The organism is Leptolyngbya sp. CCNP1308 (assembly GCF_034932455.1).
GTDB lineage: Bacteria > Cyanobacteriota > Cyanobacteriia > Phormidesmidales > Phormidesmidaceae > Nodosilinea.
In genome coordinates this window covers 1-56,765 of the sequence record NZ_JAYGIH010000077.1, presented here as the reverse complement: position 1 = coordinate 56,765, position 56,765 = coordinate 1, and the positions used below count along the sequence as shown (strand labels likewise).

The 56,765-nt window shown below is 59.5% G+C and carries 52 protein-coding genes (1 of these 52 running past the window's edge); 25 read left to right on the top strand and 27 right to left on the bottom strand.

Annotated features, from left to right (window positions below):
- The 4 genes from VB780_RS22835 to VB780_RS22820 form a co-directional block, all read left to right on the top strand.
- Window positions 1–334 carry the 3' portion of an ABC transporter ATP-binding protein gene (locus tag VB780_RS22835; protein ID WP_323353491.1) on the top strand. 539 nt of this gene lie to the left of the window's left edge, so 334 of the gene's 873 nt are visible here — the last part of the coding sequence; the start codon falls outside the window, past its left edge; its stop codon occupies window positions 332–334.
- A gap of 201 nt (window positions 335–535) precedes the next feature.
- A complete protein-coding gene (locus VB780_RS22830; protein ID WP_323353490.1) occupies window positions 536–1,795 on the top strand; it encodes an MlaD family protein in 1,260 nt (419 codons plus the stop codon).
- A 23-nt stretch (window positions 1,796–1,818) separates the two neighbouring features.
- On the top strand, window positions 1,819–2,304 hold the full coding sequence (locus tag VB780_RS22825) for a nitrate reductase associated protein (RefSeq protein ID WP_323353489.1): 486 nt from the start codon (window positions 1,819–1,821) through the stop codon (window positions 2,302–2,304).
- A gap of 66 nt (window positions 2,305–2,370) precedes the next feature.
- A complete protein-coding gene (locus tag VB780_RS22820; protein WP_323353488.1) occupies window positions 2,371–3,564 on the top strand; it encodes an alpha/beta fold hydrolase in 1,194 nt (397 codons plus the stop codon).
- Between the two features lie 91 nt (window positions 3,565–3,655).
- Here VB780_RS22820 and VB780_RS22815 read toward each other — a convergent pair whose 3' ends face one another.
- The 6 genes from VB780_RS22815 to VB780_RS22790 all read right to left on the bottom strand — a co-directional run bounded on the left by VB780_RS22815 (window position 3,656) and on the right by VB780_RS22790 (window position 11,288).
- Window positions 3,656–4,474, bottom strand: coding sequence for a queuosine precursor transporter (locus tag VB780_RS22815; RefSeq protein ID WP_323353487.1), 819 nt, complete (start codon window positions 4,472–4,474; stop codon window positions 3,656–3,658).
- Window positions 4,475–4,544: 70 nt separating this feature from the next.
- The gene (fmt, locus tag VB780_RS22810; RefSeq protein WP_323353486.1) at window positions 4,545–5,552 is read right to left on the bottom strand and encodes a methionyl-tRNA formyltransferase; all 1,008 of its coding nucleotides are present in this window, start codon (window positions 5,550–5,552) and stop codon (window positions 4,545–4,547) included.
- A gap of 3 nt (window positions 5,553–5,555) precedes the next feature.
- A complete protein-coding gene (locus tag VB780_RS22805; RefSeq protein ID WP_323353485.1) occupies window positions 5,556–6,614 on the bottom strand; it encodes an OmpA family protein in 1,059 nt (352 codons plus the stop codon).
- Between the two features lie 70 nt (window positions 6,615–6,684).
- The gene (locus VB780_RS22800) at window positions 6,685–8,058 is read right to left on the bottom strand and encodes a DUF4335 domain-containing protein (RefSeq protein ID WP_323353484.1); all 1,374 of its coding nucleotides are present in this window, start codon (window positions 8,056–8,058) and stop codon (window positions 6,685–6,687) included.
- Window positions 8,055–8,660 carry a DUF3038 domain-containing protein gene (locus VB780_RS22795; RefSeq protein ID WP_323353483.1) on the bottom strand — a complete coding sequence of 202 codons (606 nt, stop codon included), beginning with the start codon at window positions 8,658–8,660 and terminating at the stop codon, window positions 8,055–8,057. The genes VB780_RS22800 and VB780_RS22795 overlap by 4 nt, the downstream gene beginning before the upstream one ends.
- Window positions 8,661–8,843: 183 nt before the next feature.
- Entirely contained in the window at window positions 8,844–11,288 is a 2,445-nt protein-coding gene (locus tag VB780_RS22790) for an IMS domain-containing protein (protein WP_323353482.1), read from the bottom strand.
- Window positions 11,289–11,962: 674 nt separating this feature from the next.
- On the opposite strand from VB780_RS22790, the gene pdhA reads away from it, so the two are divergent.
- From pdhA to VB780_RS22755, 7 genes are all read left to right on the top strand, one after another.
- Window positions 11,963–12,991 carry a pyruvate dehydrogenase (acetyl-transferring) E1 component subunit alpha gene (gene pdhA / locus VB780_RS22785; protein ID WP_323353481.1) on the top strand — a complete coding sequence of 343 codons (1,029 nt, stop codon included), beginning with the start codon at window positions 11,963–11,965 and terminating at the stop codon, window positions 12,989–12,991.
- 84 nt (window positions 12,992–13,075) lie between these two features.
- Window positions 13,076–14,059 (top strand): alpha-ketoacid dehydrogenase subunit beta, encoded by a 984-nt coding sequence (locus tag VB780_RS22780; protein WP_323353480.1) that lies wholly within the window; start codon window positions 13,076–13,078, stop codon window positions 14,057–14,059.
- Window positions 14,060–14,199: 140 nt separating this feature from the next.
- Window positions 14,200–15,633: a protein translocase subunit SecD gene (gene secD, locus VB780_RS22775; protein ID WP_323353479.1), complete on the top strand. Its 1,434-nt coding sequence runs from the start codon at window positions 14,200–14,202 to the stop codon at window positions 15,631–15,633.
- A gap of 8 nt (window positions 15,634–15,641) precedes the next feature.
- Window positions 15,642–16,613, top strand: a complete 972-nt coding sequence (secF, locus tag VB780_RS22770; RefSeq protein WP_323353478.1) for a protein translocase subunit SecF — start codon at window positions 15,642–15,644, stop codon at window positions 16,611–16,613.
- Window positions 16,614–16,625: 12 nt separating this feature from the next.
- A complete protein-coding gene (locus tag VB780_RS22765; protein WP_323353477.1) occupies window positions 16,626–16,997 on the top strand; it encodes a hypothetical protein in 372 nt (123 codons plus the stop codon).
- A gap of 205 nt (window positions 16,998–17,202) precedes the next feature.
- Window positions 17,203–18,384 carry a sulfate adenylyltransferase gene (sat, locus tag VB780_RS22760; protein WP_323353476.1) on the top strand — a complete coding sequence of 394 codons (1,182 nt, stop codon included), beginning with the start codon at window positions 17,203–17,205 and terminating at the stop codon, window positions 18,382–18,384.
- Window positions 18,385–18,402: 18 nt separating this feature from the next.
- Entirely contained in the window at window positions 18,403–20,592 is a 2,190-nt protein-coding gene (locus tag VB780_RS22755; RefSeq protein WP_323353475.1) for a caspase family protein, read from the top strand.
- 12 nt (window positions 20,593–20,604) lie between these two features.
- Here the strand turns inward: VB780_RS22755 and VB780_RS22750 are convergent, their stop codons facing one another.
- A complete protein-coding gene (locus tag VB780_RS22750) occupies window positions 20,605–21,159 on the bottom strand; it encodes a hypothetical protein (RefSeq protein WP_323353474.1) in 555 nt (184 codons plus the stop codon).
- Window positions 21,160–21,257: 98 nt separating this feature from the next.
- Between VB780_RS22750 and VB780_RS22745 the strand changes: the two genes are divergently transcribed.
- Entirely contained in the window at window positions 21,258–22,532 is a 1,275-nt protein-coding gene (locus VB780_RS22745; RefSeq protein WP_323353473.1) for a cyclic nucleotide-binding domain-containing protein, read from the top strand.
- A 201-nt stretch (window positions 22,533–22,733) separates the two neighbouring features.
- Here the strand turns inward: VB780_RS22745 and VB780_RS22740 are convergent, their stop codons facing one another.
- Entirely contained in the window at window positions 22,734–23,009 is a 276-nt protein-coding gene (locus VB780_RS22740; RefSeq protein WP_323353472.1) for a hypothetical protein, read from the bottom strand.
- Window positions 23,010–23,120: 111 nt separating this feature from the next.
- A complete protein-coding gene (locus VB780_RS22735) occupies window positions 23,121–23,660 on the bottom strand; it encodes a cytochrome (protein WP_323353471.1) in 540 nt (179 codons plus the stop codon).
- A 210-nt stretch (window positions 23,661–23,870) separates the two neighbouring features.
- On the opposite strand from VB780_RS22735, the gene VB780_RS22730 reads away from it, so the two are divergent.
- The gene (locus VB780_RS22730) at window positions 23,871–25,760 is read left to right on the top strand and encodes an alpha/beta hydrolase (protein WP_323353470.1); all 1,890 of its coding nucleotides are present in this window, start codon (window positions 23,871–23,873) and stop codon (window positions 25,758–25,760) included.
- Between the two features lie 41 nt (window positions 25,761–25,801).
- Here the strand turns inward: VB780_RS22730 and VB780_RS22725 are convergent, their stop codons facing one another.
- Window positions 25,802–26,710 (bottom strand): pentapeptide repeat-containing protein, encoded by a 909-nt coding sequence (locus VB780_RS22725; RefSeq protein WP_323353469.1) that lies wholly within the window; start codon window positions 26,708–26,710, stop codon window positions 25,802–25,804.
- A 359-nt stretch (window positions 26,711–27,069) separates the two neighbouring features.
- Here VB780_RS22725 and VB780_RS22720 point away from each other — a divergent pair, with 359 nt between their 5' ends.
- Window positions 27,070–27,918, top strand: a complete 849-nt coding sequence (locus VB780_RS22720; RefSeq protein WP_323353468.1) for a DUF6816 family protein — start codon at window positions 27,070–27,072, stop codon at window positions 27,916–27,918.
- On the opposite strand, the gene VB780_RS22715 is transcribed toward VB780_RS22720, so the two are convergent.
- A complete protein-coding gene (locus VB780_RS22715; protein ID WP_323353467.1) occupies window positions 27,915–28,781 on the bottom strand; it encodes a GDSL-type esterase/lipase family protein in 867 nt (288 codons plus the stop codon). The two genes, VB780_RS22720 and VB780_RS22715, sit on opposite strands and share 4 nt — an antisense overlap.
- A gap of 132 nt (window positions 28,782–28,913) precedes the next feature.
- Window positions 28,914–30,005, bottom strand: a complete 1,092-nt coding sequence (ychF, locus tag VB780_RS22710; protein ID WP_323353466.1) for a redox-regulated ATPase YchF — start codon at window positions 30,003–30,005, stop codon at window positions 28,914–28,916.
- A 144-nt stretch (window positions 30,006–30,149) separates the two neighbouring features.
- Between ychF and VB780_RS22705 the strand changes: the two genes are divergently transcribed.
- Both VB780_RS22705 and VB780_RS22700 read left to right on the top strand, forming a co-directional pair.
- A complete protein-coding gene (locus tag VB780_RS22705; protein WP_323353465.1) occupies window positions 30,150–30,764 on the top strand; it encodes a hypothetical protein in 615 nt (204 codons plus the stop codon).
- Window positions 30,765–30,851: 87 nt separating this feature from the next.
- Entirely contained in the window at window positions 30,852–31,466 is a 615-nt protein-coding gene (locus VB780_RS22700) for a thylakoid membrane photosystem I accumulation factor (RefSeq protein ID WP_323353464.1), read from the top strand.
- On the opposite strand, the gene VB780_RS22695 is transcribed toward VB780_RS22700, so the two are convergent.
- Window positions 31,429–32,463: a Rieske 2Fe-2S domain-containing protein gene (locus VB780_RS22695; RefSeq protein ID WP_323353463.1), complete on the bottom strand. Its 1,035-nt coding sequence runs from the start codon at window positions 32,461–32,463 to the stop codon at window positions 31,429–31,431. The two genes, VB780_RS22700 and VB780_RS22695, sit on opposite strands and share 38 nt — an antisense overlap.
- A gap of 52 nt (window positions 32,464–32,515) precedes the next feature.
- On the opposite strand from VB780_RS22695, the gene VB780_RS22690 reads away from it, so the two are divergent.
- Window positions 32,516–33,301 carry a TetR/AcrR family transcriptional regulator gene (locus VB780_RS22690; RefSeq protein ID WP_416349255.1) on the top strand — a complete coding sequence of 262 codons (786 nt, stop codon included), beginning with the start codon at window positions 32,516–32,518 and terminating at the stop codon, window positions 33,299–33,301.
- Window positions 33,302–33,340: 39 nt separating this feature from the next.
- Here the strand turns inward: VB780_RS22690 and VB780_RS22680 are convergent, their stop codons facing one another.
- The 3 genes from VB780_RS22680 to pstB all read right to left on the bottom strand — a co-directional run bounded on the left by VB780_RS22680 (window position 33,341) and on the right by pstB (window position 36,676).
- Window positions 33,341–34,159, bottom strand: coding sequence for an inositol monophosphatase family protein (locus VB780_RS22680; protein ID WP_323353462.1), 819 nt, complete (start codon window positions 34,157–34,159; stop codon window positions 33,341–33,343).
- Between the two features lie 2 nt (window positions 34,160–34,161).
- Window positions 34,162–35,652, bottom strand: a complete 1,491-nt coding sequence (locus tag VB780_RS22675) for a BCD family MFS transporter (protein WP_323353461.1) — start codon at window positions 35,650–35,652, stop codon at window positions 34,162–34,164.
- Between the two features lie 220 nt (window positions 35,653–35,872).
- Window positions 35,873–36,676: a phosphate ABC transporter ATP-binding protein PstB gene (pstB, locus tag VB780_RS22670; RefSeq protein WP_323353460.1), complete on the bottom strand. Its 804-nt coding sequence runs from the start codon at window positions 36,674–36,676 to the stop codon at window positions 35,873–35,875.
- 416 nt (window positions 36,677–37,092) lie between these two features.
- Between pstB and VB780_RS22665 the strand changes: the two genes are divergently transcribed.
- Window positions 37,093–39,219 (top strand): diguanylate cyclase domain-containing protein, encoded by a 2,127-nt coding sequence (locus VB780_RS22665; protein ID WP_323353459.1) that lies wholly within the window; start codon window positions 37,093–37,095, stop codon window positions 39,217–39,219.
- Window positions 39,220–39,304: 85 nt separating this feature from the next.
- Window positions 39,305–40,555 (top strand): glycosyltransferase family 4 protein, encoded by a 1,251-nt coding sequence (locus VB780_RS22660; RefSeq protein ID WP_323353458.1) that lies wholly within the window; start codon window positions 39,305–39,307, stop codon window positions 40,553–40,555.
- A gap of 23 nt (window positions 40,556–40,578) precedes the next feature.
- Here VB780_RS22660 and VB780_RS22655 read toward each other — a convergent pair whose 3' ends face one another.
- Entirely contained in the window at window positions 40,579–40,821 is a 243-nt protein-coding gene (locus VB780_RS22655) for a 2Fe-2S iron-sulfur cluster-binding protein (RefSeq protein WP_323353457.1), read from the bottom strand.
- A gap of 15 nt (window positions 40,822–40,836) precedes the next feature.
- Window positions 40,837–41,118 carry a DUF2470 domain-containing protein gene (locus tag VB780_RS22650; RefSeq protein ID WP_323353456.1) on the bottom strand — a complete coding sequence of 94 codons (282 nt, stop codon included), beginning with the start codon at window positions 41,116–41,118 and terminating at the stop codon, window positions 40,837–40,839.
- Window positions 41,119–41,167: 49 nt separating this feature from the next.
- Here VB780_RS22650 and VB780_RS22645 point away from each other — a divergent pair, with 49 nt between their 5' ends.
- Genes VB780_RS22645 through VB780_RS22635 form a run of 3 tightly spaced genes read left to right on the top strand, consistent with a single transcriptional unit; the run spans window position 41,168 to window position 43,233 of the window.
- Window positions 41,168–41,581, top strand: coding sequence for a hypothetical protein (locus VB780_RS22645; protein WP_323353455.1), 414 nt, complete (start codon window positions 41,168–41,170; stop codon window positions 41,579–41,581).
- Between the two features lie 44 nt (window positions 41,582–41,625).
- Entirely contained in the window at window positions 41,626–41,754 is a 129-nt protein-coding gene (gene psaI, locus VB780_RS22640) for a photosystem I reaction center subunit VIII (RefSeq protein WP_323353454.1), read from the top strand.
- A gap of 30 nt (window positions 41,755–41,784) precedes the next feature.
- Window positions 41,785–43,233, top strand: coding sequence for a glycosyltransferase (locus VB780_RS22635; protein ID WP_323353453.1), 1,449 nt, complete (start codon window positions 41,785–41,787; stop codon window positions 43,231–43,233).
- A 90-nt stretch (window positions 43,234–43,323) separates the two neighbouring features.
- Here the strand turns inward: VB780_RS22635 and VB780_RS22630 are convergent, their stop codons facing one another.
- Window positions 43,324–44,217: a tetratricopeptide repeat protein gene (locus tag VB780_RS22630; RefSeq protein ID WP_323353452.1), complete on the bottom strand. Its 894-nt coding sequence runs from the start codon at window positions 44,215–44,217 to the stop codon at window positions 43,324–43,326.
- 530 nt (window positions 44,218–44,747) lie between these two features.
- Between VB780_RS22630 and VB780_RS22625 the strand changes: the two genes are divergently transcribed.
- Both VB780_RS22625 and VB780_RS22620 read left to right on the top strand, forming a co-directional pair.
- The gene (locus VB780_RS22625) at window positions 44,748–45,353 is read left to right on the top strand and encodes a helix-turn-helix transcriptional regulator (protein WP_323353451.1); all 606 of its coding nucleotides are present in this window, start codon (window positions 44,748–44,750) and stop codon (window positions 45,351–45,353) included.
- A gap of 179 nt (window positions 45,354–45,532) precedes the next feature.
- Entirely contained in the window at window positions 45,533–46,312 is a 780-nt protein-coding gene (locus VB780_RS22620; protein ID WP_323353450.1) for a photosystem II S4 domain protein, read from the top strand.
- Window positions 46,313–46,370: 58 nt separating this feature from the next.
- Here the strand turns inward: VB780_RS22620 and VB780_RS22615 are convergent, their stop codons facing one another.
- The 8 genes from VB780_RS22615 to VB780_RS22580 form a co-directional block, all read right to left on the bottom strand.
- On the bottom strand, window positions 46,371–47,708 hold the full coding sequence (locus tag VB780_RS22615) for a UDP-glucose/GDP-mannose dehydrogenase family protein (protein ID WP_323353449.1): 1,338 nt from the start codon (window positions 47,706–47,708) through the stop codon (window positions 46,371–46,373).
- Complete coding sequence (locus VB780_RS22610; RefSeq protein WP_323353448.1) at window positions 47,709–48,848, bottom strand: NAD-dependent epimerase/dehydratase family protein; 1,140 nt, start codon at window positions 48,846–48,848, stop codon at window positions 47,709–47,711.
- 137 nt (window positions 48,849–48,985) lie between these two features.
- Entirely contained in the window at window positions 48,986–50,296 is a 1,311-nt protein-coding gene (locus tag VB780_RS22605; protein ID WP_323353447.1) for an NAD(P)-dependent oxidoreductase, read from the bottom strand.
- Window positions 50,297–50,311: 15 nt separating this feature from the next.
- On the bottom strand, window positions 50,312–50,854 hold the full coding sequence (locus tag VB780_RS22600; RefSeq protein WP_323353446.1) for a dTDP-4-dehydrorhamnose 3,5-epimerase family protein: 543 nt from the start codon (window positions 50,852–50,854) through the stop codon (window positions 50,312–50,314).
- Between the two features lie 101 nt (window positions 50,855–50,955).
- A complete protein-coding gene (gene rfbF / locus VB780_RS22595) occupies window positions 50,956–51,729 on the bottom strand; it encodes a glucose-1-phosphate cytidylyltransferase (protein WP_323353445.1) in 774 nt (257 codons plus the stop codon).
- 636 nt (window positions 51,730–52,365) lie between these two features.
- Window positions 52,366–53,430 (bottom strand): signal peptidase I, encoded by a 1,065-nt coding sequence (lepB, locus tag VB780_RS22590; RefSeq protein WP_323353444.1) that lies wholly within the window; start codon window positions 53,428–53,430, stop codon window positions 52,366–52,368.
- Window positions 53,431–53,439: 9 nt separating this feature from the next.
- On the bottom strand, window positions 53,440–54,231 hold the full coding sequence (locus VB780_RS22585) for a hypothetical protein (RefSeq protein WP_323353443.1): 792 nt from the start codon (window positions 54,229–54,231) through the stop codon (window positions 53,440–53,442).
- A 94-nt stretch (window positions 54,232–54,325) separates the two neighbouring features.
- Complete coding sequence (locus VB780_RS22580) at window positions 54,326–55,642, bottom strand: MurT ligase domain-containing protein (protein WP_323353442.1); 1,317 nt, start codon at window positions 55,640–55,642, stop codon at window positions 54,326–54,328.
- Window positions 55,643–55,784: 142 nt separating this feature from the next.
- Between VB780_RS22580 and VB780_RS22575 the strand changes: the two genes are divergently transcribed.
- Window positions 55,785–56,585, top strand: coding sequence for a cobalt-precorrin-6A reductase (locus tag VB780_RS22575; RefSeq protein ID WP_323353441.1), 801 nt, complete (start codon window positions 55,785–55,787; stop codon window positions 56,583–56,585).
- The last annotated feature ends 180 nt before the right edge of the window (window positions 56,586–56,765 follow it).

Sequence of the window (56,765 nt, the reverse complement as noted above, 5' to 3'; positions counted from 1 at the left end):
CTTTGCCCGAGCCATTGTCTCTAACCCCGAAAATCCGCAGGATCGACCGGCACTGCTGCTCTATGACGAACCCACGGCGGGCCTTGACCCGATCGCCTCCACGGTGATCGAAGACCTGATTCGCGCCATTCAGCGCAACAATGGCTGTAGCTCGTACCTCATCGTCACCCATCAAGACAGCACCATTCGCCGCACCGCCGACCGGGTAATTTTTTTGCATCGGGGCAGAATTCAGTGGCAGGGGCCCGTCACGGCGGTAGATGAAACCGACAACCCCTTTGTGCGACAGTTCTTTAGCGGTCGGGTCGAGGGGCCGATTCAGATGGTGCAGTAGGCCTAGCTTGGCCAGCGCCATCAATAAAAATACCCCAACTAAAAACCATCTTTTCTCAGGACGCGAACTCGGCCCGCTGGGCTGGTCGCGGTAAGATCGCGGATAAGTTTTAGCTGAAGCACTCTCACCTCGGTCAGGTCGGGCTGATTCGGTAGAGAATGGGTTGTGAGTAAGCCGTTGAGCGGTTAGATAAGAGGCACCATGCGGGCAAGGGCAATTCGAGAAGGATCGGTGGGGCTGCTCATTCTCATGGCGGTGGGGTTGTTCGCCGGGCTGGTGCTGTGGCTGCGGGGGCTCAACCCCGGCAGCCGCAGCTACCGGGCCACCATTGTGTTTGACAACACCCTGGGCATGCAGGAAGGCACCAACGTGCGCTATCGCGGGGTACCCGTGGGGCGGGTGCTGAGCATTGCGCCCACCGCCAACGCCGTGGATGTGGCGGTGGAAATTGGTCGTAGCGATCTGCGCATTCCCCGCGACGCCTCTATTTTTGTCAACCAGTCGGGGCTGATTGGTGACACCACCATCGACATTACCCCCCAGCGGCTGCTGAGCGAACAGGAACTAGCCGTTGACCCGACGGGGGAGGGCTGCCCTGGCCAGGCGATTATCTGTGACGGCGATCGCCTAGACGGCCAGGTGGGAGCCAGCTACGAGTCGCTGATTCGCTCGGCGGAGGAGCTGGCCAATACCTTTGCCGATCCAGAGCTGGTTGCCGACCTCAAAGTTACCCTCGACAACGCCACCACCCTGACCGAGAGCGCCAGCCTGCTGTCTGCGGAGCTGATTGTTTTGTCGCGGCAGTTGCAGACCGACCTGGGGCCGCTAATGGCCTCGGCCAACCGCGCTACCGACAACGTTGGCAGGGCGGCCGCCCAGTTTGAAATTACCGGCACCGAGGTCAATCGTCTGGTGGTCAGCAACCGGGGCACCCTGGTAAACACCCTCACCAATCTCGATCGCAGCGCCGCCGAAATTCAGGCCATTACCACTACCCTGAGCCCGGCCCTTCAGCAGAGCGAGTTTATTGCCAACCTCGACCGTCTCTCCGCCGATGCCGCCCTGGCCGCCGCCGACATTCGCTCGATTACGGGCACCTTTAACAATGATGAAAATCTGGTCATGCTCCAGCAAACCCTGGACTCGGCTCGCAGCGTCTTTCAAAGCGCCAACAAAGTGCTGGCCGACGTGGATGAGCTAACCGGCGACCCAGAGATTCGCCGCAACATTCGCGATTTGATCAACGGGCTCAGCGGCCTGGTGTCGCTGACCAATCAGCTTGAACAGGCCAGCCAGGTGGCCGGATCGCTCACCCCCAACCCTGGCGAGCAGGTCGAGCGGGTCACCTTTACCCCTATTCCAGCTCCACCACCGCCAACTGGAGCTGGCTCTACCCCGGTGACCATTACCCACCAGGGGCAGACCTATCGGCTCGACGTGCATTCAATTCAGCCTCGCTAGGATCATTTTTGCCCCAACCTCCTATGACCCAGGTCAACACATCCTTAGAAGCCAACGATTTCTTTCAGTTTGAGGCTGACTTTGTCGAGTCGCTGCGCTGCATTCCCATGCAGGTGCGCCTCAAGCTCGACACCTGCGGCGTCAAGCTCAAGCTGGAGCACTGGCACCGGTTTAGCGAGGCCGAACGCGATCGCCTCACTCAGCTTCAGTGCAGCGATCGCGATGCCACCGTAGCCTATACCGCCTACGTGCAGGCTCTAGTGCACCGCGTCCAGGGCACCCCCGCCTCAACCCTGGCCATCGACCCCGATCCTCCTTGGCACAACGGCAATGCCGTCCCCACAGATGTGCAGACCCAAGCGCAGGCGATCGGGGCTGAGATTGGGCTAGAGCAGTGGCGATCGCTGCGCCCCCTGCAACGCTTTGCCCTGCTCAAGCTCAGCCGCCCCAGCCACGAAAACCGCAATTTTTATCCTGCCCTGGTGGAATTTGGGCTAGTGTCGCTGTAGCAACCGGAGGAGACAGCATTAGTCTTCCGGCGGTAGTTACGACATAATCCTCATCCCCCTAGGCCCATGGTCACCCTGCAAACCAGCCCCACTGCTCCGACTCACGATCAGCTCCAGGCTACGCGGCAGCGCATTGAGACCTACGTACAAACGATTGCCGCCCGTCCCGACCGGCGAGACGGCGCTTTTCCCTACTACCTGTTTCACGAGGCCAATACCCCAATTAAAGGCACCGTCTTGATGTTCCACGGGTTTAGTGCCAAACCCCACCAGATGTCGCGCCTGGCCGACTATCTGTTTCGCAACGGCTTCAATGTGTATCAGGCCACCCTGGCGGGCCATGCCTATGTCAATCCTGACCAAAACTGGCCCCAGGTTGATCTCAAACCCGAGATTCTAGTGCCTCTGCGGGAAAAAGTTAATGCCGACCCGGTGCTGCAACATTTTCTCGCCAACTTGGCGGCCTCTGGCGAGGGTGCTACCACCCCTTCTCCCGTACAAATGGTTGGGCTAATGGCCCGCCTCAGCAAGCTAGAACCCCGCCTGCTGGATATTATTGCTGCGATCGAGCGCGACGACGACCCCGACTTTGACCGCTATTTTGTGTCGTCTCACCTGGCCTACCTGAGCGATGCCCAGGCTCGTCTAGACGAGCTAGAGGCGTTGCCTGGCCCCGTCTACACCGTGGGCCTATCGGTCGGTGGAGCCGTGGCCCTGGCCCTGGGGGCCAAAAACCCCCAGCGTGTGGCCAAAGTGGTGGCCTTTGCGCCGCTGCTAGAGGTGTATGGCGGCGCAACCCGCGAGCGCTACATCAACCTGGCTGGCCCCCTGGATGTCAAAGAATTTGGCTGGGACGAACTGCGGTTTCCGCTGGGCTGTTTTACCGCTGCCAATCGGTTTGGCGCGTTTGTGCAAAGCAAAGACAACGTCGCGGCCCTGCGCCCCCAGCCCACGCTGATGATGTTGACCGAAAACGAAGACGCCGCTGACCTACAAACCAACCAAAAATTCGCGCAGTCTCTCAGTCAGGCCTCACTGTTCAAGCGCTACGACAACCACTACCTGTACACCTTCCCCAGCGAGGCTCTGGTGCCCCACCCCATGGTTGACCCGCTAGAAGTCAGCCAAAACATGAGCAACGAATACTGGAAGCCCATGTACCAGGAGGTGTTTCGCTTTTTAACCCAAACCGAGTTCGACAGCGGCAGTCTAGAACAGATCGACGAAGTCTCCGGTTTACCGCCAGTACCGCAGATTTAGCTGTCAACCCTTGAACTTTATCCGACTGGTATTTGCAGGACTTTAGGCAGGGGCAAGATTGATCAATCAGTTCGTCCTCGCTTTGATTCGGTCAATCTTGCCCTCGACTGACTAGGTTAGGGGATTTTGGATTGGCGAGGGGGGATTCTAGCCCAAGATACTCCGACAGCCAAAATACGCAGAGGTAAAACGGCCCCGTATCGAGCAGGGCGGCTATCAGCTTAAACGTGTAGCCGTAGCCCATAAAGCGAATCAGCTGGGGCCACAGTTCCTGGCCTGCATCGATGGGGAGCGCCCCAGCGAGAAAGTGGGTAATTAGCACTACGGTGATGGTATCGACCAGCTGGCTAACCAGGGTGGAGCCATTGTTGCGCAGCCACAGGTGCTTGCCGTTGGTCAGCTCTTTCCAAAAGTGAAACAGGTAGACATCGACAAACTGAGCCGTCAGGTAGGCCAGCATGGAGGCGGTGACGGCCCCAAAGGTGAGGTTGCGAATTTCAAAGAACACCGGCAGTCGCCCGGCGGCATCGCGCAATAGCTGGCCGGTAGCTGGGTCGGTGGCCTCAAGCCCCGGCAGCACACCCCCTAGCCAGACAATGAAGAGCACCCACAGATTGAGCAATAGCCCCACCCAAACCACCTGGTTGGCCCGCTCTTTGCCGTAGAGTTCTGAGATCAGGTCGGTGCAGAGAAAGGTCAGGGGATACGGCAGCACACCCACGGCCACCGTGACGGCAAAATCGCCCCAGGTAAAGATATTGACAAATCGGCTAATGCCGAGAATGTTGAGCATCCCCAGGGTGCCGAGGAATAGCCCCCCCAGCACCAAAAACACCACTTCGCGGCGGGTTTGCAGATACTCTGGCACCGGGCCGTAGAGCGGCGTAGAGGCTGAAGGCTCTGGTTTCATCGGCGATTTATCTCTGCGGAAAGGATGACCCAAATTCTTCTAGCTTACCAACCGAGTTTGGAGCGGTTATCTAGCCGAGGGATTCCCCGATTTGCAGACGGCTGCCGTTGACGAAATCGGCCCCTCCCTGGGCCTGCTTGCCGCTGGGTTTGACCTGACGCAGCAGCAGCAGCCCGTCGCCGGTCTGCACCAGGGGGCCTTGGCCCTTGAGCAATCCCACAATGGTGCCGGGGGTCGGATTTTGCTGGGCGGAGGCTGCGATCGCCCCCTCCACCGCCTCCCGCATAGCCACCAGTTCAGAGGGCAGTTCTGCCCAGTAGGGCTCTCCCAGGGGAACCGTGGCCATGACCTTGAGCGGCTGCCCGCGAAAGGGGGTGACGCAGTTGGGATAGAAGCCGCGCACCTGGTTGTGGACTGCGATCGCGGCCTTCCCCCAGTGCAGCTCAAAATCGTCTTTTTGAATCAGCGGTGCGTAGGTGGCCAGAGCCTCATCCTGGGGCACTGGGCTGAGCACCTCAGCTGCCAGGCCGTGCAGGGTTTCCACCAGCAGATCGGCGCACTGGTAAGCCAGGGCCGTCGCCACCTCTCCAGCGGTATCGAGCAGGCCGATGGGCAGGGATGACTTGAGCAGCATGTCGCCGGTATCCATGCCCAGGTTCATCAGCATGGTGGTCATACCGGTGACGGTGTCGCCGTTGACGATGCACCACTGAATCGGAGCGGCGCCCCGGTAGGCGGGCAGCAGCGAGCCGTGGCCGTTGATGCAGCCCAGCCGAGGCATATCGAGAATGCGCTGGGAGAGCAACTGCCCGTAGGCCACCACCACAAAGGCATCGGCCTGGATGTCTTCTAGAGCAGTGAGGGTGGCTTCATCTTTTTTGATGCGGGTGGGTTGCAGGACGGGACAGTTGGCCTGGAGCGCGACCTGCTTTACGGGCGAAGCATCTACCTGGCTACCCCGGCCTCGGCGGCGATCGGGCTGGGTGACAACGGCAGCTACCTCAAACCCCGGCTCGGCCAGCAATCGATGGAGGCTGGGCACGGCGAACTGAGGGGTGCCAAAAAAGACTAGTCGCATGGGTTAGCTACCTGGCACAATGCCAATTTCGATCCGCTGGTTGCGCTGCTGGTCGGCGGCGGTGGTGCCCGCCGTGGTGGGCCGGGTCTGGCCATAGCCCACTGGCACCCAGCGAATGCCGTTCCCCTCTAGCTGGGGGCCCAGATACTGCTGCACTGCTATCGCCTGCTGTAGGGTGAGCTGGCTGGCCAGATCGGGGGATGCCGCACCGTCGGTGTGGCTGCCTACCAGTAGCGTTGCGGCCCCGTAGCGGCGCAGGTCGGAGGCAATGCTGTCGAGCAGCTGCTGGCCAGCGGCGGTCAAGGTACTGCCGCCTAGCTCAAACAGCAGGGCACTGGGCAAGATGACGCGATCGCGCACCAGCGGAAAGCGCGGTTCCTGGTAGGGCACCCGAGCCGCTGAGGCTGTCTTTGGCGATGGCTCAACTGTGGGTGTCTCTGGTTCAGCAGTTTCAGGGGTTTCACGGGCTGCATCACCGCTGGCCCGATTATCGCGGGTACCAAGGCGCTGATCGAGGCGCTGCAAGCGATCTTCGAGCGTCCCCGTGGGTACTCCCCCCACGGTGGTTTCTAGCTCGGCCAGGCGGGTATTGAGGCTGGCAAGGTCTTGGCGCAGGGCGGTGAGGTCGGTCTGAATGCGATCGCGCTCCTCGTCCGGCACAGGCGGCTCAGCCTCCGGTGCAGCTACAACGCCAGAAGCTGCTGACGAAGAAGCATCCAGCGCTGGTGCTACTTCATCGACAACCCCATCAACCGGCCCATCGCCCTGCCACCAACGGGGCAGCTGCCGCAGTTTGCGCTGGGTCTGACTGCCCTGACGCAGGATCACCTCCGTCAGCGGTGGCTCTGGATTGCGGGCGGGCCACGCCTGGGCCACCACCATGCCAACCAGCCAGCCCAGGCTGACGCCAGCACCCAGCATAATTAGGCGCACCACCAGAGTCCACAGCGCGTGCAGCCCTGCCCAACGGCGGGGCTTGGGTGCAGGCGGCGGCACTACCGGGTGGGGAGACACCGAAGCGGGGTCTGAGGGCAACGGTGGCAGATCGGGGGAATCAGCCATGGTGCAGTGGGGCTAGAAACATCGGGCTAGCATCATAGGGGCATCGACAGCGCTAGGGAGGGATCTCAGCCTACTGGGGCCAGCCATCCCAGGGGTTAACCTCTAGCACACCGCTCTCGGTAAACACCACCTGAAAGTCAGCCTGAGCGTCTGTGCTGTCGGCGGCGGTAACCAGGCTGGGTAACGGGGTCTCGGTCGCCAACAGACCAGCAGCAGCGTTGACGGGCTCGTAGCCCACCACCTCACCCGCCTCGGTCAGGCGCACCCGAAACCGCAGGGCTTCGCTAGCCGAGAGGGGCTCTAGCTCAGCCAAGATGCTGTCGTAGAGATTGCTGTTGAGTTCGCGAATGCGATCGCCATCGGTCACCTTCTGCTCCAGAAGCGGCAGCTCGGCGGCATTGGCCTCGGTGGGAGCCTCGGTGGGCTCTACCACCACCTCACCGTCGGGGGTAAAGGTAGCGATAAACTGCGCCACTCGCTCCTGTACTGGTTCCGCACCTGCCACTGGCACAAAGGCGAGTTCGGGCAGCGGAGTGTTATCGACCTCCTCCAGGGCTAGGTCGTTCTCGTATCGGTACCCCAAAATATCGCCGTTTTCGGAAATCGCCATGCGATAGGCCAGATCGCCACTGGGACGGGGCGCATCGGCCCAGGCCTCCTGCAACCGCTGGGTCACGTCAGACTGCAACAGGGCAATGGTGGCCGCGTCGGTAATCACTGGGGCACCCTCCAGACGGTCTAGGCCGTCGCCATCAGGAGCCACCGCCACGCTACTGTCACCGTCGGCAGTGGGGGGATCCCCCGGCACTGCGCTGGCTGCTGCCGGGGCCGAGGCCTCAGACTCTGGGCGGCTGGGCTCAAACTCGGGCGGGGGCACAAAGAACAGCGCCAGTCCGGCGGCAGCCAGGGCCGCCGCTCCCAGGGCCGCAGGGGCCGCCCGCTTTGTCATGGGTTCGCTGGGCCGCACCAGCCGCCGCGACACCGCCTGAAACTGGGCCTTCATATCGGGCAGGGTTTGGCTATCGGCCAGCAGCTGATCGACCGCTTCCATCAGGTCGTAGAACTGCACCGTGGTGAGCTGGATATCTAACGGCGGCAGCGCGTTGAGGTCGCTGACGGGCTCGCCCAAGGGCTGCTGATGCACAATCAGGTGGTGGTGGTAGGGGAGATCCCCCGGTTTGATCTCCACCAGGGGTGGTGCTGCCCCCGTTGCCCTGGGGTAGGGCACGCCGCTGAGCAACTGCTGGCCGTAGCGACTCACAGCGGCCACTAGACTGTCTAAAAATTCGCGCCCCCCAGCGAGGGTGGCATCGGTGGCACCGGGCAGGTGGCACTCAGCGTTCATCAGCACCGCCAGGGGCGACAGGGGGTCGTTGGCGTCAGCGCTGAGCCCTTCTAAAACCAGGTTGCAGTGGGGCAGGGTGTATTGCCGTTGAACGGTCATGATACTTCTCCGTCAAACAGGCTATTCCACAGGCGTTGGGGGCCGAGCACCCCAGCGCACAGCAGCAGTTCTTGCAAAAGCTCAAGGGCCAGCTCGTCGAGCTTTTCGTCGGTGCTGTAGGCAATCACTCCAGCCCGGCGCGGGTTCATGCGGGCGCGAAAGTGGCTGCGAAAGCGGCTCAGATAGTCGGCCAAACGAAAGTGGTGCTCGGGGGAAAGCTGCTTATCGGCCAGCTGTTGATAGCCCACTAGCAGCTGGCGCACCAGCACCGTTAGCCGCCGCGCCAGGGCGCAAATAATAATCACTAGCGCCTTAGCCTCTTCAATGTCGAGGGGACGGCGCTGACTGTAGCGCCGCATGGGGTTGGTGCCCCGCAGCAGCCACAGGTGCACCCGCCCCTTCACCAGCCCCTCTAGGGCCAGTTCGCGGGAGGTGGCCAACATGGCTTCACCGCCCCCCAGGTCAAGGGCTTCAATGGCCAGCAGCAGCAGGTCGATCTGAATGCGCGCCCGACGAGGACATTCGTCGCTGGGCAGCCCTGGGTTGGTAAGGGTGTCGAGCACCATGGGCAACTGAGGAGCGGGCAGGCTATCTACTGGCATTCAGCTTTAGGGTTAATACGAACAGCATTCTATCAAAACACAGTCAGGTGCCGCCCGTCCGGAGAGATTGCCGAACTACGGACATCAAAATGAGCGTTTATGGTAATCCATCATGGGGGCGGGGGAACCACCCATCCCTGTGAGGAATCTATCCGTTCCCCCGTCTTCTCACCCAAGCCAACTCTAATTCACATCGGCTAACTTATTCATCCCCTGGATGTACCACTTGCCATCCTGGCGTACCAGGTCGTACTGCATTCTCAGGGTGTCGTCATAGGCGGCATTGGCATTTTCGACGCCAAACTCAAACAGCTGCGCCTTTTCGGAGACGACGGCGATCGCCTGCAAACTGTCAGAAGTCGGGTCGTCGGGGGTTACCGACTCAACCTCGACGTTGTGCTCATATTCCCAATACCAGCTTTCGGCGGCGGCGGCATCGGCCCGGCGGGTCCACTGGGTAAGGACTGGCTCTAGCAGAATATCGTCGAGGCGATCGCCCTGGTAGCTTTCGCCCAGCGCCCCGCGCTTGATCTCCAGCCATTCGTTAATCACTCGACCGGCCATATCGTTGACGCCAATCTCGGTGGGAGCGGGCGGCGCTTCCGGAATTTCAAAGACGGGCTGGTCAACGCGAATCGCCAGGGGTTGGCCCGAGATTCTGGGGCCGCTAAAGACCCCCGCCACCCAGCCCAGGGCTCGCATCGTGCCAAAGCCCAAAATCCCCACCCCCACAACGCCCGCCGCTCCCACTATGGCCAGCCGTCCCCAGTTGGGTGCGGCTCCGCGACTGCGCCGCCCCGAAGAAGCTATACCGGGCGACAACGCCTGTCCGGGTGCCAGGGTGGCCGTAGCTGGGGTCAGGGGCCGCCGTTCAGATCCTGGCTTAGCCGATGTTTCGCTCCCCGGTGCGGCCATTTTGCCGTCGGGCGATAGCTGAGCGACCCGCTCGGCCACGGAGAGATCGTCTTCCTCACCCTGGCCACTGCGAAACTCTGGGTCGGAGGCGCTTCCGTCCGCCAGTCCATTGGCCCAGGGTTGGGGCTGACTGGGGCGGCCTTTGCCGTTGCGGGCCTGGGGCGTTCGCGGGTAAGCCCCATTGCCGTTGGCGCTGTAGCCGTTCGGGGCAGATTCCGGGGCGTTGCGCCGGGGGGCAGCAGCCGGGTTGGGCATGGTGGGCGCGCCAATCGGCAACGACCCCTCAACCGTAGGAAATTGAGTCGTCGAAAATTGGGATGCCCCAGCGGCGGCAGTCAGCGTCCCCTGGGTGACCTGGGGAGGGTATCCCAGGGGACGCGCTTCCGATCGCGCCTCTGCCCCCGAGCCGGCGGGCATGGTTTCGAGATAGGCCTGCACCTGGGCGTCGGCAAAGTAGTCCTTGAGGGTGGCTTCCTGGTCTTTGAAGTCGCGAAAGTGGGGGAATAGCTCGTCTTTGAGCCAGCGCTCGGCGTAGAGGCACAGCCCCGGCAGCAGGTCGGGCGACTGGCGCGAATGCTCGCGAATATAGGCCAGGGGCTCATACTCCTGGCTCATTTCCAGGGCGCGATTGGCCTCCTCGGTTTGGCCCAGCAGCAGGGCGCACACCGCCTGCTCTAGGTGAACGTCTTGCTGGGCACCCAGGCGCAGCAGCAATTGTTTGGCGCGGCGCACCAGGGCGGGCTGGTGGCGGGCAAACCCTCGGGCCAGCAGGGCGTACACCGTCAGGTAGGTGGCCACGGGGGATGGTCGGCGGGCCTCGTGCTCAAACAGCTCCTGCTGCTCACTGGCGGTGAGGTAGTCGCGCAGCTGCTGAATAAAACGCAAAAAGTCGTCAATGGCCAGGCCAGAGAGGTCGTCCTCACTGCCCTCAATGCCGCCTCGATCTTCGAGCATGGCCTTGAGCAGCTTCAGCCCCTGGCGACGCTCGCGGGTCTGGTCGAGGGGGCGGGCCAGCAGCTCTAGCACCCGGTAGGGCCGCAGCTTGTACAGCTCGGTTTGAATCTCGGCCCGCAGGTTGGGGAAGTGGTTGCCTCGGGCCAGCAGCTCGTGGCCGGTCTGTAGCGACTCGGCGGCAATTTCGTACTGGCGCTGCTGCCACTGCTCGCGGCCCAGCTCTAGGCAGGCCAGAGCCAGGGTGAGCACTACGTCGTCTTGGGCCGGCTCAGGGGTGGCCAGACCACCGCTGGCGTAGGGGTTAACGAGCTGAGGCTGGCCCAGCTGGAGTACCTGCTCGTATTCCCCTAGCTCCAGCAAGAGCAGCAGCGCCCCCACTAGCTGATCGCTCTCGATCTCAATTTTGGAACTCTGGGCCTCGCTGCCGCCGGGCTCAGTGGCGAGCGACCTGAGCGCCGCCTCCCCCGCGTCGGCACTCACCTCCAGGCCGGGGATGCGGCTCTCAAGCAGGGGCTCGGGGGCCATATCGACGGTGTAGGCGCTGGCGAGAAACTTGCTGTCGTAGTCGCGGCGGCGATCGCGGTCAGACAAAACGGTATAGGCTTCGTCGATCAGCTGCTTGCGGGCCTCAATGGCGGCGGTGGAGAATTCGCGCCGGGGCAGCTGCAAGCCGCGATCGCGGTGGGCCTGCTTTAGCTGGTCGGCCGTCGCCTGAATCGGCAGCCCCAGAATTCGGTAGTAGTCTAACGGAATTTGCACAGCTCACGTCCCCAACGGCGAATTCACTCGAAATAGTATCCAAAAAGATTTATTGCGGACTGTCTAAACCGCCGAACTTTACCGCAGCGCGTAACTATCACCCCAACTTCAACGCCGATGGCACTGCATTCATGGGCCTTAACCATCGTCTCAACCCGCGGTTTCCCCAGACTGTGCCAGACTGTGGTCCACCAGCCCTGGGAAGTAGCTACACCCTATCGCGTTTGCCCCAAAAGCAGAACAAAAATGAAGTTTATAACACATGCCTGTCGCCGCCGCCAGGGCCACGGTGCCCCTTGACCCAAAAGGCCAGCGCCATCTAAATTCCCCATCAGCCTCATAATTTGGCCAAAAAAAATTGGCTGGCGGCTCGCTTCGTTCGAGCCCGCTCAGCAAGTTAGCTTATGTAGGTCAGTTCGCCCGGTTGCAATGCAATTAAACATTGAGTAAAGATCTGGCCCTTGCCCCCAGACTACTCAGCAGCCGGTAGAGAAGTAGAGGAGATTGGCCGCAGCGATCGCACTATCTTGGCCCGATGGCCAAGCCGAACACTGTTGCCCAGAAGCCCGATCGGTATGATGTAGGGCGTATCTCCAGCCGGGTCTCTGCCCAAGGGGGGATACTTTTCGGTATAGTCAAATGTTGGACATCGCGGCGTAGGACCCAGCAAACCCATGGTTCAAGAACGGACGTTACCCAAATTCCACGCTCCAACAGCCCAGATCGCCCCCGAAGAGGGGCTAAGGCTCTACGAGGACATGATCCTGGGGCGCTTCTTTGAGGACAAATGCGCCGAGATGTATTACCGGGGCAAGATGTTCGGCTTCGTGCACCTCTACAACGGGCAGGAAGCGGTCTCTAGCGGAGTGATCAAGTCCCTGCGCTCTGACGACTACGTGTGCAGCACCTACCGCGACCACGTCCACGCCCTCAGCGCCGGGGTACCCGCCAAGAATGTGATGGCCGAGCTGTTTGGCAAAGAGACTGGCTGTAGCAAGGGGCGGGGCGGCTCCATGCACCTGTTCTCCAGCGAGCACAACATGCTGGGGGGCTTTGCCTTTATTGGGGAAGGCATTCCCGTGGCCCTGGGGGCGGCGTTTCAGTCGCGCTACCGCCGCGACGCCCTGGGTGACCCCAGCGCCGACCAGGTGACCGCCTGCTTCTTTGGCGATGGCACCAGCAACAACGGCCAGTTCTTTGAATGCCTGAACATGGCCGCCCTCTGGAAGCTGCCGATTTTATTTGTGGTGGAAAACAACAAGTGGGCGATCGGCATGGCCCACGAGCGGGCCACCTCCCAGCCCGAGATCTATAAGAAGGCCTCGGTGTTTGGCATGCCCGGCGTCGAAGTTGACGGCATGGACGTAATGGCCGTACGCGCTGTCGCCCAGGAAGCCGTAGCTCGCGCCCGCGCTGGCGAAGGCCCAACCCTGATTGAAGCGCTCACCTACCGCTTTCGGGGCCACTCCCTGGCGGATCCTGACGAGCTGCGATCGAAGGCCGAGAAAGAGGCCTGGCTGGCCCGCGACCCGATCAAGCGATTTGAGGGCTACCTGCTAGAGCAAAATCTGGCTGACGAGGGGGTGTTGAAGGAAGTGCGCGATCGCATCCAAACCACCATCGACGATGCCCTCACCTTTGCCGAAGAGAGCCCCGAACCCAACCCCGACGACCTCTATAAATATATTTTTGCCGACGAGTAGCCTCGGGCCTCTCCATTCTCCAGGGGATAGCCACCTACCCCATCCACCCACCTACCCACTAACACTCCACCAATCACTCCACCAATGGCAGAAACCCTCCTATTTAACGCCCTGCGCGAGGCCATCGACGAAGAGATGGGCCGCGACGACACCGTGTTTGTGCTGGGCGAAGATGTCGGCGTCTACGGCGGCTCCTACAAAGTCACTAAAGACCTCTACGAGAAATACGGCGAGCTGCGCGTGCTCGACACCCCGATCGCCGAAAACAGCTTCACCGGCATGGCCGTCGGTGCCGCCATGACCGGCCTGCGCCCGATCATCGAAGGCATGAACATGGGCTTTTTGCTGCTGGCCTTTAACCAAATCGCCAACAACGCGGGCATGCTGCGCTACACCTCCGGCGGCAACTACAAAATTCCCATGGTGATTCGCGGACCCGGGGGGGTGGGTCGCCAGCTCGGGGCCGAGCATTCCCAGCGGCTCGAAGCCTATTTCCAGGCGGTGCCGGGGCTGAAGATCGTCGCCTGTTCGACCCCTTACAACGCTAAGGGGCTGCTTAAGGCCGCCATCCGCGACGACAACCCGGTGCTGTTCTTTGAGCACGTGCTGCTCTACAACCTCAAAGAAGATCTGCCCAACCACGAGTATGTGGTGCCCCTAGACAAAGCCGAAATTGTGCGCCCCGGCAAAGACGTCACCATCCTCACCTACTCTCGCATGCGTCACCACGTCACCCAGGCGGTCAAGGGTCTGGAGAAAAAAGGCATTGACCCCGAAGTAATCGACCTGATCTCCCTCAAACCGCTGGATTTCGACACCATTGGAGCCTCGATCAAAAAGACCCATCGGGTAATTATTGTGGAAGAGTGCATGAAAACCGGCGGCATTGGCGCTGAAATCATCGCCTCAATTAACGATCGCTACTTTGACGAACTCGACGCCCCGGTGGTGCGCCTGTCGTCCCAAGACATCCCGACCCCCTACAACGGTAAGCTAGAGACACTGACCATTGTGCAGCCCAAACAAATCGAGGCCGCCGTCGAAAATATGGTCGCCCTCAAGGTCTAGGGAGCCGCTGTAGTGGTGGGCACCGCCCACCACCTAATGCTAGGAACAGCCCTTCCCATCGCCGCCGCCATCTCCAGGGCATAGCCCCATCTTTCCAGGGATCACTATCCCCACCCGCACCCACACCGCAGCAAACCGCAATGGCAAAATATCGAGCTTGGCTAGGGGTTATTTTGGTGCTCACCATCGCCGCCGTGGTGGTGATAACCCAGATACCCACCCGACTGGGGTTAGACCTGCGGGGGGGCTCTCAGCTCACCATCCAGGTGCAGCCCACCGCCGCTATCCCCACCATTACCGATCGCGAGATGGAGGCGGTGCAGACCGTGGTTGAGGGCCGAGTCAACGGCCTGGGCGTCTCGGAGGCGGTGGTGCAGCAGCTGGGCAACAATCAGCTGCTGGTGCAGCTGCCCGGCGTCAGCGATCCCCAGCAGGCTGAACGGGTGCTGGGGGGCACGGCTCAGCTTGAATTTCGCGCCCAGCGGGCGGGTACCGACCAACAGCTCCAGATCGAAAATCAGGTGCTGCAAGGACATCTGGGCGAGCTGGCTGCCCTTCAGGCCTCTATACCCTCAAGTGGGGAAATCAATAGCGATACCCAGGCCCGCATTGACAGACTCCAGGCCGATATTACGGCCAGCGAAAACGCCGTGGCGGCTCTGTTTGAGCCCAGCACCCTGGGTGGCGATGCGTTGACCGATGCGATCGCCCGGCCCACCAGCGGCACCCTCTGGGAGGTGGTGATTCAGTTCAACAGCGAGGGCGGCAACGAGTTTGCGGAGATCAGTAAGGCGATCGCCGGTACCGGGCGCACTATCGGGATCTTTCTCGACAACCGGCTGCTCAGCGCCCCCACGGTCAACGTACAGTATGCCGAAACCGGCATCACCGGGGGCAGCGCCGTTATTTCCGGCAACTTTACCGCCGAGTCGGCCCGCGATTTAGAAATTCAGCTGCGCGGCGGGGCTCTGCCCCTCCCCGTAGAGGTGGTCGAGAACCGCACCGTAGGGCCTACCCTGGGCCGCGACAGCATTCAGCGCAGCCTCTACGCTGGCATCGCTGGTCTCGGGCTGGTGCTGGTGTTTATGGCGGTTTACTACCGTCTGCCCGGTGTTCTGGCCGACATCTCTTTGATCATCTATGCCCTGCTCACCTGGGCAGCCTTCAACCTGCTGGGGGTAACGCTCACCCTACCGGGAATTGCTGGTTTCATTCTCAGCATCGGTATGGCAGTCGATGCCAACGTGCTGATCTTTGAACGCACCCGTGAAGAGTTGCAGGCGGGCAAAACCCTCTACCGCTCGGTAGAATCGGGTTTCTACCGAGCCTTTTCCAGCATTCTGGACGGCAACGTCACTACCCTGATCTCCTGTTTGGCACTGTTTTACTTTGGGGCCGGGCTGGTCAAGGGGTTTGCCCTCACCCTGGCCATCGGCGTCATCATCAGCATGTTTACCGCCCTGACCTGCACCCGTACGCTGATGTTCTTAGCCATCAGCCTGCCGCAGTTTCGGCGCCCCAGCCTGTTTTGCCCCGGCTTAACCCCCGTTCGCCCTGACACCGTTCGCCCCTAGGAGTGCCCATGAAGCTCAACATTATTCAGCAGCGCGGTCTGTGGTGGGGAATCTCGTCAGTGCTGGTGCTAGTCAGTCTGGTGGCTATGGCGATCTCGTGGCAGCAGTTTGGCGCACCCCTCAAACCGGGCCTTGATTTTGCTGGGGGCACCCGACTCCAGCTCACCCGAGCCTGCGTAGTTACCGACAGCTGCACCGAACCGCTCGATCTGGCCGACGTCAGACAGGTGCTGGGAGATCAGGGCCTCGACTCCAGCAGCCTTCAGCTTTTGGGGGATGACCAGCAGGTACTCTCAATTCGCACCCGTACCCTGAACGTAGACGAGCGCGCGCCTCTGCAAAGCGCCCTCGACGAGGCCATTGGCCCCTTTGACAGCAGCTCTACCCAGATTGATACGGTCGGGCCGGTGGTGGGGAAACAGCTCTTGGTATCGGGCTTACTGGCTCTGCTGGTTTCCTTTGCCGGGATTGTGATCTACATGAGCCTGCGCTTTAAGCTCGACTATGCGCTGCTGGCGATTTTGGCCCTGGCCCATGACGTGACTATTACCGCTGGCGTGTTTGCCATTTTGGGGCTGGTGCTGGGCGTCGAGGTCGATAGTCTATTCATCGTGTCGCTGCTCACCATTGTGGGCTTCTCGGTCAACGACACGGTGGTGATCTACGATCGCGTCCGGGAAAATATGAAACTCAGCCCCGGTAGCCACATCAACGACATTGTTGACAGCGCCGTCAACCAAACCCTGGCCCGCTCGATCAATACCTCGCTGACGACGACGCTGCCGCTGGTGGCGATCGTCATCTTTGGCGGCCCCACCCTGAAATATTTTGCCCTGGCGTTGATTGTGGGCTTTGTGGCCGGGGCCTACTCCAGCATTTTTGTGGCCAGTTCGCTGCTGGCCCTGTGGCGAGAACGCGCGGGTCAGGCCTACAGCGATGACCCTGACGGGTCAGAACCCCAGCCCGAATCTCAAAGCTAACGAATTTTGCCCATGGGCACCCCTACTTATTCCGCACCTCTGGAGCGCCTGCGGACGATCATGCTTCGTCGCTGGTGGGTGGTTAGCGGGCTGCTGTGGCTAACGGTAGCCCCCCTCAGCCTGTGGAGCCTGCGGCCTGAGATGGCTCAGCTGCGCCAGTACTTTACCTGGTCAACGGTGCGCCTGAGTCTGGCCTACAACCGCCCGGCGGCGATCGGGCTGGGGCTGTGTGTGGGGTTAACTGTGGCGCTGCTGGTGGCCGAGAGCCGCTATATTTTGTGGGGCATGACCAAAGACGAGCAGCGACGATTGCAGAGACTGTGCGATCGCATCGCCGCCCAAGGGCCATCCCACCCTCTCTGGCGTCAGCTCCATCGCGATTAAAATCACCGATCTGGGGGCAGGTCAGGGGGGAACATCCTCTGGACGACTCCCGCGACTGGATGACATTGGTACCAAGATGTAATTTCATAGAACAAGACGGTTAACCCCAATTCCCCGGCGGAAAACCGGGGTTGCCCTGGCTAGCCAGCCTTGGGCCACCAGATTTCTCCATGTTTCATCATCAGCAGAAGGCAGCGGTATCTCCATGACTCTACACAAAGACGGTATTGCCCCCCACGGCGGCACCCTGGTCGATCGCCTGGCGACGCCCGACCAAAAAGCCCAGTTCTTAGACAAGGCCGACACCCTGCCGCGGGTCAGCCTGGACGAGCGGGCCTTCTCTGACCTGGTGATGATCGCCATTGGCGGCTTTAGCCCCCTCAACGGCTTTATGAAAAAAGCCGACTACGACACCGTAGTCACCAACATGCGCCTGGCCAGCGGCCTGCCCTGGGCAATTCCGGTCACCCTGTCGGTGGATGAAGCCACCGCCGAGCCCCTTCAAGAGGGCAGCCTGGTGCGACTGGATGACCCCAGCGGTCGCTTTGTCGGCGTGCTGGAACTGGAAGAAAAATACACCTACGACAAGGCCCATGAGGCCGTCAACGTCTACCGCACCGACGACGAGAAACACCCCGGGGTCAAGGTGGTCTATGACCAGGGGGCGGTGAATTTGGCTGGCCCGGTATGGCTGCTCCAGCGCGATCCCCATCCCCTCTTTCCCGCCTACCAGATTGACCCGGTGGCCTCGCGGGCGCTGTTTCGCGATCGCAATTGGAAAACCGTCGTCGGCTTCCAAACCCGCAACCCCATCCACCGGGCCCACGAATACATTCAAAAGTGCGCTCTCGAAACCGTTGACGGTCTGTTTTTACACCCGCTGGTGGGGGCCACCAAATCCGACGACATTCCCGCCGATGTGCGCATGCGCTGCTACGAAATTATGGTGGAACACTACTTCCCCCAAGACCGCGTGATTCTTGCGATCAATCCCTCCGCAATGCGCTACGCTGGCCCTAGGGAAGCGATTTTCCACGCGCTGATCCGCAAGAACTACGGCTGCACCCACTTCATTGTGGGTCGCGACCACGCTGGGGTAGGCGACTACTACGGCACCTACGACGCTCAGTACATCTTCGATGAGTTTGAGCCGATGGAGCTGGGTATTGTACCGATGAAGTTTGAGCACGCCTTCTACTGCACCCGCACCGGGGGCATGGCCACCTCTAAAACAAGCCCCAGCACCAAAGACGAGCGGATTCACCTGTCGGGTACCAAAGTGCGCGAGATGCTGCGCCGGGGTGAGCTGCCCCCGCCAGAATTTTCTCGGCCTGAGGTAGCGGCGGAACTGGCCAAGGCCATGCGGGTTCCCGAAGCCGTCAGCTAGTAGGATGCGATCAACTCGGTGACATTAAAACGACGGGCGTTTTTGCAGCAGGCAAGCTTGGCCTTAGGGGCGTTGGGCCTAGGGGGTGGTGCCCTGCTGGCTAGCCCCAGCCAGTACCAGCAGGCTCTGGCCAAGCCCGCCCGTCGTAAACTGGCTCTGCTGATCGGTATCAATACTTATCCCGATCGCGCCCTTGACCCCGGTGTGGCCCAAGACATTGCCCTCAAGGGCTGCGTGACCGATGTGGAACTACAGCGACAGCTGCTGGTGTATCGTTTTGGCTTTCAGCCCGCCGAGGTAGTGACCCTGACCAACCAGGAAGCCACTCGCTCCAATATTTTGACCGCCATCGACGAGCATCTGGTGCAGCAGGCCCAGGCTGACGATGTGGTGGTGCTGCACTTTAGCGGCTACGGTAGCCAGGTGCGAGTAGTCGAGGCTGACGATCGCAGCAGTCTTCAGGCCGCCTGGGTAACGGTAGACAGCCGCCTGCCCAGCGAAACTAATCCCGCCCTGGGTGACCTCCTTGAGGCCGAAGTGGTGGCCCACCTCAGCCCGCTAGCCACCGCCAACCTCACCACCGTAATTGATGCCGGCAGCCAAGATGCTGGCTACCTGCACTGGGGAAATTCCCGCGTCAGGTCACGGCCCACGGTGCCCACGGGGCTGGTGTCGTTTCCGGAGGCGCTGAGTACACCCTGGCCAGGGTTAGTGTTGCGGGCCGCCGAAATGGGCCGTCTGGTGCTAGAAAGCCAGTGGGAGGGGTTCAGCGCTGGCGTTTTTACCTACGCCCTCACCCAAAGCCTGTGGGAGATGGAACCCGACTCCACCGCCAGGGTCTTGATGCAGCGCGCTGGCAGTCGGCTCCAGCGATGGGTAGGAGCCGACCAGCAGCCGGCCCTGAGCGATCGCCGACCGCCCCGTATCGGCCCCATGGCCTACGGCCTGCCCCCTCAACTGCCCCCGGCCGCAGGCGTAATCTTACCGACTAGAGAGGGTCGGCCTTTAGCCGCTTGGCTGGGGGGAGTGCCACCCCAGGTGTTGCGCTACCTACAGCCTGGCTCTCGCCTGGTGGCCGGAACAGGCGATCGAACAGTGCTCCTTCGCCTAGAGACACGCACTGGCCTCAAAGCCTCGGTCAAGTCCCTCGACGGGGAGGTGGCCCCGGCTACCCTGGCCCATCAGCCCCTCTTTGAGCAGGTGCGGCGACTGCCCCAAACCATTGATTTAATTGTCGCCCTCGACAGTCATCTCGATCGAGTGGAGCGGGTTGACGCCACCAGTGCCCTGGCCAGCATTCCTCTGGTGACGTCGGTGACCGCCGGAGAAAGGGCCGCTGACTGTCTGTTTGGTCGCCTGCCCATAGGACCGGTTGCTACCCTAACCGCCGCCTTGCCCAGCACTGCCGAAACCCAGTCCAAGCTGGGGGGAGAACGCCCTGCCGAGAGCAGCTACGGGCTGTTTGCCCCCAACCGCACCCTGCTGCCGGGCACCATGCTGGCCAAAGAAGAGGCGGTCAAGACGGCGGTCAACCGACTCACCCCCTACCTGCAAACCCTGCTGGCCCTCAAGCTGGTGCGCCTCACCGAAAACCACACCGCTTCCCAAGTGGGGGCGGCGGCGCTGCTGGAGGCGGTGCAGCCCAAGCCGATGCCGCTGCTGGTCAAAACCACCGAGCACAGTTCCACCGTCACCTGGCCCCTGGCCATTCGCCAGGCCCAGAAGTCGGCCACCGACGACCCCATCATGCTGCCCCGCGATGGTCGCATTGGCTACCGCCTGGCCAACGTCTCCACCCAATCCCTCCACCTGCTGTGGATGAGCTTTGACAGCCGGGGAGAATGCACCGCCCTGATGACTCTGCCCGATGCGATCGCCGCCGATGGAGCCGAGGTGCCAACCGCCGCCACCCCCCTGGAACCGGGGCAGCTCATTACCTTCCCCGCCGATGGCGCTGGCTGGGCTATGCCCGGGGCAGCCACCTGGGTAGAGTCCCACGTCATTCTCAGCACCCAGCCGCTAGAGCGGTGCTTAGCGGTGCTGGGCAATGATCCGCCGTCGCTGGCCACGGGCTTTCGGCCAGTGCCCCAGCCCCTGGAGCTGGCCCAAGCCCTGCTGCAAGACCTCAGCGCCAGCCCTGACGACTACGCCTACGCCCTGCACCACGATCGCTGGGCCACCCTGAGCTTTCGCTACACCCTTGCCTGAACCCTGGGCGACCTAGGCCAGCAGCAGGCCGATCGCACCGCCTATCCCTAGCCCCAGCAGACAGGTCAGCACTAATATCAGGCTGGTTTTGCGGCCTTTGTTGCGCCGCAGCAGGCGATCGCCCAGGGCCGCCGTCGTCAGGCTGCACAGCACCGCCAGCCCCACCGCCAGCAGGCTGTAGAGGGCGATTTCAAAGAACGCCCTGCCGAGGGTGAGTTCATCCAGATTGTCGGTGCCCAGGTGGTTGAGGGCGATCGAAAGCGCCACTGCCAGGGCCGTGCCCCCTACAATGCTGCCCAGCACCAGCAGGTTGGCCGTCAGCCACCGAAATCTCTTCAGCGCCTCAGGGCCGGCCAGGGTCACCCCCTGAATCACGGTGCCCCCGGCGGCCACGGGCCACACCCAGGGGCTGGCTAAGGCCGTCACTATCATGCCAGCAGCGGCGTAGAGCAGGCCGCACAGCAGCCACAGCCCAAAGAAGGGGCGGCGGCTGGAGGTGCGCCTCGCCGGGCGCTGGCGCGGCTGACGATTAAAGCCGGGGCGACGGCGCTGGGTCGGTTGGTTCATAGTAGACAGACCATAGACCGGTAAAATCCTAGGCTCTAGTTTGCCAGGAAGCGGAGCATTGTGCAGTAACCTGGTCATAATGCTCTGTCATTTCGTCAATGAGCGTTCCCATTGCTGCGCTAGTTCAAGGGTTGTTGGGTGCCTCTAGTTTGCTGCTGGGGGCGGTTTTAGGAATTGCCTGGCGACCGGCGCGATCGCTCACAGCGGCCATAATGGCCTTTGGCAGCGGCACATTGCTCTCGGCGATCGCCTACGACATTACCCTGCCCGCCTACCAGAGCAGCGGCTTTTTGCCGCTGGTGGCGGGCTTTGCCCTGGGGGGCACCCTGTTTACCGTCATCGTCGGCTACATCGATAACCAGGGGGGCTTTATTCGCCACCCGTCGTCATCGCGGCGGTTTCTCTACCACCACCGCCAGGACGAAGCCTCTGAGGTGCTCGATCGCATCGGCCATATCGAGGTGCTCCACAGCCTCTCCCCCGACGAAATGCAGGCGATTATTCCCCTGCTCAAGCCGCTCCAGGTCGAGGCGGGCATGGTGCTGTGCCAGGAGGGGGCTCCCGGCAACTCGATGTTCCTGATTGTGGAGGGGGAGGCCGAGATCTACAAAGGCCCCCAACGGCTAGCCTCCCTGGGCTCTGGAGAGATTTTTGGCGAAATGGCCCTGCTGACCGGCGAAGAGCGATCGGCTACGGTGGTGGCCAAGACATCGATGGAGCTCTACGAGCTTGACAAAGCCGATTTCGACGCCATGCTCACCTACGCCCCCCAACTCTCCAGCGGGCTGAGCCGAATTCTGGCTCGGCGGCTGCGCGAAACCACCCAGTCCACCACCAAGCTGGCTCCGGTAGATGACGACCACTGGCGGCGGCAGGTGCTCGACAGCGTCGAGGTCGATATTCCTATTTCGGAACAGCAGTTTAAGGAGCTGGCCCAAAGCTCGGCCCCCCTGGCCATTTTGGTGGGCACCATGATCGACAATATCCCCGAGGCGCTGGTGATTGGCTTTCACGTGGGTACCGGCCATACGGGGGCGTCGTTTTTGATGGCGGTGTTTATCTCCAACATTCCCGAAGCGATGTCGAGCTCCATTGGCATGCGCCAGGCGGGCACTTCAGCCGGGCGCATCCTGGCGCTGTGGGGTGGGGCGGTGCTGCTCAGCGGGCTGGTGGCCATGGTCGGCAGCCAGCTGGTGCCGGTGGTCTCGGTGTGGATGCTAGACATGGCCAAGGCCACCGCCGGGGGGGCCATTCTCGCCATGATCGCCAGCACCATGATGCCCGAAGCCTACGAAATGGGCGGCGGCTCGGTGACGTTTTCGACCATTGCCGGGTTTTTGGTCAGCTTTTGGCTGGCCTCCTCGGCATTTTGAGGCTACCTAATCTTCGCTAGGGTTAGAAAAACTGAACGGGTCCTCAATCTGCACCATCAAGACCAGAGAAATCCAGGCGGCGGTAGCAGTACCTTCGGGTTTGCCCAGGTTCATCGTCACCAGACCTAGGCATGAAGGCGGGTTGAGCCTGCTAACTTCACCCCGAAAAATCTAGACTCTCCTCTGCTCGCCGCCGGATTGCTAACCCTCTGGCGGTAGCTCTGGCGGGGGGACGGCTTCGGCGTCGATCAGGTTAGCCTTAGACTGCTTCAGATCTTTCCACAGCCGCTTGATTTCATCGTAGGCCTGGTCGGCAGACATTTTGCCGCCGGTCTCGAGGTTGCACACAAACGAGACCCGCTGGGCAAACTCTTGCAGGTTGGCGTTAAAGGCCAGCTGCTGCGGCGTAAACTCGCCCCAATACTTGCTGCGAGGAAATAGAAAGTTTTCCTTGGGGGAGGGTTGGCTGTCTGTCATGGCACCAGCGGATGTAGGGCATAGCTCTTACCTTAACATTAGATAAATTTTTGCCAGTCGGCGGTGATAGCGGCCCAAAATGTGGTCTGCAATACCTCCAATTGACTTCACCTAACCGAGCCTGTCGAAAACGCGATCGGAGGACGGCCTTAGGGGCGGCCAGGGCGCTAGCCACCGCTGAATTTGGTCTGTGGCGGCTGCGACGGTATCGGCGATCGCCAGCGGGCCGGTCGCCAAACTCTGCCACAGGGCGATCGCGTTGGGGGGCATGGCCATCAAAATGACGGGCCGCTGGGCCTTGAGGGCGAGGGCAATTTCGGCAGCGGTGCCGGGGCCGAGGCCGCAGGCCACCACGACTCGGCTGGAGAGGACGTTGACTCCATTGCGGGCATCGCCCAGCCCCGTCAGAATGGGAATATCCACGGCAGATGACATATCGGCCCCATCGGTGGAGGGCAAAATACCCACGGTAAGGCCGCCCGCCGCTTGAGCCCCTCGGCAGGCCGCATCCATAACGCCCACGTGACGACCGCCGGTGAGTACCACCCATCCGGCAGAGGCGATGGCATACCCCAGGGCGTAGGCTGTCTCTATCTGGGCTGGGGTCGCTGAGCCACCAGGCCCCATGACGCCGATGACGATGCGGGTCATGAACACAACCTCTGGGAAACTGCGGGTTGCTCCGACCGGCGATCGCAAAAAAACTTGACGATCGATTCCCACCAGCCAGGGGAGCTGTCGTTTAGATTAAGTTAACGAACAGAGAAAATCTGGGTACTGTACCTCTAGCATAGCTCCGCACCACTGCTCGATTTTGGCCCGCTGCCCCTGCGTTTTAACCCTTCTGCCGTGCGATTTACAGTGCCTTTCCTGAATAGCGTTACCCCTGCCCTAGGGCAGGGGTGTTGGGGTGCGATCGCAACGATCAGCCTGCTCGCGGGCGGGTTGGTCGTCAGCCCTCCGGCAGCGGCCGCCGAGTCGATCACGGTGCGCCTAGGGCGGCTGTCGCAGACCGTGAGCCTAGACGATCTCCAGGCCTTTGCCGCCACTGGAGAAGTCCCTCGATCGCTGCGGCTCTATCAGCCGCTGCTCAACGCCAGCTTTCAGGAGATGCTCCAGGGCGAAATAGCACTGGAACCTGAGGTGGGCCAGGTGATTTTAGACGAGATCTTGCAGACCCCCGGCGGGGCGCGGCTGCTCGATACCCTACAGGCGATCGCGCCCAACCTGGCCGCCGCCGACCTGCGCATCACCCTCAAACAGGTGTCCCAGGCCGAAGAAGGCCTGACGCTGCTGGGAATTTTGCGGGCCATGCCCCAGGACACCCTAGAGATCAATATGGGTACCCTGCTCACCCTGGCCTCTCAGTTTCGCCTGGCCGAGATGGAGAGCAAAGCTCTTAGCCGAGTGCTGCGCCAAGATCCCAAAGCTGAAGCGGCTGAAGCGACTGAAGCCGCACCGCTGCTGGGCATTGACCCCTTTTCCACCGGTTCCTCGAAGGTCGAGCGCTGGGAACTGGTGCTGCGCGACCACAGCCGCGATCGCAGCATTCCCGTCGATATCTACTGGAGCCAAGACAGCCACGGCCCCCTGGTGGTTCTCTCCCACGGGTTTGGGGCCGATCGCCGCTTTTTCGCCTACCTAGCCGAGCACCTGGCCTCCCACGGGCTCACGGTGGTGTCGGTCGAGCACCCCGGCAGCAATGTGGCCGCCCTGCTGTCGCTGCCCGCCGACGATCTGCCCGAGGCCGCCGCCCAAAGCCGCATCTTGCCCGCCACCGAGTTTCTCGATCGCCCCCGCGACGTCACCTACGTGCTCGATCGCCTGGAGAAACTCAACACCTATTCCTACAGCCTGCGCGATCGCATCAACACGAAGCAGGTCGCCTTCATTGGCCATTCCCTCGGTGGCTACACCGGGCTGGCCCTGGCCGGAGCGGCGCTCGATCTGCGATCGCTCGAAGCCTACTGCCAAACCCTCAACCCCGTCAACGTCTCCCCCGCCGACTGGCTCCAGTGCGCGGCCCAAGATTTGCCCGTCAAGTACGCCAACCTGCGCGATGACCGCATCACCCAGCTAATTGTGGCCAACCCCCTCACCGGAGTGCTGTTTGGCGAGGCGGGGCTGAGTCGGGTGCGGGTGCCAACTCTAGTTCTGGCCGGTACCCACGACACCGTCACGCCCATGGCCAGCCAGCAGCTGCGACCCTTTATGCAGCTGCCCGCCGACAAGTATCTGATTACCGTGGTGGGTGGATCTCACCTGAGCGTGGGTGACCCCAACAACCTCAACGCCGACCTAGGCCGGATTCCATTTATGGCCGAGCTGCCCGATGTAACCACTGCCCCGCTGCGCATTTTTCTGCAAGGGGTGAGCTTCAGCTTTATCATGCAGCAAACCCGTGACGCCGAAGACTACGCCCCGGCCCTGAGCCCCAGCGTGGCCCACGCATTCTCGACCACCACGATGTCCTTGCGCCTGAGCCAAACCGTGCCTGAGGGACTAGCCGCCTGGCCCCGGCTGCGCCAGAGCGGGCTGTACCGCCAGGAAGGGTTAATCAGCTACCTGCCTTCACTACTACACCTAGAGGGCCTGGCCATTCAGGATCAGTTTCAGTCCCTACAGCGGCAGATGGTCGCCTATCTGCGCCATACTCCCCCCTCCCTAACGGCTGTGTATTGGCCATTTTTGATGCCACAACTGCCCATGCAGGCCAACCAGCCCGGCAACCAATCGCCGACCTCTCAGTAGAGCCGAAGGGATGCTAGGGCCAGCGGGGTGATGCAAAAGCACTAGTCTTGGGATCCCATAGTGTAGCCATCGGGCATGATAGTACCGTTCACATCGGTACGCCGCAGGTTGGTGTAGTCGAGTTTGGCGTTGATCATGACCGCATCGGTGAGGTCAGCGCCGCTGAGATTTGACCAGCTCAGGCGGGTGCGATATAGGGTTGCCCCCCGCAGATTAGCCCCCCGCAGCGAGCTCCAGCTCAGGTTGGCCCCGCGCAAATTGGCGTGGGATAGGTTGACATTCACCAGGTTTGTGCTCGTCAGCTTGGCCCGACTCATGTCGGCCTCTTGAAAGTCAGCCCCCTCCAGGGTGGCCCCCGTAAACACCGCCCCCACCAGCACGGCTCCCCGCAGGATGGCCCGATTCATCAGCGCACTGGTCATATTGGCATGTTCGAGGTTGGCCCCTTCCATGTCGGCCGCCAGCATTCGGCCCCGGCTGAGACTGGCCTCGCTCAGCACAGCTTTGTGTAGGGTAGCGTGGTCGAGCACAGCTTCGTTGAGGATAGTTTCGCGCAAGATTGCCTGGCTTAGGTTGGCTCGCACCAGGTTGGCGCTGCGCATGCCCGCCTCGCTCAGGTCGGCTCCCACTAGACGGGCGTCGGCCAGGTCGGCCCCAATCAGGTTGGCCAAAATTAGCGTGGCCTGGTCGAAATTGACATCGGTGAGCTTGGCCTCGCGAAAGTTAGCTCCGACGAGAGTCGCCCCAGCAAAGGTCGTATTTTGTAGATTAGACTGGCGAAAATTGGCACCGCTGAGGTTCTGCCGACTCAGGTCAGCTCCAATTAGCTGAATGCCGCGAAAATCTCGCTCTCCTGCGGCGTAGCGCTCCAGTAGATCGGCGACGGTCATCTCTACGGGTAGATCGGGGGGTTGAGAACCAGGGAACTGAGAACTAGGGGGCGTTTCCAAGAAAAATCCTCAACAGCAACGATAATCAGGGTTTAAGCTACAGCTCCCGGCGTTTCAGGTCGCGGAAAGAGTATTTGGATAGATAAAACAAATCGTCATCTACCTCAGGCTAGATATTTTAGGATAACTAGAAGCCTGCCCTGGGTAAACGGTTGTCTGAGTCTGTCAGACTTGAACCTTGCAACCTTAACAGTTCTCAATCTGCCCTGCTGAGGTCGAGGTCAAAAATCAGCCAATCCACCCAGGTGCCAGGCTGAGCAGCCCGCCCAGCTAGGGAAAAACGGCCAAGCAGATTTTCACCTGATGTATGCTAATTCTGAATTTAGGTTGTTCTAGCCTGCCACCTGGGTCGCTAAGCTATGCCCCGATCGCTGCTCACTCTTCTGCGTCGCCGTCTGTTTTGGCTCACCCTGCTGCTGACGGTGTGGCTGCTGTGCAGCGGCCAGGCCCAGGCGGTCGGCCGATCCCTGGCCGATCGCATCGCCACCTTTCCCCAAGAGAGCCGCAAGCCAACCCTGCCTGCCGCCAAGGGCGATCTGGTCTACCCCGACTGGCTGCGGGGTGAGTGGCAGCTCACCAGCACCCTAGTAGATCTGGCGGCTCCGTTGGCCCCGGATCTGGTGACCCCTGGCTTTGAGGGCAACCAGGCCCAGGTGGGTCTGCCGGTGACTTGTCCAGTGCGATTTGTGACGGCCCAACGGTCATGGGGCGGTACCCTGGGGCGATCGCAGCGGCTGATTCCTGTGGCTAAAGGCGCACCCCAAACCGTGGCCGATCGCGCCTTTAACGGGCTCAGCTTGGCCCGCGCCTACCTGGGCGACGCCACGGTGAAGGTGGTCAAGGTAGACCCCCATAACCCCAACCGCCAGGTGACGCTGCTGACGGGCAACCGCCAGCTTGAGTCCACGGTGACGGCCCGAGCCTTTGAAACGGCAGCGGCCGATGAGTTCGTCACCATAGAGCGATTTCAGCAGGTGTTTCGGGGCGGGGTGGCGGTGCCCTACTTCAATGAGGTGGAGACGACGACGGCCTATCGCCGAGCAGACGATGGCTCTGAAGGGCCGGTCTCGGGGCATCGCGTTCTCGCTGACCAGGTGACGGCGGTGTACCTATCACCCCAAGATCCTGACTTTCTCAAGGCGCAAAACCGACCTGTGGCGCTGTATCGCTACCAGTTGGAACTGGTGAGAGACAGCAGCCCACCCTAGGGCCGAAACTCGGTCTCGTTGAGCAGAGCTAGAGCAGTGCGCCACACCATATAGCCATCCTGATTGAGGTGCAGCCCGTCGGTGGTGAGGTCGGCCCGCAGGTAGCCTTCGCCGTTGACAAACAGCGGGTACAAATCTAAAAACTCAGCCCCGGTCTCGATCGCTACAGCCTTGAGCTGACCATTCACCGTACGAATTTGGTCGGGGGCTACCTTCACCAGGCGATCGCGCCCTTCCCAGGTGGCCATCTCACCGCCGTGGGGCAAAATCGACTGCACTACCACCCGCGTTTGGGGATGGGTCTGGTGCAGGTAGTTGACAATTTTGCGGACGTTGTACACCAGATCAGCCTCGGAGCCGCCCCAGATTAGATCGTTGATGCCCACCATGATGAACACCGCCTCGGGGGAGGTCTGGTCGAGCAGGTAGAGGCGATCGCGCAGCCCAGTCGATTTTTCCCCTGAGATCGCCTGGTTTAGCCAGGTTCTGCGCCCTGGCAGCATGTTAGCTGGAAACCACAGCGTCAGCGAATCGCCCAGCAAAATGGTTTGATGAGGAGCCTCAATCGCTACCATCGCATCGGCTTCGGCAGCCAGCAGCGCCACCCACTGCTCGTAGTCGAGGCTGTGGCGCGTGCCTAGTCCGGGGTCAAAGGGGGCCACCGCAGCCTGCTGTTCAGAGGCAAAGGCGTTGGCCTGGGGCAGCACCGCATCGCCCGCCTGACTCAGCTGCCGCAGCATGACCATGGCGGTAATAAAGAGCAGCCCATTCAACACCAGCGACAGCAGCGCCCAAGGGGGTACCCCCTGTAGCCGATTCAGCGCCAAGCGAAGCTGAGGATAGGGTTGAAGCGGTAAGGCCACGGCGATATACCTACAAACCTGGAGCTAGAGAAGCAGCGCTCCCAATGGGTCAAATTGTAGATAGATTTTCTCCCACAAACCACTTTTGCAGCGAGGGTTTTTTACACAATATGAGGGATGGCCCAGGGCAGGCTACACATTGAACCGAAACAGCATCACATCGCCTTCCTGCACCACATACTCTTTGCCCTCGCTGCGCACCTGGCCTTTGTCTTTGGCTGAACCCATTGACCCCGCCGCCACCAGGTCTTTGTAGGCCACAGTTTCAGCGCGAATAAAGCCGCGCTCAAAGTCGGTGTGAATCACACCCGCGGCCTGGGGGGCAACCATGCCCGCCTTAATCGTCCAGGCGCGGGTTTCTTTGGGGCCGGTGGTGAAGTAGGTGCGCAGGCCCAGCAGTTCGTAGGTGGCGCGAATCAGCGTCTTGAGGCCGCCCTCTTCAACGCCCAGAGCGTCGAGAAAGTCCTTGCGCTCCTCGTCGTTCAAATCCACCAGTTCTGACTCCACCTGGGCCGAAATTACCACCACTTGAGCCTCTTCTGCCGCCGCCACAGCCCGCACCTGCTCCACCCAGGCATTGCCGCTGGCCAGGTCGTCTTCAGAAACGTTGGTGGCGTAGATCACGGGCTTGCGGGTGAGCAGCCCCAGGGGCTTGATAATCGCCTCGGCCTCGTCGTCTAGCTCCACCTGGCGGGCGGTTTTACCCTCGTTGAGCACCGGCAGTATTTTTTCGAGAATGGCCAGCTCGGCCTGGGCCTCTTTGTCGGCGCGGGCCAGCTTGCGCACGCGATCGACCCGGCGCTCTAGCTGGGCCAGATCCGACAGGGCCAGCTCCAGGTTGATCACCTCGATGTCGCGCACCGGGTCAACGGAACCGGAGACATGGATGATGTCGTCATCCTCAAAGCAGCGCACCACGTGGACGATCGCATCCACTTCGCGAATGTTGGCTAAAAACTGGTTGCCCAGCCCTTCTCCCTGGCTGGCCCCCTGCACCAGGCCCGCAATATCGACAAATTCAACCCGAGCGGGCACGGTCTCGACCGAGCTAGAGATGTCGGCCAGCACCCGCAGCCGAGCGTCGGGCACCGCCACAATGCCCACGTTGGGCTCGATGGTGCAAAAGGGAAAGTTCGCAGCCTGGGCCTTAGCGTTGGCCACCACGGCATTGAACAGGGTAGATTTGCCAACGTTGGGCAGGCCAACAATGCCAGCTCGTAACATGGGATAACTCTAGATTGAGATCGTTAGATAGGTGCTTGCCGATGCTGGCAAACACCTATCTAGCATAGGAGAGGATGGGGCCATTGCGGAGGTGTTGCTATACCCTTAAGGCAAACCAAATCAACGATCGCAAAAGGGTGAGCTATGGCTGGAGTGACCGGGGCAACGCAGCGGGTGCAGCTTGTTCTAGTGGCCGGACTGATGGCGCTGGGGCTGGGGGGGTGCAGCACCCTGGGCCTGTCGCGATCGCCCGAAGGCACTGGCGAGATGAGCAACCAGTACGTTGACCGTGGGTTTCGCGGCGATATGCTGGTGAGTTCCATCAAGCCCGTGCAGGTTCGTCTGCAACCCGGCTGGACCGCGGCCCCCTCCGGCACGCTGCACAACAACGCCGACCTAGAGGCCTACAACCTCGACGACAGAATGTTTTTGGTCGTGCTGGGCGAAAATCGTGAGGCCGTGGCCCCCGGCAACCTCGAAGAGCAGGCCAACGTGTATCTGCAAATTCTCAAAGGCGGCTTTAGCCAGGTGATTGCCAACCAGGCCCGTACCGACGTAGAACGAATCAGCGGCTTTCCGGCAGTGCAGTACGAGGTGCGCGGCGATCTATCCCGGAGCCAAGTTGCCTATCTGCACACCACCGTGGAGATGGGCGAGGAGTACTATCAGGTTGTCGTCTGGACCCCGGACGATCTGCGGATGGCCAATGCCGATGCCATGCAGGCCATAGTAGAAGAATTTCGCGATACCCAGCTTTAAGCGCCGCCATTCTGTGGCCTAATAGAGTCTGTGGCTGTGGGGCGATCGCGCCCTCGGCCCTGGCCCTAGACCAAGGATATGATCGCCATGCTGCGCTGGCTCACTGTAACGCTCCCCCCCGTGCATTTCTTCCCCAACGCCATGACTCGGTTGAGCCAGGGGATTGGGCTGGCCTGCGCGGCTCTGCTGCTGTGGCTGGGGCTAGGTGGCCAGCCTGCGGCCTGGGCGGGCCTCACCGACGACAACTACGACGGCAATATCTTTGCCCTCTATGCGGGCAACGGGTCGCTGGTGCCCCCCAACGTCAGCCTGGCGCAGTCGTTGAAGTACGGCAAACCCGCGATCGTGGTGATTTTCGTAGATGACAGCAGCGACTGCAAGAAATTTGCGTCGGTGGTTTCCCAGCTCCAGGCTCCCTACGGGCGAGTGGCCAACTTTATTCCCATCATGGCCGACTCGATTCCGGTCAAAGATGCCTACGAGCCCAACGAGCCGGGCTACTACTTTAAAGATGCCGTGCCCCAAACCCTGGTCTTCAACGCCCAGGGAGAGCTGGTGTTTAACGAAATTGGCATGGTGCCCTACGAGGCGATCGACGATGTCATGCGCGAGGTATTCGACCTCCTGCCCCGCGCCGAGTCAGAAGAGCTGCGCCGCCGCCCCATCAACGAGGTGAATTCGGAGCTGGTGCCAGAGCAGTAGCGTTATCTTTAGAAAAATTGGGCTCAACCACCGCTGGGAAGCTGGCAAAATTACGCTTTACCCAGTCCATGCCCACTTCATTGTTGAGCTTGATTTTTTGCGGCCTGTCGGGATAGATCTTGCCTAAAATATCGGCATCCTGCTCGACTACCACTTTGCCAAAGTTAAGGTAGCTGCGCCCCAGCAGGCTGAAGACGGGCTGTTTGGCCAGCCCAAACAGCAAAATGTAGGTGCGGGTGCAGTTTTCGGCCTCGGGCACAAACAGATGGCACTGCACCAGTTTGCCCAAGGGTGATTCTCCGTGAAAAATGACCAGAGCTGGAAAGTGATTTTCGAGATGGGCCTCGATAGTGCTGGGCAGCAAAAACAAATCTGGGCGGCGCAGTTTTTCTACTAGGGTATAGGGAGCGGTGGGCATGTCGTAGTAGGCATGGGACTCGTGCCCCCGATCGACGAACTGGTGGAACTGCACCTCGGCAATGCGAAACAGATTGCGGTGGGTACCGTTTTGGTGGTTGTAGTCATGCATGTTGAGCAGCATGGTGAGTAGGTCAGTGGACACCGTGCAGTCGGCGGTGTGGCCGATGAAGGTGTACTCGGCTGCGATCGCATTCAGCACCCCCGGAATGGGCACCTTGGCTTCGTAGCCGCCATAGGACCAAACAAAATCGCCCTGAACAATCAGCTCTAGTGGCTCCAGTTGAGGCCGCGTTTGCTGATGGGAACCCGGCAGCACCGTACAACCGCGATTATCAAACGCTAAAGCATGGAAGGGGCAAACCACTCGACTGCTGCCGTCACCTATCGCTTCGCACCAGCCTTCTGACAGCATCGCCCCCATATGAGGGCAGGCATTGGGCAGAGCATGAACCTTGCCTGCGCCATCTTTCCACATTACGTAATCATTACCGTAGAGGGAAATTTTGCGGGGCTGGTTAGTGGTCAGCATAGACTTGTGCGCCACAAGCCAGGGCGCACCGGGAAGCATGGACTGCATAGAAGCCTCCAGGGGATATAAAATTGTGAGAAATTCGTCGTGTTTCAAAAATATGACAGATGACTCGCATTCGTCAAGCAGTCTGCGGCGTCAGCCCAAGCAGCGGCGGGGCCAGCAGCGGGTCGAAAAAATTCTAGAAGCCGCCGCCCTGGTGTTTGACGAGGTGGGCTACGAGGCGGCGACTACGCACCAAATTGCAGAGCGGGCGGGCACGGCGATCGGGTCGCTGTACCAGTTCTTTCCTGACAAAGCGGCGATCTTTAATGCCATGGAATTGCGCCATCTAGAGCGGGTGCAGGCGATGTGGGGCCAGGCCAATGCCCGAGAGCTGTGGCGACTGCCGCTGAAGGAGATGCTGGCGCAGTTGACGACTGGCGTAGCGGCGCTGTTTGAGCAGCCGGTGTCGCGGGTGATGTTTGTGCAGTTCTATACGGCCCGCGATCGCTTCCAAACCATCGACGACAGCTTGACCCAGGGGGCGATCGCCTTTCTCTCCACCATCCTGCATCAGCGTAATTCAGCTTTAGAAACCGAGCAGCGCGATCTGCTGGCGGAGGTCTGCGTCCATAGCTGCAATGCGCTGATTTTGGCGGCCTTGCGCCAGCCGGATTTGGAGAGGCGCGATCGCCTGGTGCAGCAAATTCCAGAACTAATGGCCGCGTACCTGACTCCCTATGTAGGCGATCAGATCCATGGCCATGTAATGAATGTAATGATTTGCCCTCACTGCAAATCCCAAAAACTCGCTAAAAACGGGCGGCGGCGGGGCAAGCAGTGCTACCTGTGCAAAGCCTGCGGCAAGCAGTTTGTACATCCTGCTGCCGTTGAGTCTGTATGATTTTGGGCTTCCCTGCGCACCTTGAATCGATCATGCTGCCTAGGGATTAGCCACTTGCTGTACCAATGGCCGAAAGAATTCTACCCAGGAATCCTGGGCTGTCGCCAGCGTGGGATAGGGACGAGTGCTGTAGTCTTTGCCCACCTCCAGCGGAAAGGGTGCCACGTCATCCAGCAGTACCCAGGTGGCTCCGGCGGCCTGGGTAATCGCCCACACCGCCGCAATATCCCAGATTTTAGGCGTCGCTTCCACTGCGCCCACTGCCCAGCCCGCCCCCACCAGCAGCAGATTGTAGGCCGCCGACCCCAGCATGCGAATCTTGCAGGGAAAGGGTTTCTCCAGCACCGAGGTGCTGCGGGCACAAAGGCTAAAGAACTGAGTTTTATCGGGCTCAGCATCGCTGCTGTGGATAGGGTGGCCATTGCAGAACGCGCCGCTGGGCATTGCCAGCCCGCTTTGCCCTGGCCAGTAGCCGTAGAAAGATTGGTCAAGCGGCGGCATAGCCACGTAGCCAAAGACTGGTGTGCCTCTGTACAGCAAACCCAACGAAATGCCCCACACGGGAATGCCCCGCGTAAAGTTGGTGGTGCCATCAATGGGGTCAATGATCCAGCACCAGTCGGTATCGGGAAAAATGTGCTCTACTTCTTCGCTGAGCACGCCGTGGTCGGGGAACGTTTGGTGGATGGCGGCGCGCAGGGTGTCGTCGGCCCAGCGATCGCACCTGGTCACCAAACTGCCGTCGGCTTTCAGGTCAGCCCGCACCTGACCAAAGTCTTCGAGCAGTTTTTGGCCTACGGTTTTTGTCGTGGCCTCGGCAAAGGCCAGCACCTCGTCCCAAAAGTGTTGTGCAACCATGCTCAATCCATATCGCTTTCGAGGGCAGCGGTAATTGCCGCCTTGGCATTGGCCTGAAATTCTTGAATATTTACCCGGCTGAGCAGCCAAATCGCGATCAGCATGCCGATCGCTTGCAGGGTAAACACCAGCCCGTAAGCCAAAAACGCCTGGGGCTGCCCCACTTCCCCAGCTCCGTTGAAGGTTCTAAGGATGGCGCGACCGAGATCGAGCACGCCACCGCCGAGGACGGTAGCGCTGCCTCGGGCGATCGCCTGGGCCAGCCCCCAGGCCCCAATAAACGTGCCCGCCGTCTCGGCCACCGTCAGATCCAGCATCAGCACGATCGCCCCCAGGGTGAGAATGCCAGAGGCCGTGCCAAACAGAAACACCGCCGTCAGCAAAATTGTTGGGTTGCCCGTTAGCCCCGACAGGGTAATGCCCACCAGGCACAGCGCCGCCCAGCTACAGCCCAGCACCACGGTGCGCTTTTTGCCCAGGCGAGGCACTATTAACCAGCCGCTGACAATAATGCTCAGCAGCGTGCCCATGCCAAAGGCGGCATTGAGCTGGGTGGTTTCGGCAATGGTCATGCCAAAGACTTCGCCGCCGTAGGGTTCCAGCACCGCATCCTGCATGAACAGGCTGAGGCTGAGCACCAGCAAAAAGGTGAAAAATAGCCCCGTCTGGCGGCTGGCCGTGAGAATTTTGAGCGCCCGCCCCAGGGTGAGGCTGTCTTCGCGATCGCCCCCCTGCTCCGATCGTCGCCCATCCATGAGCGACGACCGCTGGGTCAGCCGCGAATACTTGCGCTCAATGCCGTAGGTGCTCAGCACCGCCAGCACGCACACCACCGCCGGGGCAATCACAAACAGCCGGTTCACTGCACTGCGCACCTGATCAAAGGGGGCATTCAGCTCAATCGGCTTCAGCACAATGGAGGTGATAATCACCCCGGCGATAATGCCTATCATCAGCATGGCCCAGCCGATGCCCACCAGCCGCGATCGCGAGTCTTCGTCCGACACATCCACCAGCAGCGCCGTAAACGGGGTCGAAGTGGCGCTCAGGGCCAGGCCGTAGATGGCAAACAGCAGCCCCAAAAGCCCTACCCACGGATACACCGCTGGCCCCCAGCCATCCTCGGCAATGCGGCTGCCAATCTGCCACACCACCTGCAGCGCGCAAAATGCCGTCACCGCCACCGTCACAATGCCCAGCCAGATGTAGCCGCTGCGGTGGTGGCCAAAAATTGGCCTAGAGTCAGACATCTGACCAAACCAGATCCGGGCCGGAGCCATAAACTGGTGCACAGCGATCGCCCCTGCCGCCACTAGCGCTGGCACCCGCAGTTCTTCAATCATCACCCGGTTGAGCACCCCCAGGGTGAGCAGCGACATAATGCCCAGGCCCATGTTGAATACCCCTAGGCGCAGCATGGTCAAAATACCCAGGTTGGGCTTAGGGGCGGCCGCCGAGCCTGGGGCCGAGGGCGAAACGTCGGGGCTGGTCATAGGTCGTTCTAAAGGTCGCGATAGGGGTGATTCAGCTGAGGTCATCAACATTTTCAGCGAATAGTAATACCTTAGACCCTAATCGCTAGGTCGCGAACCTCTTCTGATAGGCCGCTCGCGATCGCCTGTTTCAACCGCCCAAAAAAGAACCCAGGCAAAGCCTGGGCGCGATTGTCAGAACTGTTCGCTTGCGAGGTATTCCTGCTGCCGGGTGCTGGGGCTAGCCGAAGCGACCCGACACGTAGTCACGGGTAAACTGCTCACGGGGGTTGTTAAATATGGCTTCGGTATTGTTGTACTCCACCAGGTAGCCGACTTTGCCACCCTTGTCAGTCGCCTCGGCGTTGTAGAACGCCGTGCGGTCAGACACCCGCGAGGCCTGCTGCATATTGTGGGTCACGATGACGATCGTGTAGTCTTCTTTGAGCTGCATCATGGTCTCTTCGACCTTGATGGTCGAGATCGGGTCGAGGGCCGAGCAGGGCTCATCCATCAGAATGACATCGGGCTGAATGGCGATGGTGCGGGCGATGCAAAGGCGCTGCTGCTGCCCACCCGAAAGCGATAGACCACTCTGCTTGAGCTTATCCTTCACCTCATCCCATACGGCGGCCCTGCGCAGAGAGGTTTCCACCAGCTCATCCATATCGCCCTGGTAGCCATTGATACGGGCACCCCAGGCAATGTTTTCATAGATCGACTTAGGGAAAGGGTTGGGCTTCTGGAACACCATGCCGATCTTGCGGCGGAGTTCTACAGCATCCACTTTGTTAGCATAGACATCGCTGCCGTGGAAGGTGATTTTGCCTTCTACCCGGCATGACGCAATCAGGTCGTTCATGCGGTTAAAGCAGCGCAGAACGGTGCTCTTACCACAGCCGGAGGGGCCGATAAAGGCAACAATCTCGTTTCGAGGAATGTCTAGGTCTACGTTGCGCACGGCTAGGGTAGAGCCATAGTATACGTTGAGATTTTCGGCCCTTAGGGCTACATCCGTAGAGGTTGGAGCATAGGTGTTTGACATTTGGGCACCAGGATCGCGCTACAGTCCAAGCAAAAATGAACACCCTAACTATTGCAGGCCCGGACGCCCTTTGGGGTTAAGGATAGGCTAAGAGACCCCGACCGAGGCCAATCTGCCCCAGAAAGTTGTGGACTGCGCTCTAATTTTGTTTATACCGAGCGCCCTAGACTCGCCTAAACCTGTGACTTTGCCGCTACGACTGCTTTAAATCACCTAGCTTTCTCTTTTGAGGTGCTGACATAGCTGTTTGAGATCACGGGCTAGTCCCTAACCTAGCCCGTAGGATAGGCCTACAAGCCAAGCTCTGACTTTCTGTAAACATGTGGCACAGAAGGTGTTTCAGGGCCGGTCTAGGCGCTTTATTCTAGAAAAGCAGGTAGGGTGTTTTGCTTCACTTAATATTGCCGCTCAATCCAGTGCCAAAACTCCCGTTCTACCGACTGTTTAGCCGCTTGCTTAAGCCCTTCTCGCTCAGCACGGTGTTGGTAGCAATTTTTGTGCTTCAGCTAATCGGTGCGGTAGGGCTGCTGGGGTTTTTGAGCTTTTATCTGGGCAACTGGGCCGTGGCGTTGATCAGCCTGGGGGCGATCGGTAGCTCAGTAGTGGTGGGGCTGGCGGTGGTCAACCGGGTGCTACAGCCCATTGCCCAGCTGCACCGGGCGATTCAGGCGACGGCCCAGGGCAACTGGCAAACCCCGGTTCCCATCGAAAGCACCGATGAGCTGGGGCAGCTGGCGCGGGCCTTCAACACGATGGCGGCCAAGCTGCACGACTCGTTTACGGAGCTAGAGCACCTCAATCGTGAGCTACAGCGCAGCGAGCGACGGTGGCGGCAGTTTTTAGACGGTATTCCCCTGGGGATTGCCGTGTACGATCGCCACGGTCAGATGGTGTTTGCCAGTCAGCAGGCCCGCATTTTGCTCTGCCTCGAAGACATGCCCTCGATTCCGTCGCTCGGCTTAGATGAGACCTGCATTGCCTACCGGGCCAGCACCGGCCAGCGCTACCCCACCGAGGCGCTGCCGATTACCGTGGCGCTGCGAGGGCAGCCCGGCTGGGCCGACGATATTGAGCTGCGGCCCGGCAATCAGCCGATCCCCATTGAGATGGTGACAACGCCGATCTTTGACCAGGGGGGGCAGGTGGAATATGCGATCGCCGCCTTTCAAGACATCACCACCCGCAAGCAGGCCCAAACCCTGCTGGCCGACTACAACCAAACCCTAGAGCGCCAGGTGGCCGATCGCACCGCCGCTCTGCGCCAGGCCGAGGCCACCCAGCGAATTATTCTGGAGGCGATTCCTGACCTGCTGGTGCGCTTTTCGGGCGACGGCGTGTGCCTCGATGTGATGAATGCCGGAGCGGTCAGTCTCATCGTTGACCCCGGTGTCCAGATTGGCAAACCCATGGAGACGGTGCTGCCCGCCGATATGGCGGCTGAGCGCATGCACTACATTCAGCAGGCGCTGCAAACCGGCGAACCCCAGGTTTACGAGTACCGCTGCCTGACGCCCGACGGCTGGCACTACGAAGAAGCTCGTATTGTCACCAGCGGCCCTGACCAGGTGCTGGCGATCGTGCGCGACATTACCGAGCGCAAGCAGGCCGAGGCCGAAATCGCCCGCCAGCGCCAGTTTCTGCAAAATGTAATCGACAGCATTCCCAGCATTATTGTGGTCAAAGACCGCCAGGGTCGGGTGCAGATGGCCAACCGCGCCAGCGCCAGCCTGCACGGCATTACCCCCGCCGATATGGTGGGTAAACTCGACACTGATTTTAACCCCAATATCTCGGCCTTTGAGGCGATTCAGCAATACCGCATTCATCAACAGGTGATCGAGACCCAGATGCCCTACCAGGGCGAGCAGGAGGTGATCGACCGAGTGGGCATTCGCCGCTGGTACCAGGTGGTGATTAGCCCCTTTCAAGATGCCAGCGGCACCGTCAACGGCGTAATCACCAACTGCATTGATATCACCGATCGCAAGGGCATGGAAACCGCCCTGACCGAGGCCAACGAAACCCTAGAGCGCCTGGCCACCCTCGACGGGCTCACCCACATTCCCAACCGCCGCCGCTTTGACGAGTACCTGGAGCAAGAGTGGCAGCGTATGGTGCGCGAGCAGCAGCCCCTGTCGCTGATTATGTTTGACGTCGATTTTTTCAAACCCTACAACGACTGCCTGGGCCACCAGCAGGGAGATGAGGCGCTAATTGCGATCGCCGCCGCCGCCACCCGCTCGGTCAAACGAGCCGCCGACCTGCTAGCCCGCTACGGCGGCGAAGAGTTTGCGGTGATATTGCCCAACACCCGCCGCGCCGGGGCCGAAATTGTCGCCAAGGCCCTGCAAGACGAAATTGCTGCCCTGCAAATTGTCCATCCCCAGTCGCCCATCGGCGACTATCTCACCGTCAGCATCGGCATCGCCAGTGTGGTGCCCACCGCCGACCAGTCGCCCGAAGACCTGATCGCCGCTGCGGATGCGGCGCTGTATCAGGCTAAGCGGAGGGGACGCGATCGCTACTGGATTCGCCTCATCTAACTACTGTTGCCGGATCAGACTCCCTGGGCATTCTAAAATAAGTCGCTGAGAGGGTTGGGCTAGCCATAGCTCAACCCTTATTCATATGAAAATTGCCTACGCTACCACCTACGACGTGCGCGATCGCGCCACCTGGCCCCGCCGCCATCTGGGCCTCTACGGAGCCGGGCAAAAAATTGCTGAACTCTTGCAAAATGCTGGGGCTGAGCTGGAGTTGCTCGGCCCTCTAGAGCGACGCAAGGTGCCGATTACCCGGCTCAAGTGGCTGGTTTATCAACGCCTGGGGCAGAGCTACTACAGCCCGGTGGAACCCTGGGTTTCGCCCTACTATGCCCGCCAGATTGCGGCCCAGCTCGCCCGCTCTAAGGCTGACCTGCTGCTCTGCCCTGAGAATGCGATTCCTTTGGCGCGGGTGCGCACTGAGCTGCCCACGGTGCTGTGGACTGATGCGCTGCTGGGAAGCCTGGTGGATTTTTATCCCTATCTAACTAACCTGTGTCCCGAGACGCGGCGGCGGCTGCATGTTGTGGAGAAGGGGGCTTTGGAGCGGTGCGATCGCGTCATTCTCACCTCCCAGTGGGCGGCCCAGTCTGCAATGGATCTCTACGGTCTGCCCGCCGACAAAATTCACATCATTCCCCGAGGGGCCAGCCGAGCGCAGGATCTCGCTCAGCCTGAGGTAGAAGTCCTAATCGCCCAGCGGCCCCCAGATCTCTGTCGGCTGCTATTTCTCGGGGTGGACTGGGAGCGCAAGGGCGGCCCGCTGGCCCTAGAGGTGGCTCAAACCCTCAATCAACAGGGCGTGAAGACCGAACTCTGGGTCGTCGGCTGTGAACCCAAATGGGTGGGCGATCGCCCCAACTTTGTGCGCGCCTTCGGGTTTATCGATCGCGCTACCCCTGAGGGCGAGGCTCAGTTTGCCCACCTGCTCGGTACCGCCCACTTTTTGATTTTTCCCACCAAGGCCGATACCTTCGGAGTGGCTATTAGTGAAGCCAATGCCGCTGGGCTGCCCTGCGTGGCGGCGGCCGTGGGGGGCATTCCCACCGTATTGCAGACCGATATTAACGGTAGAGCCTTCCCGGTAGCCGCCGCCGCTGGCGACTACGCCCAATACATTGCGGCCTATATGGCCGACTACCCGCGCTACCGGGCTCTGGCCCTCTCGGCTTGGCAGCACTACCGCCAGCACCTGAGCTGGGATGCCGCCCAGCAGCAGGCCTGGGGCTATTTGCAGGATTTGGTCGCGGGCAGCGATTGCAGGCCCAATTTACCCTCCCTAGAACCCCGTCCTCGCCACCTCTTCCCGGCGTTGAGCAAAGGCTTCAGAGCTTAGCTGAACGGTTCCAGACATCATGCCTACCAGGTCGGATCGACGTAGAGGTTGATGACCAGCGTTTTGTGGCCCGGCGGCACCGCCGATATACAGGCGCAGATGGGGTCTGCTTCCCCTTCCAACTCCACTTCGCAGGCGTGGCACGACCCCATGAGGCAGCCGGTGGGAATGCTCACCCCGGCGCGATCGGCCACCGCCAGCAGAGGCTCCCCCACCTCGGCGTCGATGGTGACGCCATCGGGCAAAAATTGAATAGAAACGCTCATGGCTGTGATACCGGATTAAGCTCTGGCCTTGGCCTGTTTGAGCATGGCAACTAGGGTGTGGTGGGCGTCTTCGGCCCCCTCTAGGGTGTGATCGAAGGGGACACGCACAGCAGTTTGGTCGCCATCGACGGTCACCGCTAGGGTCATACCCTCAGGATCCACAGATTCCATCACGGCAGCGGTGGCGGTGGGCTGGTTGCCGTAGGCGGTGGCATAGAGCAGCACCGCTTCGGTGTGGTCGTCGTTCATGTGCTTGCAGATGCGATCGCTCACCACTGGAGTAATTGGCTCAGCCATAGAAAATCCCGTAGACTACTTCAACATTGGCCAGTTGTTACATGCTGTTATGATACCGTCCCTGCCGCCCTCCTCAGAGCATCCCTGGCCTACGGGCCACGTTTTTCAAAGCCCAGGGGCGCACCTGACCTATCGCGTGGTCGGCCCCTGCTGCCGCCTGTTCGATCGCGACCAGCTGCCCTGGCCCTGCTGTCGCATTCAGTGGCGGGGCAAAGAACCGAGCTGGCGGCGCATTGGCAAGCAGTTTGTGCCCGATATGGCCACTCGCAAGTCACCCTCCTACTGCGTCGAAATTGTCGGCCAGGGCTACGGGGCTCAGGCGTTTGTCACTACGCTCTACACCGCCAAGCTCGATCGCGAAACCCAGGCCTGGTGGCACAGTCGCCTGCTCCAGGAGGAGGAGACCCCGCCGAGTGAGAAAGTTTGTAACAAAATAGACATACAGATCGCCGATTCGCAGTAGTCTTATGCTCAACGCTGTGATGTTGCTATTGAGGTAGAAACCCTATGCCAGCTGCATTCTTACCCTCTATTCTGGTTCCTTTGGTGGGAATTGTTTTCCCCGCTGTTGCCATGGCCTTTTTATTCCTTTACATTGAGCGGGATGATGCCGCTGAGCCCCTCAAGAAGTCCTAACCGTCTGTGATTCAAGCCCATTCCACTGCTTTGCTTGAGGCCCCCAAGCAAGACTTCAAGCAAGACATCCGGGCCTATTTTGATCGCATTGCTCCCGAGCTAGACCGCTGGAGTCGTCGCAACCGCTACTACTACAACGATCTGGCTCGGCTTCATCAATTCATTATTCCGCCCGGCAGCCGCGTGCTAGAAATCGGCTGCGGTACTGGCGATTTACTCCATTCCACGGCTCCAGCGATTGGGGTAGGTATTGACTTTGCTCCAGCGGTGACGGCGATCGCTCGCCAGAAATATCCTGCGCTCGCCTTTTACACGCTAGATGCCGAGGCGATCGCGCCCTCCCAACTGTCCCCAGAGCACCGCCAGTTTGACTACATTCTGCTGTCTGGGGTGCTCGGCTATCTGGGCGACATCCAGGCTGTGCTCCAGCGGTTGCAGCCCTTCTGCCAACCCCACACCCGCCTGATTCTTACCTTCCACAGCCATCTTTGGGAGCCTCTGCTGGGCCTAGCTGAACATATAGGGCAGCGCCGGCCCCAGCCCCCCCAAAACTGGCTCAGCATGGATGATGTGGCCAACCTGCTCACCATCACCGGCTACCGCCCCCTGCAGCGGGGCAATCGGTTTCTCTGGCCCAAGTTTGTGCCTTGGATAGCAGGCTTGGTGAACCGTTATTTAGCGCCCCTGCCCGTGGTCAAGCACCTGTGCCTGACCACCTTTGTTGTGGCGCGGCCTCAATCCGTTCCCAGTGCAGAGCCGCCGACCTGTTCGGTGATCATCCCCGCCCGCAACGAGGCTGGGAATATTGCCGCTGCCGTGGCTCGGCTGCCCCAACTCGGTGCCCATACCGAAGTTATCTTTGTTGAAGGTCATTCCCGCGACCAAACCTGGCCAGCCATTCAGGAACTGGTGCAGACCTACCGAGGGCCTTTCACCCTAAAGGCATTCCAGCAGACGGGACGGGGCAAAGCAGATGCGGTGCGGCTCGGGTTCGATCAGGCTAGCGGCGACATTCTACTCATTCTCGATGCCGACCTGACCGTTCCCCCCGAAGATTTGCCCCACTTTGTCGAGGTGCTGGCCTCAGGGCGGGGAGAATTTGCCAACGGATCCCGGTTGGTTTACCCCCGCTCTAAGACCGCCATGCCCTGGCTGAATATGGTGGCTAACAAAATCTTTGCCCTGCTGTTTTCGTTTTTGCTGGAGCAGCCGCTGAAAGACACCCTTTGCGGCACCAAAGTATTATGGCGGCGCGACTACCAGCGCATTGCCGCCGGACGCAGCTACTTTGGCGACTTTGACCCCTTTGGGGATTTTGACCTGCTGTTTGGGGCCGCCAAACTCAACCTCCACATTGTGGAAGTGCCGATTCGCTACCAGCCCCGCACCTATGGCAGCTCGAACATCGCCCACGTCAGAGAAGGGCTAATTTTGCTAAAAATGTGCCTCTACGCCTCTCGCAAGCTCAAGTTTCGTTAGACGTAAGGCGTTAGATTGCAGAGGGCCTTTTGCTGTTCGGTGTCAGTGAGGGGTTAGGGGGCATCCCTCCTCAGAACGCCTTTGAAGCGATCAGCTCTCTGGAAGCTGCCCCAAATGACTCTGGGCTTTAGCTGCCCAGGTCGGGTTACCCATGGTGATGTAGAGGTTCTTGGCGTACTCCAGTACGGTACGGGCTTCATCAAAACGACCGAGCTGAATGAACGCTAACCCTGCGCTGTAGTAGGCATCGGCATAGCCACCGTTGATTTGAGTCGCCGTGCGAAACGAGTTGAGAGCGGTTTCGGTTTGACCCTGGTTAAACCGGGCAATCCCTAAATTGTAGTGGGCCTGGGCGTAGCGGGGCTGAAGGGCCAGGGCCTGTTGTAGCACAGCCTCGGCTTCGGCATTGCTCTCCGTTTGCAGGTAAATGATCCCCCGCTGCAAGAAAGACTCAGGGGCATTTGGGCTGAACTGTCCGGCCTGTTCAAAGGCGGCTAAGGCTTCGGGAAAGCGCCCTTGGGATTGATAGACGAGGCCCAGGTTGTAGTGGGCATTGCCTAAATCGGGCTGAATCGCGATCGCCCGCTGCAAATACTGTTCGGCCTGGTCGAGGTTGTTGCCCTCGATTAGGGCACCGCCTAAATTGGCGTAGGCCAAAGCAAACTGCGGATCGGCTCGAATCGCCGCCCAGAAGGCAGAGGCGGCCTCCTGAAGCTCACCCTTTTGGCGCAGAGCTAGGCCAATGTTGTAGTGAGCAGCGGCCAGGGTGGGGTCGAGGGTTGCGGCCTGCTGAAACTGAGCCAGAGCACCGTCGATTTGCCCCTGCTGAACGAGGGCCAACCCCTGGTTGAGAGCAGCCTCTGCCGCAGCGGGCGGTGCGTTCTGAGCGTAGCCTGCGCTTGGATAAAGAAGGGGGAGTGCGATCGCAGCGGCAATCATATTCCCTCGCAAACGCTGCAACAGTCGTAGGTTGGCCGATATCATACTCGCTGCTATGGCCCTTGGCCCAATAGAATGCCCATAACAGTATAGACAAGCGCTTATTTTTTCAACCCCATAACCAGACTCCGTTACTGGTCTAGCGGTTTATGCAGGCGCTCGAGCAAAGTGCTCCATTAGCCGTTGAGCCAGCGCTGTTTACTGGCTTATGGACACTTCGAGGCAGCGCCCACGACAAGACCTTAAAATCCTGCAAGCCGTTTCTATGCGTCAGTACATTGACATAGAAAAGTCAGTAAATCTCCATAGAAACTTGCCAAACTTTCCAGAACAGCACTTCATTTAGGTGAAGAATCTGTCAGTTTTAAGCGCCTTACGGCGGCGATTGGCCGTCGTCGCCGCCGCAACCCTGTAGAAACCACTTAGAAAACTGTCCTCCGTGTGCGGAGATCTCTTCCTCTAGAGTGAGGTTCTCTTCATCGCAAGTTCAAGCGCTAGACCTTCAAGCGCAAATTAACAAGCTGTGTTTCCGGATGACTCCTTTAACTCTGTTGTGTTTTCAACCAGGTAGCCCCATGGTCACTATGAGTTCATCCACCACCCTTTCTAATTCTCGTTTTATTGCCCCCGAACCGACCCAGGAGAACAATGCCAATTTACCCCTGCTTAGCGCCGTGCTCGAAGGCTTTGTTGACGGCATTTTAGTGCTGACCGAAGACGGCACCTGTGTGCACAGTAATCAGAAAGGCAGAGTCCTCTGCCGCGACCTCAGCGACGGCAACAGCCCCGTGCCGGCCAGTCTCAAAGCCATGTGCGTGCACCTATTAGAAAGCCGTGAGTTTTATCCCGATACCCTGCTGGTGCTCACCCAAGAGCTGACATCGCGCTCTGGCCACCAAATTCGGGCCCGCATCCAGTGGCTCGATCTGCCCGCCACGGCCCAAGCCTATTTACTGGTTTCCCTAGAAAATAAGACCCGCTCGGCCCACGCCTCTGCCATGCTTGAGGCGATCCAGTACAACCTCACTCCCCGTGAGCGCGCGGTGTGGGTACTGCGGCGGGCCAATCGCACCTACGACGAAATTGCCCAGGAGCTTTACATTACCGTCAATACCGTGAAGCGCCATCTCAAGAGCATCTATGCCAAGCGCAAGGAGGTGATTGAGGCGATCGCCAACTGACTGCCCGCGATCAACCGCGTCGCTGGAAAGCCCCTAGGCCGCGCTCCAGGTGTGCAGCTTCCTACCCCTCCCCTAGGGATTAGCCCCCACCCCTGCCGGTAAGGTAGAGTCAGAAAAAGCCTCGCTCTATGAGTTCAAACTCTGGGGCTAGGCAGACCTACCTTTGCGAACCTTTGCCCATGCTGCCTAAGGATGATCTGCTCAAATCCACAGAAAACCGCGACTGCCTAGCCCGCATCCTAGATCAGGCCGAGCAGGCCATTAAAACCTGGGATGTTGTCGTCACCGATTTTCTGTCACCCCCAGATCAGATCGAGGCCAAAGCACTGCTCCAGCGCTTAACCGATGTTCACAGCCTGGCCTGGGGTGGCTATCCCCAAGCCGAGCGGCAGCGGCTAGCGATCGCCCGAGCCGACATCCCCCTCGACCCCAGCCAGATTCCTCTGGCGCTGCTGACGGTGGGAGGCAACTTTATGTTTGACCCCGCCAATCACCAAGACTTTTTAGGCGCACTGCTGGGTACCGGCCTCCATCGCGAAAAAGTGGGCGACATCATTGTGCTGGGCGAGCGCGGTGCCCAGGCGATCGTCATGCCCGAACTGGCAGAATTTCTCACCGAGGCGCTCACTCAGGTGCGCTCTGTCCCCGTCAAAACCCAGCCCCTAGAGTGGGATCAGCTACGGGTGCGCCCTCCGCAGAAAAAAGATCTCACCACCGTCGAAGCCTCCCTGCGGCTCGACGCCGTCGCCTCCGCCGGGTTTGGCATGTCGCGCAGCAAAATGGCCGATCTGATCAACAGCGGCGATGTGCGCGTCAACTGGAAGCCGATTACCCAACCCAGCCACACCCTGGCCTCAGGTGATCTGGTCGCCATTCGCGGCAAGGGGCGACTCGAAATTGGCGACGTAGCCGTTACCAAAAAAGAACGGTACCGAGTCAATCTGACCCGGTACCTGTAGTTCTTGCTCTGCGGTAGAGATTGGTTGAGGCTGAGCGCAAACTCAGTCAGCCGTAATCCTACAGACCGATCCCCTCGTAGCGGGCAAAGGCGTGCTTGTCGAGCATGCGGCGACCGTCAATCACCAGAGGTGGGTTAGCCACCCCCGCCAGCAGTTCCGGCAGAGCTTTGAAATCATTCCAACGGGTGAGTAGCAGCACCACATCCACATCCTGAACGGTTTCGGCCAGGGTGTCGCAGTACTGAATGGGCTGGTTTTCAAAGATCTTCTGGGCTTCGTGGGTGGCTACGGGGTCAAAGGCTTTCACCTTAGCCGACCCCGCCAGCAGCTCCTGCACAATGGGGATGGCAGGCGACTCGCGCATATCATCGGTACCGGGCTTGAAGGCCAGGCCCAAAACCGCCACCCGCACTGCATCCAGGTTGGGGAAATGCTTGGCGAGGCGAGTCATCACCTGCTTGTACTGCACGGCGTTGACATCGATTACAGCGTTGAGCAGCTGCATCGGCATGCCCTTCTTGGCCCCGTAGGCGTTAAGCGCCTTCACATCTTTAGGGAAGCAGCTGCCGCCAAAGCCGCAGCCCGCCTCAATATAGGTAGTAAAGGTGGGAACGATGCGCTCGCCACTGGGCAGAATTGGGGTGAGGCGCTTATCGAGATGGACTCCCTTGGTGACTTCCATCACGTCTACCCCGCCGACGGCGGCGCAGAGGTTGCCGATTTCGTTGGCAAAGGAAATCATTGTCGCCAGCAGGGAGTTGGCGGTGTACTTGATCATTTCGGCGGTCTTACAGTTGGTTTCGAGTTGATCAACCCCCTCGAACGGACTGTACATTTCCCGCATCACGGTCAAGGTGCGATCGTCAATGCCGCCCAGCACGATGCGATCGGGGTACATGAAGTCGGGAATCGCCTCGCCTTCCTTGAGGAATTCGGGGTTCATGCCGACGCCAAAGTCAGCCCCAGCCTTTTTGCCAGACGCCTCTTCCAGAATGGAGAGCACAACTTCGTCGGTGGTGCCGGGCACCACGGTGCTCTTGACCACGACTACGTGGTAGTCAGCCTTATCCTTCAGCACTTCGCCAATCTGGCGGGCGACGGTTTCAATGAATCGCAGGTCGATTTCATCGCCCCGAAAGGGGGTACCTACGGCAATTAACGAAATTTGCGATTCCATCACCGCCGTGCGCAGGTCGGTGGTAGCCCGCAGTCGGGTACCCACGTTGGCCTTGAGCATGTCCTCTAGGCCAGCCTCGTAAATCGGGGGAATGCCCTGGTTGATCTGGTCAACCTTGGCCTGGTCAATGTCTACGCAGACGACCTCGTGGCCTTTCTCCGCCAGGCAGGTGCCCGACACGAGGCCGACGTAGCCCGTTCCAACAACAGATACTTTCATTTATGCGTCCTCTGCTTCACGATTGCCGGAATACCAAATCATGGTGCGCTTCAGCCCTTCGTCAATGGCGATGCTGGGGTTGTAACCCAGGTGATCGCGGGCCTTGTCGATAATGGGGCAGCGGCGGTTGGGGTTGTCGATCAGGTAGTCTTGGTCGGCGCTGGTCTGGCGCACGACTTGACCGTCGTAGTCGAACTGGTCACGGGCAATCTCAACAACCCGCTCCGCCAGATTGGCCATCGAGATTTCGGGGGTTTCAACACCAATGTTGTAGGCTTCGCCGGGGTGACCCTTCACCAGGATTTTGTAGTAGCCCACAATCGCATCGGCAATGTAGCAGAAGGTGCGGGTAGGAGCGCCATCCGACAGCATAACGATGTCGCGACCATTGAAAATGTCGCGGGCAAAGTCGGGCAACACTCGGCGATCGGTAATTTTTAGGCCAGGTCCGTAGTTGTTAAAGGGGCGCGCGGTTTTAATGGGCAGCTCGTGCTGCATGGCAAAGTTGACGCACAGGGTTTCGCCGTAGCGCTTCGACTCGTCATAGCAGGCGCGAGGCCCGGTGCAGGACACATTGCCGCGATAGGTCTCGGGGGTGGGGATGTTCTCGGGGCTGGGGTCGCCGTAGATTTCGCTGGTGGAATAGAACAAGAACCCTTCTACGGGATTGCCCTTGGCTTTTTGCTGGAGGCAGTACTCCAGCAGGTAGCGTAGACCGTTGACGTTAGCATCCATCGTTTCGATGGGATACTTGCGGTAGAAGGTTGGCGATGCGATCGAGGCCGCGTGAATGATGAACTGGAAATCACCAATATTCTCGGGCAGAGGGTTGGTGATGTCGTGCTTAACCAGTTCCAAGTGGGGGTTCCCCGACAGGTCGGTCAACCACTCGGGGATGCCCCGGATGTAGTTGTCGTAGATGGTCAGGTGAATGGGCTTAGCGGTGGCATTAACTTCATTCCAGTGCAGCACAGACTGCACCAGGTAGTAGCCCAAAAACCCAGCACCGCCGGTAATCAATAGATTTTTGCCCGACAGGGTGGCAAATTCTTCGGATAGGTGATCGCAGATATAGGTTAGGTCAGCTTGGACAACGTCTTCCGCTGTATTTAAAGAGGCTAGACTCGGTGCTTGAACCATTACAGTTTCCTTATAGAAATTAGAGATGGGCTAGATGAAGCATGGGCAAGAGGACACCCCCATTGGGTGCCCTCGCCCAGCCGCCGGTTGCCGTGGGCATGGGGCAAAACTCCGCTGACAAAGGTGATTACAACCAGCTACACCGCTGCGGCTACCTTAGCCTTGGCAAAGTAGGCGTTTTGCTCAGCCCGCAGCCGATGGGCAACGCTGTCGGCCGGAATTTCCACATCGTCGTAGGTGAGGACGTGATCTTTGGCGACAGGGCGCTTGAGGCGACAGCCCTCGGCTAGACCCATGGGTAGAAGATTGTCCTGGTTCACGATGTCGGCGTTTTCACACTGGCCGTAGGTGTGGTAGCCGCCCAGGCCATCCAGGGTTTGACCAGCCTCAAGATCGATCTTGGCGGTGGTGATCACGTCTACGACCGGGGCACCCAGGGGCGCGATGACAACGTCGTTCAGCAGAACTACCCGAGCGGCTGACAAAGGTACTTCAAAGACGGTCAGATGATAGGGCACGTAGAAGCTGTAGAGCGGGCCTTCCCCCAGCTTGCCGTAATTGAGGTAGTGGGCCTGAGTCGGCTCGTTGCAGGTGGCATAGACAAATACGCCGGGGCTCGGCTTTGGCCCCACCACATAGTCCACAATGCCGCCGAGGGACTCAATCTGCTCAATATCGTACAGATCGAGCATGTCATCGACGTGGCCCTTGGAGTGGTAGCCCAGCATGCCCCGCTGGGCCACTTTCATGCCGGTGGCGTTGGCGACAATGGCCTGCTCAAAGGAGATTTTGGTGCCATCGGCAAAGCTGGTTACCATGTGAGCGGTCTGGCCCCACTGCTTGGCAAAGCTCTCCTGGGTGGTAGGGTTGCGGTAGCGGTCTTGCAGGCCCTTGATATTGCCGCAGACCAGGGGGTTGAGACCAATGCTCTTGACGAAGCGATAGAGGTTGAGCTGCACGCCGGGCTGGTCGCCGTCGCAGCCGGTGATAATCACTCCAGCCCGGTCGGCGTAGACCTTGAGAATCGGGCCAACGGTGCCGTCGAGTTCGGCGTTCATCAGCACCATGGGTTTCTTGTGCTCGATCGCAGCCAAGGTTACCCGAGCACCATACTCCACATGGCCCGTCGCCTCGATCAGAACATCGATGTTCTCGGATTGGCAGAGTAGGGTCGGGTCGTCGGTGACGACGGAATAGCCTCGGGCGATCGCATCTTCCATATCGCCGAGGGTGGACACGACCTTGACATTCTCTACGCCGAATTTAGCGTAGGCCTCGACGGCGGTGTCTACGGTGCGGTTGGCGATCGCGGTGAGCACCATACCGGGGGTGTAGTTAACAATCTGGTTAATCACCCCGCGCCCCATAAACCCTGCCCCCAAAAGACCAACGCGCACTGGGTTACCGGCTTCATGACGCGCCTTGAGCGCTGTATCAACAATGATCATAGAAAAGACCTCGGGTTAGATGGTGAGTAGACTGGGCAGCAGGGGCCAGGCGGTATCTTTGTCGGAGATGGTGGTCACCGGCAAGGGCCAGCGAATGTTGAGGGCCGGGTCGTCATAGCGCAGGCCGCGCTCACAGCCAGGGGTGTAGTACTCACTGACCATGTAAAACGCCTCTGAGCCATCTGTCAAAGCCTGATAGCCATGGGCAAATAGCTCTGGCACGTACAGACCCAGGCGGTTTTCCGCTGACAGCTCAACGCCGAAGTGCTTCAGATAGGTGGGAGACTCTGACCTCATATCCACAATGACGTGGTAGTTAGCTCCGCTGATGCAGCGAAAAAACTTGGCTTCCGCCGCCGGAGGCACCTGGTAATGCAGGCCGCGCAGCGTTCCCTTGAGGTAATTTGAAGCCAGATTACACTGAATGCCAACCGGCTTTAGCCCCTGGCTTTCAAACTCCTGGGTGCAATACGCTCTGGAGAAAAAGCCGCGATCATCTCCCCGTTTATCTAGGGAAACCGTAAAGGCTCCTGACAGGGGTGTTTCTTCAAAAATCATGCCAATGCTCCCAGGCAAATCAAGGGAATGAATTAAAAGTCAGGCTGGATAAATGCTGTTATTTTGGGGCCTAGCAAACTAGGCAGATTAGCATTTAGAAACTACCAAACTTTCCAAGGAGCTTTGCCAGCTTGCCACAGATCGACCAGCATATTTTTGTCGCGCAGGCTGTCCATCGGCTGCCAGAAACCGTCATGACGGAAGGCCGACAGCTGACCCATAGAAGCTAATTTCCGCATCGGCTCGTGCTCCCACATCACCGTGTCGTCGGCAATGAAGTCGATCACTTGAGGATCTAGCACAAAGTAGCCAGCGTTGATGTAAGCGCCATCGCCATCGGCCTTCTCGGCAAAGGATTCAATGATAGTTTGGCCTTCGTGGAGGGCGATCGCTCCAAAGCGCCCGGGAGGTTGCACCGCTGTCAGGGTAGCCAAGGTCTTTTGCTGCTTGTGAAATTCGATTAGTTCAGTAATGTTGACGTCGGCAACTCCATCCCCGTAGGTAAAGCAAAAAGGCTCATTGCCAACGTATTCCCGCACTCGCTTCAAACGGCCTCCGGTCATGGTGTTTTCGCCAGTATCTACTAGGGTCACTTTCCAGGGCTCGGCATTGCCTGTGTGCACATTCATTTGATTGTAGCGGAGGTCAAAGGTTACATCAGACATGTGCAAAAAGTAGTTGGCAAAATACTCTTTGATCACGTACCCCTTGTAGCCACAACAAACGACAAAATCGTTGATGCCGTGGGCAGAATAAATTTTCATAATGTGCCAGAGGATTGGATATCCTCCAACTTCAACCATAGGCTTAGGCTTAACGCTGGTTTCTTCACTCAGGCGAGTACCTAAACCACCAGCTAATATAACTGCTTTCATAAACCCTCTAGGAATTAATAAAACTAGGAAGTTCTGGCCTTATCAAACCAACCACTCAACTTACGGAAGCTGAGTTATTACTCAACTGATTTGCAGCCTGTAGGAACACGGCTATGTCACGTTAGAATCCTCATTTTTTAGTAGGAAATTTTGTTTTGCCGTAGGGATAGGGACTAAGTTAAGGCCGGACGAATCTTCGGTTTAAGTATTCTTACCGTAGCTTACGTCAGACCTTTACGCTCTACCTGCTATCTGCGGTGCATTAACAAGTTTTTAACTTGAACATGAAGTTGTGCACTTTGGGACGGGTAAAAACGCTGTCAGGATGTAATCAGCGTGCTTGAGATGACCTAGGCCTTTCTCTATAGCGACGATAAACACGGTTATGCTTTGCCTTAGTCTCGCTTAGTGGCTAGCTTAGCCCTGACCCGGACTATGAGTATGAGCAGTCGATGAAGTCAAATCGTCAGCGTGTGAAAACCCCATAAATGTAGTCGGAGCTATTTAAGTCTGACCTTTTTGGGTTAGATCAGCCTTAAAGTACCCCGGTGGGAGACTGGGCTAACTCTAGAAAAGTTGAGACAATAGAAAATTAAATTTGCTGTGAACAAACAACTGCCTATGGAAGAGTGCTAGCTAAAGCAGAGGCTGTACCCGTTGGGGTGGCCAATAGATTTTGTAGGCTTGGCCCACCACGTGAGCTTGGGGCAAGAATCCCCACACGTGGGAATCTCGACTGTTGTTGCGATTGTCTCCAAGGACAAACAGGTGGGCGGGGGGCACCGTCTGCGGCCCCCACTGGTATCGGATGGGCTCGGTCAGGTGGGACTCGACTAAGGGGAGGCCATCTAGCCATACCTGACCATCGCGTATTTCTACCTGCTGGCCCGATAGGGCAACAACCCGCTTTACCATCAAATTCTTGAGTTCTCCAGCCTGGTCAATTGGAGTGCGCTCTGGGTTGGAAAAGACAATGATGTCGCCCGCTGCCAAGGGATACTCAAACGGGCGCGGGCGGACGAAGATGCGATCGCGCACCTCCAGTGTAGGCAGCATCGACTCGCTGGGCACAATGCACTGCACCACCTTCTGCGGCACAATAAACGGGATCGAGCTGATTGCCAAACGGGTGATCAGTACCGCCACAAGCAGGCCTCCTAACCAGCTCCACTGACGCTGACGGGCGGGAGCAGATCGGTAGACTAGTCCGCAACCCACTGCCCAAATTATGGGCGGTATGGGCAGCAGAGCTGGGTTGAAGTTGGCTAGGTAGGCCGTAAGAATGCCCAAGATTAGCAGCATTCCCCCTGCGGTGGCCTGTTGTAAAAACAGGTGCCCTAATCCCGGCAATATCTGGGAGAGAAATACGGGGTACCAAGGATCGCTGGATTGGTAGCGCAGCGGGCTGAACTCGTTGAGGGTAATACCCTGCTTAGCAACATGGTGGCTATCCCACAAGTTAAATATATAGAGACTGAGCAATGGCATGAGGGTGATCAGCCCCCGCAGGGTGTTGCCCCTAGGGGCAAAGATTGACCAAAAGATGAAGACGACGAGCCCTAGGTGAGCGGCGGCGATGAATAGACCCCGGGCGATCGCACCATCGTAAATTTGCCCCATACCGGGCAGCGCCGCCGACAAGTTGACCGCCAGCCACGGACTTTTTCGTTGGCCGACCAGTATCTTGGGGATTGCCTTCATCGCTGAGGGTTAGCCATAGCGATGAATAACAGACTCGTGGGCAGCAAATTCTTCGGTGTCAGCCAGAGTGGGAAGGGTGAGGCTGGTGTCGGCATACTTGCGGCGTAGGGCTAACCCAATCAGATAGTCGGCAAAATGCGGATTTTTGGGCAGCAGCGACCCGTGCATGTAGCTGCCGAACACGTTTTTGTAGCGCGCGCCCTCGTACTCGGCGGTGGCATTGTTGCCAAACCCGGCGATGGTTTTGGCCAAGGGCTGTACACCGTCGCTTAGGTATGTTTGGCCTGAATGGTTTTCAAACCCCACTAGGGTTCGAGGAATGTTGCGGGAAGTGGTGTACATCGCCTGCATTTCTGCGTAGGTGGCAGGATTAATTTCGACAATTAGGTTGCCGATGCACCGCTGCTTGACCTCAGTGCCGGGCGCACAGGTGTTGACGTTAATAATGCCCAAACCCTGAGTTTCTTCACCACTGCCCATGAGAAAGGTGTTGCCCATCAGCTGATAGCCACCGCACACACCCAAGAAGACTACCCCAGCCTCGGTATCGGCCCGGATGGCCGCTTGCTTGAGCTGATGAAAATCGTTGACCACGGCTACCTGGTCAGTATCTTGGCCACCTCCCATGAAATAAAGATCGGTCTGGCCACTTTGCGCTATCTCTCCCATCGTCAGGGCGTTAACCGTGCAGTCAATGCCCATCCACTGGCAGCGACGGCGCAGCACGATCAGGTTGCCGATGTCGCCGTAGAGGTTGAGATAGTCGGGGTAGAGGTGGGTGAGGGTGAGAGCGTAAGGCATGGGGGATGGTGGGGGAGATGGGGAGGGGTAGGGGCAGACCTAGGTGTCTGCCCTGGAGAGAATTTTGGCTTGGCAATTTTGGATTTTGGATGGACTAGACCACATCCAACGTTTTGCCCATCAGTTTGCGGAATTCGAGCATGGCGGTGTAAGTGGGCAGGACAAAGACTGTGTCGCCGGTATTGGCTTTGTCAAAAGATAAATCGATCGCCTGGCGGATTGATTCGTCGGTGGGGATAGGACCGGGGGGAGCATCCAAGGCGTATTTGAGCCGCACTGCCATATCTTTGGCGCGAATGCCAGTGCAGAGAATCCAGTCAATATCTGTCTGGTTGAGCCGTTCTAGTTCGCTATCCCACAGCCAGGATACGTCTTTGCCGTCGGCGGTGTTGTCGTTGATGGCCAGAATGAGCTTAAGGGCAGGGATATTGCGCAGCAGTTCTAGGCTGAGGCTAAAACTGGCGGGATTTTTGACTAGCAGCAGACGATAGTTGACCTGTTTATCGCCCCGCTGACGGGTGAGGATTTCGCCTCGGCCAAAGGCTGGTTTGAAGGTTTTGAGCCCGGCGATCGCAGTGGCTCCGTCTATACCCAGGAGGTTGGCGATCGCGATCGCCGTCAGCGCGTTGTACACATGAAAGAACCCTGGCGACACCGTCTTGGCCTGGGGCAAGTGCACCGTTTCATGATTAATTTGCCCCTGAATGGAAAAATCGGTGGTCAGGTCTTCGTTGATGTGGATATTCGTCGCCTCCAGCCCCTGACTGCCAGGGACGCGGTGGTTGAGCTGGCCCTCGTAGGGCAAAAACCGGGCGTACTCTGGGGCAAGGGACATAAAGTAGGTGGCGTTCCCTAGCCCCTGGGTAAGGCGAGCGGTGCGGGGATCGTCGCCATTGACGACCACGGCGGCAGTGGGGCACTGGGCAATGCCATCGCGAATCAGCTTTTCGGTGCGATCGATTTCGCCGTAGGCATCGAGCTGGTCGCGGTAGAGATTGGTAACGGCGATGATATTGGGTTTGATTAGCCTAGCAATGCGGGGCAGGGTGGCCTCTTCTACTTCGAGCACCGCATGGGTGCAATCGAGGCGGCCAACGGCATTGCTTTGCTTAAGCAGCTCTGACAAAATACCCTGGCTGAGGTTGGCCCCAGCTTTGTTGCGCAGCACCTTAGCCTGCGGCACTTGGTCAAGCACGGCGCTGAGCATGGTCTGACTGGTGGTTTTGCCGTTGGTGCCAGTAATAGCTACCACAACCGGAATTTGGCTGACCAAGGCTTCTAGTACAAAGGGGAAGTAGCGCCCGACTAGGTAGCCCGGCAGTGCAGTGCCCGACCCCCGACCCGATACTTGCAAGGCCAGAGTTAGCAGCTTAGCAAACGCAACAATAGGAATCAGCAGCAGTTGGTTCATGGCCGGGCTAGGCAGATCATGAGGGAAAGGGTAGCAGAGTGTAGGGACAGACCCACAGGTCTGCTTCATTTTTTTGAAGCGAAGAGTATAGAGAGACGCATTTTTGCGTCTTGGGAGAAACACACGAGATGGAGGGGAATTTGTGGACAATCGGGGGACAGTCCTATGGGTGATTGGCGGGACAGGGGAGACGGTGGAGTTAGCCGCAGCCTTGGCCGTAGAGCAGATTCCCTGTGTGGTTACGGTGACGACGGCAGCCGCGCGACACGCTTATCAAAAGAGTACCTATCTAAAGGTTCTAGTCGGTGGGTTAGATGTGGCGTCGCTGGGGGCGTTTATTCAGGCTCAGCACATTGGGGCGGTGCTGGATGTGTCGCATCCCTTTGCGGTAGAGATTTCAAAGGGGGCGATCGCCGCTGCCCAGACCCTCACCCTTCCCTACTGGCGCTACGAACGTCCTGCGCTAGAAAAAGCCTCTTCTAGCGGGCGCATTCAATATATAGATGACCTCCATGCGGTGCTCACCCCTAAGATTTTGCTAGAACAGCGGACATTGCTTACCCTTGGCTATCGCTGGCTGCACCATTTCACCCCCTGGCAGGCCCAGGCCACCCTGTTCGCCCGCATTTTGCCCTCGCCGGTAGCGCTGGACGCTGCCTTAGCAGCAGGCTTTACCCCCGATCGCCTGATCGCCCTGCGTCCCCCCATTACTGCCGAGCTAGAATACGCCCTCTGGGGGCAGTGGGGCGTTACTCAAGTCATTACCAAGGCCTCTGGTGCGCCGGGGGGAGAAGATACCAAGCGCGCGGCCGCCGATCAGCTAGACATTGCTCTGTTTATTTTGAATCGCCCTCAGCTCGACTACCCGGTGGTGTGCCGCAGTCAGGAGGAAGCTTTAGCCCTTTGCCGGGGGTGGTGGCGATCGCTCCCCAGCCATGGATAAAATCTACCGACTTAATCTCTCTCGTCCCCGCCGGACTATCTCTTTCCCCAGAGGGTAGTGCACTTTAGTAAAGGACAGAGGAAAACGTAGGCGATTCCCGTTCTGCCAACTTCTCTCTGACGCGGCGATTGTAGTCGTGGATGAACGTCCAGATCGCACCAATGTGATTCTCTAGCTTCT

What these genes read in the sequence shown, in the direction of transcription:
- VB780_RS22620 (WP_323353450.1), top strand. Translation starts at nt 45,533, where the DNA reads ATGCTGCCTAAGGATGATCTGCTCAAATCCACAGAAAACCGCGACTGC.
- fmt (WP_323353486.1), bottom strand. Translation starts at nt 5,552, where the DNA reads ATGCGACTAGTCTTTTTTGGCACCCCTCAGTTCGCCGTGCCCAGCCTC.
- VB780_RS22815 (WP_323353487.1), bottom strand. Translation starts at nt 4,474, where the DNA reads ATGAAACCAGAGCCTTCAGCCTCTACGCCGCTCTACGGCCCGGTGCCA.
- sat (WP_323353476.1), top strand. Translation starts at nt 17,203, where the DNA reads ATGACTCTACACAAAGACGGTATTGCCCCCCACGGCGGCACCCTGGTC.
- VB780_RS22605 (WP_323353447.1), bottom strand. Translation starts at nt 50,296, where the DNA reads ATGATCATTGTTGATACAGCGCTCAAGGCGCGTCATGAAGCCGGTAAC.
- psaI (WP_323353454.1), top strand. Translation starts at nt 41,626, where the DNA reads ATGCCAGCTGCATTCTTACCCTCTATTCTGGTTCCTTTGGTGGGAATT.
- VB780_RS22765 (WP_323353477.1), top strand. Translation starts at nt 16,626, where the DNA reads ATGGGCACCCCTACTTATTCCGCACCTCTGGAGCGCCTGCGGACGATC.
- secD (WP_323353479.1), top strand. Translation starts at nt 14,200, where the DNA reads ATGGCAAAATATCGAGCTTGGCTAGGGGTTATTTTGGTGCTCACCATC.
- VB780_RS22655 (WP_323353457.1), bottom strand. Translation starts at nt 40,821, where the DNA reads ATGAGCGTTTCTATTCAATTTTTGCCCGATGGCGTCACCATCGACGCC.
- rfbF (WP_323353445.1), bottom strand. Translation starts at nt 51,729, where the DNA reads ATGAAAGCAGTTATATTAGCTGGTGGTTTAGGTACTCGCCTGAGTGAA.
- VB780_RS22660 (WP_323353458.1), top strand. Translation starts at nt 39,305, where the DNA reads ATGAAAATTGCCTACGCTACCACCTACGACGTGCGCGATCGCGCCACC.
- VB780_RS22805 (WP_323353485.1), bottom strand. Translation starts at nt 6,614, where the DNA reads ATGGCTGATTCCCCCGATCTGCCACCGTTGCCCTCAGACCCCGCTTCG.
- ychF (WP_323353466.1), bottom strand. Translation starts at nt 30,005, where the DNA reads ATGTTACGAGCTGGCATTGTTGGCCTGCCCAACGTTGGCAAATCTACC.
- VB780_RS22585 (WP_323353443.1), bottom strand. Translation starts at nt 54,231, where the DNA reads ATGCCTTACGCTCTCACCCTCACCCACCTCTACCCCGACTATCTCAAC.
- VB780_RS22600 (WP_323353446.1), bottom strand. Translation starts at nt 50,854, where the DNA reads ATGATTTTTGAAGAAACACCCCTGTCAGGAGCCTTTACGGTTTCCCTA.
- VB780_RS22690 (WP_416349255.1), top strand. Translation starts at nt 32,516, where the DNA reads ATGACAGATGACTCGCATTCGTCAAGCAGTCTGCGGCGTCAGCCCAAG.
- VB780_RS22750 (WP_323353474.1), bottom strand. Translation starts at nt 21,159, where the DNA reads ATGAACCAACCGACCCAGCGCCGTCGCCCCGGCTTTAATCGTCAGCCG.
- pdhA (WP_323353481.1), top strand. Translation starts at nt 11,963, where the DNA reads ATGGTTCAAGAACGGACGTTACCCAAATTCCACGCTCCAACAGCCCAG.
- VB780_RS22740 (WP_323353472.1), bottom strand. Translation starts at nt 23,009, where the DNA reads ATGACAGACAGCCAACCCTCCCCCAAGGAAAACTTTCTATTTCCTCGC.
- VB780_RS22645 (WP_323353455.1), top strand. Translation starts at nt 41,168, where the DNA reads ATGATACCGTCCCTGCCGCCCTCCTCAGAGCATCCCTGGCCTACGGGC.
- lepB (WP_323353444.1), bottom strand. Translation starts at nt 53,430, where the DNA reads ATGAAGGCAATCCCCAAGATACTGGTCGGCCAACGAAAAAGTCCGTGG.
- VB780_RS22800 (WP_323353484.1), bottom strand. Translation starts at nt 8,058, where the DNA reads ATGACCGTTCAACGGCAATACACCCTGCCCCACTGCAACCTGGTTTTA.
- VB780_RS22700 (WP_323353464.1), top strand. Translation starts at nt 30,852, where the DNA reads ATGCTGCGCTGGCTCACTGTAACGCTCCCCCCCGTGCATTTCTTCCCC.
- VB780_RS22675 (WP_323353461.1), bottom strand. Translation starts at nt 35,652, where the DNA reads ATGACCAGCCCCGACGTTTCGCCCTCGGCCCCAGGCTCGGCGGCCGCC.
- VB780_RS22795 (WP_323353483.1), bottom strand. Translation starts at nt 8,660, where the DNA reads ATGCCAGTAGATAGCCTGCCCGCTCCTCAGTTGCCCATGGTGCTCGAC.
- VB780_RS22825 (WP_323353489.1), top strand. Translation starts at nt 1,819, where the DNA reads ATGACCCAGGTCAACACATCCTTAGAAGCCAACGATTTCTTTCAGTTT.
- VB780_RS22780 (WP_323353480.1), top strand. Translation starts at nt 13,076, where the DNA reads ATGGCAGAAACCCTCCTATTTAACGCCCTGCGCGAGGCCATCGACGAA.
- VB780_RS22830 (WP_323353490.1), top strand. Translation starts at nt 536, where the DNA reads ATGCGGGCAAGGGCAATTCGAGAAGGATCGGTGGGGCTGCTCATTCTC.
- VB780_RS22680 (WP_323353462.1), bottom strand. Translation starts at nt 34,159, where the DNA reads ATGGTTGCACAACACTTTTGGGACGAGGTGCTGGCCTTTGCCGAGGCC.
- VB780_RS22745 (WP_323353473.1), top strand. Translation starts at nt 21,258, where the DNA reads ATGAGCGTTCCCATTGCTGCGCTAGTTCAAGGGTTGTTGGGTGCCTCT.
- VB780_RS22630 (WP_323353452.1), bottom strand. Translation starts at nt 44,217, where the DNA reads ATGATATCGGCCAACCTACGACTGTTGCAGCGTTTGCGAGGGAATATG.
- secF (WP_323353478.1), top strand. Translation starts at nt 15,642, where the DNA reads ATGAAGCTCAACATTATTCAGCAGCGCGGTCTGTGGTGGGGAATCTCG.
- VB780_RS22705 (WP_323353465.1), top strand. Translation starts at nt 30,150, where the DNA reads ATGGCTGGAGTGACCGGGGCAACGCAGCGGGTGCAGCTTGTTCTAGTG.
- VB780_RS22820 (WP_323353488.1), top strand. Translation starts at nt 2,371, where the DNA reads ATGGTCACCCTGCAAACCAGCCCCACTGCTCCGACTCACGATCAGCTC.
- VB780_RS22580 (WP_323353442.1), bottom strand. Translation starts at nt 55,642, where the DNA reads ATGAACCAACTGCTGCTGATTCCTATTGTTGCGTTTGCTAAGCTGCTA.
- VB780_RS22695 (WP_323353463.1), bottom strand. Translation starts at nt 32,463, where the DNA reads ATGCAGTCCATGCTTCCCGGTGCGCCCTGGCTTGTGGCGCACAAGTCT.
- VB780_RS22625 (WP_323353451.1), top strand. Translation starts at nt 44,748, where the DNA reads ATGGTCACTATGAGTTCATCCACCACCCTTTCTAATTCTCGTTTTATT.
- VB780_RS22615 (WP_323353449.1), bottom strand. Translation starts at nt 47,708, where the DNA reads ATGAAAGTATCTGTTGTTGGAACGGGCTACGTCGGCCTCGTGTCGGGC.
- pstB (WP_323353460.1), bottom strand. Translation starts at nt 36,676, where the DNA reads ATGTCAAACACCTATGCTCCAACCTCTACGGATGTAGCCCTAAGGGCC.
- VB780_RS22610 (WP_323353448.1), bottom strand. Translation starts at nt 48,848, where the DNA reads ATGGTTCAAGCACCGAGTCTAGCCTCTTTAAATACAGCGGAAGACGTT.
- VB780_RS22735 (WP_323353471.1), bottom strand. Translation starts at nt 23,660, where the DNA reads ATGACCCGCATCGTCATCGGCGTCATGGGGCCTGGTGGCTCAGCGACC.
- VB780_RS22720 (WP_323353468.1), top strand. Translation starts at nt 27,070, where the DNA reads ATGCCCCGATCGCTGCTCACTCTTCTGCGTCGCCGTCTGTTTTGGCTC.
- VB780_RS22650 (WP_323353456.1), bottom strand. Translation starts at nt 41,118, where the DNA reads ATGGCTGAGCCAATTACTCCAGTGGTGAGCGATCGCATCTGCAAGCAC.